The sequence below is a fragment of the Mycobacterium neumannii genome (assembly GCF_048452905.1).
GTDB classification, from domain to species: domain Bacteria; phylum Actinomycetota; class Actinomycetes; order Mycobacteriales; family Mycobacteriaceae; genus Mycobacterium; species Mycobacterium neumannii_B.
In genome coordinates this window covers 344,497-399,797 of record NZ_JBCGVF010000006.1, presented here as the reverse complement: position 1 = coordinate 399,797, position 55,301 = coordinate 344,497, and the positions used below count along the sequence as shown (strand labels likewise).

The following is a 55,301-nucleotide window of genomic DNA, read 5'->3' as shown; positions in this document are numbered from 1 at the left end:
CGTAGGAACGTACGCCAAAGTGCTCCGCCAGCTGAACTAGATACTTCATCTTTCCGAGGCCTTGCGCTTCGATCACAGTGACGCCGAGTGCGTAGTGGCCCCCGGGGAAACCGCAAGCGCGAGTGAGCAACTTTTCTACTACTGCGAAGTCTCCTTCCCCTTCGACGAGGATAACCGCGTTTGCGAACACCAATTCGCTATTGCTGCCCGAACAATAGCGACTTAGTCGACCTGCGTCTGTCGGTTCTAACCGCGGCCGCTTCCACTCATGGTTAGTGCCGCCGTGCTGGAGGGGTATTCGTGCAACTTGACCGATATTGAACGAATCGACGAGCACAGAGCTGTGCGTTGTTACGAATGTTTGTGCGGACGCGGAGATATCTCCGATAATCTTCGCCATGGCACGCTGCGTTTGCGGATGAAGGAAAGCCTCCGGCTCCTCGATTGCAAATGTGACGTTTGCGCCAGCTTGAGACTCGCGACTCGCTACATAACGAAGTATGCCGAGAACGAGAGCCGACTGGAAGCCCGTGCCCCTCTCAGCGACGGAAACACTGACGTCCCCAGTGCTGTGTATTACGGCTGACTCGAGAAGCCCTCGAAGTGCGAATCGCGAATCCGGCAATCGGAACTCTACCGAGTTCTCGCGGAACGGTAAGTCTGCGGCGATTGATTGGGCCGACTCGTTCATAACCGTTCGCACCAGATCAGCCACTGGCTTGATCTTGCCTGCGAATTCCTTTTGCAGATTGGTGCTGCGAGCGGACCCGCTTCGGATCAAGATGGCTTCCAGTGTGTCCAGAAGTCGTTCCAACGACTGACTCTCACCTTGATCGCCGTCCGCCCCGACACGAACTGATGGGATCTTCACGAAGTGAAATCGCTCGAGCACTTCGTGGTAGAACTGCCTGGAGTCTTCTGCGGTAGCATCGCGCGATGCGCGATAGCTCAATCCACCTCCGCGACTACATCGAATGCTTACCCATATCCGACCGTCGTTTCGCAAGATTGGCGCGAAAACTTCTTCTTCAGAGGGATTCAATTCGTCGAACCAAACTTGTATGGACGACAGCGTTCTCGGCCCCAGTTCGGAGTAGTACTTATGGAGAGGAAGCATATCGACTAGCGCAGCACCGTCAGGGCCGCTAAAGAACACTTCGAGGAGCCTGATGAGCGAAGACTTCCCGGAGTTGTTCGGCCCAGCGATCAACTGGAGCCTTTTGTCTACATCCATCTTGAGCTGCTCGAAGCAGAGAAACTTGTCTATCTCGATGCGGCATATTCGCATGTCCGTCGCCCGTGATCGTCGTCGTAGTCGTCTGCCGAATATACAAGAGGAACACGGCGATTCCGCCTGGCTCGGAGACCCCGGCTGGGGAAAGGTTGCGCAGGGAATGGAGCCTTAACTCGGTTGCCGGGACGGATAAAGGTCCGTAGCCAATGGACGTACTCGCGCTAAAGGCCTTCCCCTGTACCGCTTAGCTGTTCATCACTGGCGCCAACTCTGCGTCGGGCTCGCTCCTCCAGAACTCGTGCCGAGTAGCAGCCGTGTCACGCGTTTCGCACTACCGAACTCTAGATAGGTAACAACGCTGTCATGGAAGTTGGGGCGCAATCTTCCTGTCGACGGTCCCTCCACGACCGCTGCGTCGACTGCGCGCCGCTCCCGCTGGCCACGAGAGCGAATTTGAGGTGAGATAGCGGCATCCTCAACGTCCGAAGGACCGATCTCGCCAAGCTGGCCCGGCTCGCCCTCAATAGGGGCGCTCGACGACCCAGCCAAGCAACTGATCTAGCGAACTTGGCCTCACAGGACGGGTGCTTATCCCACATTGCGGCCCCCGCCTGAGTCAGGCCTTCGTCAACGCCTCGTCGTCGGCATCGTCGCTCGGCGGGACGTGCGTGCCGCCCGGCAACGGCGGCACCCTGGTGGCGCGGACGTAGACGGTGTCCCCCTCCTTGAGGGCGAGCGCCTCGGCGTCACCCCGGGTGATCTGCGCGGTGAACGGCGTCTGGTCGGTAGCGCTGTGCAACTCGACTCGAACTTCGAAGCCCAGCATGACGATTCGGTCGATGGTCGCGCGCAACACACCGGTGGACTTCACCGAGTCATCGCTGGAGGCGATCGCCATGTCCGGGTTGCGGCCGACGCGGATGTCGTGCGGCCGGACCAGCGCACCGTTCAGCGAGGAAACCGCACCGAGGAACGACATCACGAACGCGTTGGCCGGTGAGTCGTAAACCTCTTCGGGAGAACCGACCTGCTCGATGCGGCCCTTGTTGAGCACCGCGATCCGGTCGGCGACGTCGAGCGCCTCGGACTGATCGTGCGTTACCAGCACCGTGGTGACGTGCACCTCTTCATGCAGCCGACGCAGCCAGGCCCGAAGGTCCTCGCGCACTTTGGCGTCCAGCGCCCCGAACGGTTCGTCCAGCAACAGCACTTGCGGGTCGACGGCCAGCGCGCGGGCCAGCGCCATGCGCTGGCGCTGGCCGCCGGAAAGTTGGTTCGGGTAGCGGGTCTGGAAACCGGCCAGCCCCACCACTTCGAGGAGATTGTCGACCTTCTGCTTGATCTCGGACTTGGGCCGCTTACGGATCTTCAGCCCGAACGCGACGTTGTCGCGCACTGTCAGGTGCTTGAACGCCGCATAGTGCTGGAACACGAACCCGATACCGCGCCGCTGCGGCGGCACGTCGGTGACGTCGCGGCCGTTGATCGTCACGGTGCCGGAATCGGGCTGATCCAAGCCGGCGATGGCCCGCAGCAGCGTCGACTTACCCGACCCGCTGGGTCCGAGCAGCGCGGTCAGCGAGCCCGAGGGCACCTCGAAGTCGACGTTGTCCAACGCGGCGAAGTCACCGTAGTGCTTGTTCGCGCCGCGCACGACGATCGCGTTCGTCATCTGTTCTTCTCCCTCCGCCTACTTGCCCGCCCGGCCCCGTCGCGCGTCGAGGACCACCTGCGCGACCAACACCACCACCGCTACGGTCATCAGCAGCGTCGACACCGCGTATGCGCCGTACTCAGCGCCGCGGGCGTACCGGTCCGACACCAACAGTGTGAGCGTCTGCGAGGAGCCCGGAAGGTTGGACGACACCATCAGCACGGCCCCGTATTCGCCGAGGGTGCGCGCGATCGTCAGCACGACGCCGTAGGTCAGCCCCCATCGGATGGATGGCAGCGTGACCCGCCAGAACGTCTGCCACCACTGCGAGCCCAGCGTGGCGGCGGCCTCCTCCTGGTCGGTGCCCAGTTCGTGCAGCACCGGTTCGACCTCACGGATCACGAACGGCACCGTCACGAAGACGCTGGCCAGCACGATGCCGGGGAAACCGAATATGATCTTGAACCCGAGGCTGTTCTCGACGAACCCGAACAGACCCGCCGATCCCCACAACAGGATCAGCGCGACGCCGACCACCACCGGCGACACGGCGAACGGCAGGTCGATGACGGCCTGCATCACGCTTTTGCCACGGAACTTGTTGCGCGCCAACACCAGTGCCGTCGGTACACCGAACAGCACGTTGAGCGGCACCACGATCGCGACCACCAGCAGCGACAGGTTCAGCGCCGAAATCGCCGCCGGTGTGCTGATCGAGCCGATGAAGGCGCCGATGCCCGGCGAGAAGGTGCGCCACAGGATCAGAGCCACCGGGACGACGACCAGTACGAAAATGTAGGCCAGCGCGACGTAGCGCAGCAGGTGTTTGACCGCAGGCGAAAGAATCACTGCTCCATCGCGTCCCGTCGGGCGGCGCGCGATCCGATCGCACGCAGAATCAGCAGCACGACAAACGAGATAGCCAGCAGCACAATCGAAATAGCGGCGGCGCCGGTGCGGTCGTCGTTCTCGATCAGGGTGCGGATCCACTGCGAGGAGACCTCGGTCTCACCGGGCACGGCACCGCCGATCAGCACCACCGAACCGAATTCGCCGATCGCGCGGGAAAACGCCAGACCGGCGCCCGACAGCAGCGACGGCAGAAGTGCGGGCAGCATCACCCGGGTGAAGATGACCCAGTTGTTGGCGCCCAACGATGCCGCGGCTTCCTCGATCTCACGGTCCAGTTCCAGCAACACCGGCTGCACCGAGCGCACCACAAACGGCAGGGTGACAAACAGCAACGCCACCCCGATGCCCCACTTGGTGTGCTGCAGATGCAGCCCGACCGGGCTGGCGGGGCCGTAGAGCGCCAGCATCACCAGGCTGGCGACGATCGTCGGCAACGCGAACGGCAGGTCGATCACCGAGTCGACCAGCCGCTTGCCGACGAACTCGTCGCGGGTCAGCACCCACGCCACCAGCAGTCCGAACACCAGGTTGACCGCCGTCACCCCGAACGACACGGTCAGCGTCACCTTGAACGACGCGACGGCCGCGTTCGAGGTGACCGCGAACCAGAACGCCTGCCATCCGCCGCCGGCCGACTGCCACAGGATTGCGGCCAGGGGCAGCAGCACGATGATGCTCAGCCAAATCGTCGCCGCACCAACCCGTAGCGAGGTGGTTCCATGACGACGCTCCAGCAGCCGGGACGCCCGGCCCGGCTCACCACCGGTGAACTCGGGCCGGGACACCACGGAAGAGGTCATCCGGTCGCCTGGGTGTAGATCTTGGTGATGGAGCCGTTGTCCTTGTCGAACAACTCGGGATCCAACTTCGCCCATCCTCCGAGGTCGCCAACGGTCCACAGTTTGGCGGGTGCGGGGAACTTGTCCCGGAACTCCTCGAGCACCGCGGGATCGACGGGCCGGAAACCGGCTTCGGCCCACAGTTTCTGCGCCTCGGGGGTGTAGATGAAGTTCTTCAGCGCGTTCGCCTTGTCCAAATGCCTGCTCGACGTCACCACGGCGACCGGATTCTCGATCTTGAAGGTTTCCGGCGGGTTCACGTACTCCAAGCCGAAGTGCAGCGCCTCGTTCTCGTAGGCCAGCAGCACGTCGCCGCTGCCCTGCCGGAACACGTCGGTGGCCTCACGACCCGAACTCGGGCGCAGCTTGACGTGCTGGGTCACCAACTCGGTGACGTAGTCGAGACCGGCCTGCCGATCCCGACCGCCCTTGCTGGCCCATGCGTACGGCGCCAACAGGTTCCACTTGGCCGACCCGGAGCTCAGCGGGCTCGGCGTGATGACCTCGACGCCGGGCTTGAGCAGATCGGGCCAGTCCCTGATGTTCTTGGGATTGCCGGGCCGCACCGCGAAGGTCACCACGGATCCGAACGGGATGCCCTTGGTGGCGTCGGCGTTCCAGTCCTCGGTGACCTTGTCGGCCTTGACGAGTCGGGTGATGTCCGGCTCGACGGAGAAGTTCACGATGTCGGCGGGCTTACCGTCGACGACGGCGCGCGACTGGTCGCCCGAGGCGCCGTACGACGTCGTGACGCCGACACCTTTACCTTCCGGTGTTGCGGCGAACGCGGGAATGACCTTGCTCCAGCCGGGCTCGGGCACGGCGTAGGCGACCAGCGTCAGCGTCGTGTCGGCGCTGTCCCCACCGCTGTCACCGACCACATCGCTCGAGCCGCCTGCGCATGCGGCGAGCACTGTGGCGGTGGTGGCCAGCGCCGCCGCGGCGCGCCAGGTTCTGCGGATGTTGACCATCGGGGACCTTTCGTTGGGGGACTTCGGTGGAACCCGACCCGACGGGAAGGCGATGGATCAGCGCGAGGCGTCATCTGACAGCCGTTACCGGCACCGGACCGCGGACGGGCGGAAAAGTCAGCAACAACAACAGACATCGGCAACAGCGCTGAAACTCACGGCAATGAGGGCCAGAACATGGCCGCTCTTGTTGCCGGACGCTGTTTGCATGGCGCGAAGCCTAACAGAGTTCGCGCAACCTGCTTGGTGAGGGATCCGGCGGCGTCAACGAGTGAACAGCCACATGACGATCACCAGGATGACCAGGATGACGAGCACCAACGTCACCCGCGACCGCGGCATCCCGCCGCTCATCGGTCAGCATCCCGTTCGTCGTGGCGAACGTGGCGCCACAACCTGATCCCGTTACCGAGGGCGCCGTCGAGCACGACCGCGGTCCCATACGCCAACGCGAGGACCACCGGCATCACCACCGCGGTCTGGGCGACGAACGGCAGGCCGGTGAGCCAGAGCTCCACACCGTCCCACCAACTCAGAAAGCCGCCCACGCGGCCAGCCTAGGCGATGCGAAGATGGGCGCGTGGCCGCCGACTCCGACCCCGCCTTCAGTGCCGGTAACACCACCTGCATCGTGGCCGGCGGCGGTCCGGCGGGCATGATGCTCGCGTTGGTGCTCGCCCGCGCCGGGGTCGACGTCACGGTGATGGAGAAGCACGCCGACTTCCTCCGCGATTTCCGCGGTGACACCGTGCACGCCAGCACGCTGCGGCTGCTCGACGAGTTGGGGCTGTCCGATGAGTTCGCGGCGATTCCGCACCGCGAGATCGACACGCTGTCGATGACGGTGCAGGACACGCCGGTCACGATGGACCTGCGGCGAATTCCTGGTCCGCACAAACACATTGCGTTGGTTCCGCAGTGGGATTTCCTGGAGCTGCTGGCCACTGCCGCGAAGCGGGAGCCGTCGTTCACCTTGCTGCGCAGCACCGAGGTGCTCAGCCCGATCCGTCACGGCGACAGGGTGGTCGGTGTGCGCTACCGCGGCGCCGACGGTGAGGAGCGTGAGATGCGCGCGACGTTGACCGTCGCCTGCGACGGGCGGTCATCGACGCTGCGCACCAAGATGGGGCTCGAGCCGAAGGACTTCGGTGTACCGATGGACGTCTGGTGGTTCCGGCTGCCGCGCGATCCCGAGGACCCGCACGGGCTCGCCGGTGTCCTCGGCGCCGGGCACGCGCAGATCGTCATCGACCGCGGCGACTACTACCAGTGCGCCTACGTCATCCCCAAGGGTTGCGACGAGGAGCTGCGGGCGCAGGGAATCGGGTCGCTGCACCGCGGTGTGGTGGCGCTGGTGCCGTGGCTGGCCGACCGCATCGGGGCAGTGACGTCGTTCGACGACGTGAAGCTGCTCGACGTGCAGTTGAACCGGCTCAGGCGCTGGTACGGCGACGGCCTGCTGCTCATCGGCGATGCCGCCCACGCGATGTCTCCGGTCGGCGGGGTGGGCATCAACCTCGCGGTGGCCGACGCCGTCGCCGCGGGCCGGATCCTGGCGGGTCCGTTGCGCTCGGGCACGCTGTCGACCAGGCATCTGGCCCGCGTGCAGGCGCGGCGCTGGCTGCCCGCCGCGCTGATCCAGGCGGTGCAAAGGCTGATCCACCGCCGTGTCATCGCGGTCGCCGTCGCGTCGACCGGCCAGGCCGATGCGCCCCGGTTCGTGCGGGTGGCCGCCGGGCTGCCGCTGCTGCGCCGATTGGCGGCCTACGGTGTGGCCATCGGTCCCCTACCGGAACGCATTCCGGCCTTCGCCCGCCGCTGACGCGCCGTTAACGGCCAACGAGTAGACGGCGAGCGCGTCGGCAGTTGATGATGGCGGCATGGTTCTGCAACAAACCGGGCCGTCGGACGGGTCAACGGAGACCGAGAACGGGGCGAAGCCGGCCCAGGCCGTCACGGACAACACCCCGCTGACCGTGACCGCACCGACGCCGTACGCGCCCACCGGAGCGTTGCGAAACCCGTTTCCGCCCATCGCCGACTACGGCTTCCTGTCCGACTGCGAGAACACGTGCCTGATCTCGTCGGCCGGATCGGTCGAGTGGATGTGCGTGCCGCGGCCCGACTCGCCCAGCGTGTTCGGCGCCATCCTCGATCGCGGCGCCGGCCATTTCCGCTTGGGGCCCTACGGGGTGACGGTGCCCTCGGCCCGGCGCTACCTGCCCGGCAGCCTGATCCTGGAGACGACGTGGCAGACCCACACCGGGTGGCTGATCGTGCGCGAGGCGCTGGTGATGGGTCCCTGGCATGACCTCGAGACCCGTTCGCGCACCCATCGCCGCACGCCGATGGACTGGGATGCCGAACACATCCTGCTGCGCACCGTGCGATGTGTGAGCGGCACCGTCGAACTGGTGATGAACTGCGAGCCGGCGTTCGACTATCACCGGATCCCCGCGACATGGGAGTACTCCGCGCAGGCGTACGGCGAGGCGATCGCGCGCGCCAGCCGCGACGCCGACGCGCACCCCACGCTTCGGCTCACCACGAACCTGCGGCTCGGCCTGGAGGGCCACGAGGCTCGGGCCCGGACCCGGATGAAGGAAGGCGACGAGGCGTTCGTCGCGCTGTCGTGGTCCAAGCATCCGGCGCCACAGACCTACGACGAGGCCGCCGACAAGATGTGGCAGACCAGCGAGGCCTGGCGCCAGTGGATCAACATCGGCGACTTCCCCGACCACCCCTGGCGGGCCTACCTCCAGCGCAGCGCGCTGACGCTGAAGGGGCTGACCTACTCCCCGACCGGTGCACTGTTGGCCGCGCCCACCACGTCACTACCGGAAACGCCTCAGGGCGAACGCAACTGGGACTACCGCTATGCGTGGGTGCGCGATTCGACGTTCGCGCTGTGGGGTCTTTACACACTGGGCCTGGACCGCGAAGCCGACGACTTCTTCGCCTTCATCGCCGACGTGTCCGGCGCCAACAACGGTGAGCGACACCCACTTCAGGTGATGTACGCCGTCGGCGGCGAGCGCACCCTGGTCGAGGAGGAACTGCGCCACCTGTCCGGATACGACGGGGCGCGGCCGGTGCGCATCGGCAACGGCGCCTACAACCAGATGCAGCACGACATCTGGGGCACCATGCTCGATTCGGTGTATCTGCACGCCAAGTCGCGCGAGCAGATCTCCGACACGTTGTGGCCGGTGCTCAAACAGCAGGTCGAAGAGGCGATCAAGCACTGGAAGGAGCCCGACCGCGGGATCTGGGAGGTGCGCGGCGACCCGCAACACTTCACCAGCAGCAAGATCATGTGCTGGGTCGCGCTTGACCGCGGCTCGAAACTCGCGGAGTTCCAAGGCGAGAAGTCCTACGCCCAGCAGTGGCGCGCGACCGCCGAGGAGATCAAGGCCGACGTGCTCAAACACGGCGTCGACTCCCGCGGTGTGCTGACTCAGAGGTACGGCGACGACGCGCTCGACGCCTCGCTGCTGCTGGCCGTGCTGACCCGATTTTTGCCGCCCGACGATCCGCGGGTGCGCGCGACCGTGCTGGCGATCGCCGACGAGCTCACCGAAGAAGGCCTGGTGCTGCGCTACCGGGTCGACGAGACCGACGACGGGCTGTCCGGCGAGGAGGGCACCTTCACGATCTGCTCGTTCTGGCTGGTGTCGGCGCTGGTAGAGATCGGCGAGATCAGCCGCGCCAAACACCTGTGTGAGCGGCTGCTGTCGTTCGCCAGCCCGCTGCACCTGTACGCCGAGGAGATCGAGCCGCGCACCGGCCGCCATCTCGGCAACTTCCCGCAGGCGTTCACCCATCTGGCGTTGATCAACGCGGTGGTGCACGTGATCCGGGCAGAGGAGGAAGCCGACAGCTCCGGAGTCTTCGTCCCGGCCAACGCCCCGATGTAGGTCGCTTTTTCGCCCCAACGGAGTCGTCGAGGTTACGGTTTCTGATGAGAATCGGCTGATTCTCGTCATAAACCGTTGTCTCGGCGCGCTCTTCGCTACTTCGCGGCGTTGGCGAGCATGTCCTGTGCGATGGTGGCCGCCTCGTCGCCGATCGAGTAACTGCACGCCCACGCCTCGACGGTCAGGTTCGATGCGGCCGACAGCGCATGTTGGCAAGCCCAGCCGTCGGCATCCTGCTGCGTCGTGACCTGAGTGATCATCTTGCCGTCGGTGCGGACCTCATCGAGTTCCCACAGGTACACGTCTCCCGAATTACCCACGAGCACCGTGGAATTGGCGCAACCCTGCCACGCCGACCTGGACGAGTCCAAGAACCGCCGCGCCTCTTCGGCCGAGGTGTACAGCACCGCGGTCTGTTCGACCCAGTGGTTGTTGTCGTCATCGGGTTCGCGCGCGACCTGGTCACGCACATCGGTCCATCCGCTACCCGCGTACACCGGACCCTCGGCGCCGTACATGGCGCCGAGACACTCGGGATCCGACACGTCGTCGGAATGATCGGTCATCTCCTCGAGTTCGCTCGTGACCTTCATGGTCGTCGAGCCCATGATGCCGTTCAGCTCGCCGATGGTGAGCAACACGTCGTCGAGCTTGGCCACGGTCAGCTCCGGCACGTCGGCCTGCCCGGCCTGGGCGCGCACCGCCATGCCCGCAACGGTGCTCACACAGCCCGCCAGCACAGCCGACGTCACCAGGACGACACCCGCGGCGCACAGCCGCGACACCGTGCCGAATCGGGTCACCGCATTATTGTGACCGACTTCGGGCGAATCCGCGGCGTGGCCGACAATCTCGACCGCGTGCTCAGGACTGGCCGATCTTGTCCATCATCAGGTCCGCGACCGCGGTCGCGTGCCGGGCGCCGGTCGGGCTGGGGCCGGCGACGTCGGTGATCTCCACCTCCACGATGCAATCGCCTGCCACACCGAGGGCCCGCTGAAGCGTCGATCCGGCGTCCTGCATCACCACCGCCGAGACAATCTCGTCGTCGACGCCGACCTCGGTGATCCGGCTGGATCCCTGTGCGCCGCGGTCGGGTTGGTTCAAGACCAGCGTCTGGCCGTTGCATCGATGCCACTTGTCGGCCGACGAGGCGAAGAACTCCCGCGCGGCATCGGCGTCGATGAACTCGACCACCCCGAAGAAGCCGGCGACGGTGGGGCCGTTGGCGTCACCTCCGGCCCACGACTGGCTGACCACCGACCGCACCGGGCTGGCTTGATACACGACCTTCTCCAGCCGGTATCCGGTACTCACACAGTCGGGCGGGCTCGCCTCGGCCTCCCGCACACCCTGCAGCAGCATGTCGGCGCCACCTTCGACGACCTGACCCATGAAGCCGCCGGCCCCGAACATCGTGGTCAGCTCCTCGGCGGTGGGCAGCGCCTGGTCCAGCATCCGGTTCGGCGACGGTTTGGCGACCTCGGCGATCTGCGGGGTCGGGGCATCACCGGCGGGCGAAGAACAGCCGGCGAGGATCGCGCATGCGCCAACGGCCGCCGCCGTCATCGCCGCCGAGCGCACGCCGTCCTACTTCTTGGCCTTGTCGGCGGCCGACGAGTCGGTGGACAGGGCGGCGACGAACGCCTCCTGTGGCACCTCGACCCGGCCGATGGTCTTCATCCGCTTCTTGCCTTCCTTCTGCTTCTCGAGCAGCTTGCGCTTGCGGGTGATGTCCCCGCCATAGCACTTCGATAGCACGTCTTTGCGGATCGCGCGGATGTTTTCGCGAGCTATGATCTTCGAACCGATCGCCGCCTGCACCGGAACCTCGAACTGCTGGCGCGGAATCAGCTCCTTGAGCTTCGTAGTCATCTTGTTGCCGTAGGCGTACGCCGACTCCTTGTGCACGATCGCGCTGAACGCGTCCACGGGCTCGCCTTGCAGCAGGATGTCGACCTTGACCAGGTCGGCCTCCTGCTCACCGGCCTCCTCGTAGTCCAGGCTGGCGTAGCCGCGGGTGCGCGACTTCAGCGCGTCGAAGAAGTCGAAGATGATCTCGCCCAGCGGCATCGTGTAGCGCAGCTCCACCCGCTCCGGGGAGAGGTAGTCCATGCCGCCGAGTTCGCCGCGCCGCGACTGGCACAGCTCCATGATGGTTCCGATGAACTCGCTCGGCGCAATGATCGTGGTCTTGACGATCGGCTCGTAAACCGTGCGGATCTTGCCGTCCGGCCAGTCCGACGGATTGGTCACCGTGACCTCCGAACCGTCTTCCTGCACAACGCGATACACGACGTTGGGCGACGTCGAGATCAGGTCGAGGTTGAACTCGCGCTCAAGGCGCTCGCGGGTGATCTCCATGTGCAGCAGGCCCAGAAAGCCGCTGCGGAAACCGAATCCGAGCGCCACCGAGGTTTCGGGTTCATACGTCAACGCCGCATCGTTGAGTTGCAGCTTGTCCAGCGCGTCGCGCAGGACCGGATAGTCCGAGCCGTCAACGGGATACAGCCCCGAATACACCATCGGTCGCGGCTCCCGGTATCCGGTGAGCGGCTCGGCCGCACCGTGGCGCGCAGTCGTCACGGTGTCGCCGACCTTGGACTGGCGCACGTCTTTCACGCCGGTGATCAGGTATCCGACCTCGCCGACGCCGAGCCCCGCGGATGCTTTCGGCTCGGGCGAGACGATGCCCACTTCGAGCAGCTCGTGGTGCGCGCCGGTGGACATCATCTTGATGCGTTCGCGCGGGACGATCTTGCCGTCGACGACCCGGACGTAGGTCACCACGCCGCGGTAGGTGTCATAGACCGAGTCGAAGATCATCGCCCGAGCGGGTGCGTCGGCGTCGCCGATCGGCGGCGGCACCTCGCGCACGACGTGGTCGAGGAGGTCTTCCACGCCCGCGCCGGTCTTCCCGGAGACCCGCAGCACGTCTTCGGGTTCGCAGCCGATGATGTGGGCGAGTTCGGCGGCGTACCGGTCGGGGTCGGCCGCAGGCAGGTCGATCTTGTTGAGCACCGGGATGATGTGCAGGTCGCGATCCAGGGCCAGGTACAGGTTCGCCAGCGTCTGCGCCTCGATCCCCTGGGCGGCGTCGACGAGCAGCACCGCACCTTCGCACGCCTCGAGCGCACGCGACACCTCGTAGGTGAAGTCGACGTGCCCGGGGGTGTCGATCAGGTGAAGGACGTACTCCTGGTCCCCCAATTTCCACGGCAGCCGGACGTTCTGCGCCTTGATCGTGATGCCGCGCTCGCGCTCGATGTCCATCCGGTCGAGGTACTGCGCGCGCATATCGCGATCGGCAACCACACCGGTGAGTTGCAGCATCCGGTCGGCCAGCGTCGACTTGCCGTGATCGATATGGGCGATGATGCAGAAGTTCCGGATCTGCGCCGGCGCCGTGAAGGTCTGATCGGCGAAAGTGCTGATGGGAATCTCCTGGTTAACGCGGACTTCGGGTGCCACCAGCGTATCCAGGCGGCGCCGGAAGCACACAATCGCGCTGGGCGGCGCTCGCTTATGCTCGGAAATATGCCTGCGCCCTGGAAACCACTGCAGACATTCCAAAGGTTTGCCGAGAATCTGGTGTTCAACGAGGCGCCGAAGGTCATCCGTCAGATCGGTCAGTCCGAGACCGTCCAGCGCGGCATCCAGCAGGGCATCCGGATCGGTCTGGACGCGATCGCCGGCGCATCCAGGGACGAGGCGCCCGCGATCACCGCCGGTCGACCGGTCAGCCGGCACTTCGTGCCCACCGCCCACCGCGCGCGCAAGGTGGTGTACGCCCCCGACCTCGACGGGCGCGCCGACCCGGGCGAAATCGTGTGGACGTGGGTGGTCTACGAGGACGACCCGACACAGGGCAAGGACCGGCCGGTGCTGGTGGTGGGCCGCGACCGGTCCACGCTGCTCGGCCTGATGCTGTCCAGCCAGGACCACCATCGCGACGACCGAGACTGGATCGCGATCGGGACGGGCACCTGGGATTACGAGGGCCGGGCCAGCTGGGTCCGGTTGGACCGCGTGCTCGACGTCCCCGAGGACGGGATCCGGCGCGAGGGCGCGATTCTCGCCCGCGAGAAGTTCGAGGTCGTGGCCGCGCGGCTACGCGCCGAATACTCCTGGAGCTGACCCCCCGTCACACCCGTTGCGCGAGCGAGCGTGTCTGCCCGTCGACACGCCGCACAAATGCGACAGTTTGCGGTCGCTCGCTCCCAGCGGCCGCAACATTTCGCCCGAAAACGGCCACCCTCAACCGGCGACCACGACCCACACGAGTCCGGCGCCGACCCCCAGGGCGAGGCTCCCAGCCGCAGCGACGACGGCGGTGGCGGCCGACCATGGTCGTGTCGCGAACGCGTCGTGGCGTCCATCGGCGGTCTGCTGATAGGCCGGGATAATCCAGCGCAGGTAGTAGAACAGGCTGATCACGGTGTTGACGAAGACGACGACCGCCAACCATGCCGCGCCACCGTCCCAGGCGGCGCTGGCGGTCGTCAGTTTGCCGACGAACACGGCGGTCGGCGGTGTTCCGAGCAGTCCGAGCAGCGCCACCACGAGCGCGCCGGCAAGCCACGGCCGCGCGCGTGCCAGTCCGCGGTACGAGCCGATGTCCCGAAGTTCTGGCAGTGTCGTGGAGATCGCGAACGCGGCGACGTTGGTGAGGGTGTAGGCGGCGAGGTAGAACAGCAGCGAGGGCACGGCGAGGTCGCTGCGTCCCACGACGGCCACCGGCACCAGCAAGTAGCCCACCTGGCTAACCGTGGACCAGCCCAGCATCCGCCGAGGGTCGCTCTGCCAGTACGCGGCCAGGTTGCCCAGAGTCATGCCCGCGACGGCCAGCAGCCCGATCAGCAGCGACCAGGAGATGGCGCCGGGGAGCACGTCAGCCACCCGGTACAGCGCGACAAACGCGCCCAGCTTCGGCACCGTGGTCACGAACATTGCCACCGTGCCCAAGGCGCCCTGCGCGGCGTCGGGAATCCAGAAATGCGCCGGCACTCCGCCGGCCTTGAACAACAGAGCGCCAAGGACCCCGATCAGGCCGGCTGCGACGGCACCCACCGGTGCGCCGCCGAGTTCGCCGGCCAGCTGCGGGTACCAGGTGCCGCCCGCGGCCGCGTAGAGAATGCTGACTCCGAGCAGCAGAAGGATGCCGAACAAGGCCCCAAGCAGGTAGGTCTTCATCGCGGCCTCGGCCCCTTCGGCGGTGCGGGCCAGCCCGATGAGCGCATACAGGGGGATGCTCGCCAGCAGGTAGCCGGTGACGAGCACGATCAAGTCGGCCGCGCAGGCGAGCACCAGCACCCCGGTGGTGGCGAACAGCAACAGCGCGTAGATCTCGCTTTCCCTTGCCGCACCGGCTATTTCGTCACCCGCGACCGCCAGCACCGCCAGCAGGCCGACGGCGGCGGCGATGCGGACCACCCCGGTCGCAGTGTCCACCGCGAAGGTGCCGTCGAACGCCACCCGATCGGGTCCCGCGAGCTGAAACGCCGCGACGACCCCGGCGCCGCAGAGCGCTGCGGCGGCCACGACGCGGCCCCACCACTGCCGGTGGCGCGGCATGAACGAACCGCCGATCAGCACCGTCAATCCCGCGCCGAGCACCAGGATCTCCGGCAGCATCAACGGCAGATGCGTGCCGGGGTTGGGATTCACGGCCTACCTCCCGACAAGGCCGATCAGCACCGCGGCGGCCGGTTCGATCGTGTCAAGTATCACCCGGGGAATCAGGCCGATCAGTACCGACAGCCCCAGAAGCATTGCCGCCGACCATGTCTCCGGTCCCTGGAGGTCGAGAAAACCGTTGGAGCGCAGTCGGGTTTCGCCGGTGAAGATGTGCTGGAAGGCGCGCAGAAAAAGCGCCGCAGTGATGACGATGCCCGGTAACGCGACTGCGGTCACCGGTGCGGCGGCGATGCTCCCGGTGAAGATCTGGAATTCGGCGATGAAGCCGGAGAACCCAGGCAATCCGAGCGAAGCGAATGCGCCGACCGCGAACAGCGCTGCGAGTTTCGGAGCGGAACGGGCGAGCCCGCCGTACTCCTTGATGGCGTAGCTGCCGGTGCGCGCGTGGAACACACCCGCGAGGAGGAACAGCGCACCGGTGATCAGGCCGTGACTGACCATCTGCGTGACCGCCCCGCTCACCGCCACCTCACGCGCGTGAGCGGTGTCCCCGGCGACCAGGCCGACCGCGCCGACCGCCAAAACGATGTAGCCCATGTGGTTGACCGACGTGTAGGCGATCATCCGCTTGAGATCATCCTGGGCGAGCGCGACCAGCGCGCCGTAGAGCACCGACACCACCCCGACGGCGATGATCACCCAGGCCCAGTCGCGCCACGCCTGCGGCAACATGGGCATCGCGATCCGCACGAAGCCGTATGTCCCCATCTTCAGCAGCACGGCGGCGAGCACGGCGGAACCGATTGCAGGGGCGTCGGTGTGCGCCGGCGGCAACCAGGTGTGGAACGGGAACGTGGGTGTCTTGACCGCCAACCCCACGACGATCGCGGCCAGCACCAAACCGCCAGCGAGCGGGCGACCCGCCAGCGGAGTCGCGGCGGACAGCTTGAGCATGTCGAACGTGTGCGGTTCGGCGGCGATGTAGAGACCGATGAAGCCGACCAGCAATGCCAGCGACCCGAGGAACGTGTAGAGGAAGAACTTGAGCGCCGACCGGCCTCGGTCGCCGTGTCCCCATCCCGCGATGACGAAGTACATCGCGACTATCGACAGATCGAAGAACAAGAAGAACAGGATCAGGTCGGCTGACACGAAAAGACCCAGGCTCACCGTCTGCAGGAAGAGGAAGAGCGCAGCCTGCGCTCGTGGCCGGTCCGCGTCGCGCAGGCTGTAGACGGCGCACGCCAGGAAGACGACCGAGGTCATCGCGACGAGTGGCAGCGATAACCCGTCGACGCCGACGTGGTAGCTGCTGTCCACACCCGGGATCCAGGCGACCCGCTCTTCGAAGGCCAGCTCGTGGGGAGCCGGCGTGGCGTACCGCGACCACAGCACGGCCACGAGCACCACCTCGACGGCGGTGACCGCCACCCACACCCGTGCGGTGACCGCATCGGACAGCCCCGGCACCGCGAGCAGCGCCACTGCGGCGGCCAACGGAAGGAAGACGATGACGCTGAGCATGCTCACCTCACGACAATCAGGAGCAGGACGGCAAGCGCGACGATGACGACGGCGCTCGTGTAGTACTGGTGCAGCTGGCCGGTCTGCGGCTTGCGCGCCAGTTCCCCCAGCCGCCGCAGCAGGGCGGCGGCGCTCTCCACCACACCGTCCACATCCCGCCGATCCACGCGCGCGGCCGCGGCAGCAGACGTCAGGGTCCCGGCGGCGCTCTCGTTCACGACCCGGTCGAGGATCTGGTCGTCGAACCGCGCCGCACCACGCGACAGGGAAAGTGTCCGCACCGCGGCCGCGTCCACGGCGCGATCGAGGATGCGGTCGTCGAACCGGGCGAGGGCGCCCGCGAGCCACATGGTGGGTGCGACGACCCACGCGTGCGCCATCCACTCCAAGCCGAGCCACGACGCCATGCACCGCGGCTCGGGCACACCCCACCGCAGCACCGCGGTCAGCACGAGGACGGCGAGCGCCGCCGAGATCGTGAGCTCGAGGACCGTGGCGTGTGCGGTGGGACCGGGATCCAGGGCCCGGCTCAGTCGCGGACCGATCGGCGGCAGTGCGAGCGCGCCGCCCACCGCGGTGCCCACCGCCAGGACGATGAGCGGGCCCCGTTCAAACATGCTGGGCGACAATCGTTTCTGCATGCCCTGGCGGCCTTGTGCGGGGCGGCGCCAGATCACCAGCAGGATCTTGCCCGCGTATGCGGCTGACAGCGCGGTCGCCGCCAGGCCGGCGAGGTACAGCGGTATCGAATATTCGCGGGCGACGGCCAACACGGCGTCCTTGGTCGCCCACAGCGACAGCGGTGCCACGCCCGCCAATGCGAGGGCCGAGACGCCGGCCGTCACGCCGATGAGCGGCCAGCGCCGCGCAACGCCGCGCAGGTCGTCGAGGCGCTTGCTGCCCAGTAGCGACAACCACGCTCCAGCGGCCAGGAATAGGCCCGCCTTGGTAAACGCGTGCGAGATCAACTGCGCGGCTCCCCCACCCACCGCGGCGAGTCCGGCGGCCATCACGACGAAGCCCAGCTGCGCGGACGTCGACGCGGCGAGCAGCTGTTTGAGGTCGCGTTGAGCGACCGCGACCGCGCCCAGCAGGACGGCGGTCGCCGCCCCCAGCCAGGCGGCGGCCGTGGCCGCCCACCCCGCGGCCGCTAGCAGAGGGCCCATGCGCAGCAGCAGATAGGCGCCCATCGCCACCATCGCCGCGGAGTGCAGCAGCGCGCTCACCGGGCTCGGCCCCTGCATCGCGCGCGAGAGCCAGAACGAGAACGGCAGCTGCGCCGCCTTCCCGAGCGCGGCGACCAGCACACCCGCGGCGACGACGTGTCTTAAGCCGCTCGACGCATCCGCCATGTCCGCCAGTGCGAGGCCCGCGCCGCCGGCCAGCGCGGCACCGGCGGCGAGATAGAGACCGAGGTCGGCCGTGCGCGTGGTCAGAAACGCGGTCAGACCGGCCGACACCCGGTACGTCTGCTGCCATCGGTAGCCGATGAGCGCGTAGGAGACGGCGCCCATCACCTCCCACGCCAGCAGCAGCGTCGGCAGGGTGACCGCGGTGGCGGTCAGCATCACCGCGGCGGCGAACACGAGCATCAGGCCGTGGAAACGACCACCCCCCACGGCGCCGTCTCCGACGGCAAAAACGAGCACGAGCAGGGTGATGACGGCCACGGCCGGCACCACCACCGCCGAGAGCGCATCCACGCCCAATGTGAAGTCCGCGCCCGCCATGAACGGCACACTCACCCTAGGCCTGCCCACCGCGACCACCGCGGATAATGCCACCACCACCAAAGACGTCCCGACCGACGCGACCGCGGCCAGGCGATCGGCGTCGGGACGTCGAAGGTGGTTGAGTAACAACGCGACCCCGGCGATGGCGGGCAATGCGACCAGCGCCCACAGCGACCACTGCGCAACCGAGGTCATCGTCGTGTCACCCGGCCAGGTCCGTCGCCATGTCGGTCATGTCGGCCTGCCGGTCACGATGCAGCAGCGTGGCCACCGCGAAGCCCATCGCCATTTCCACCGTCATCGCGGCGATGATCACCATCAGCAGCACCTGCCCCGTTGGGGCCGGCGCGAGGAACCACCAGAAACCGGCGGCGGCGAGGATTACCGCGTTGATCATGAGCTCTAGGCCCATCATCACCATGACCACGACCTGTTGTGACAATGCGCCGTACAGACCGACGCTGAACACCGCGGCCGCCACCAGCAACACCGTCTGCAGGGTCATCGGCCGACCCCTCCCGGTTGCGGATCGCGCGCGGGCCGTTGTCGCAAGTCATCGCCGAACCGGTCGTAGCGGGTGCGGTGGGCCGCCAGCACGACCCCGCCGACGATGGTCGCGACCATCACCGGGCTGATCACGACCATCGCGAGCATCTTCGGGCCCATCAGCGCATCGCCGAGCGCGGCGGTGACGTCGGCGGGGGGCGAACCGCGCCTTTGCGGCCAGTCCACCAGCAGGATGCCCACCGCCAAGAGGAGAAAAGTGCCGATCCCGATCGCCAACGACATGCGTTTGCCGTGCACCATGCTCATCGGCATCAGGGCCGGATTCATCCCCATGAACATGACCATGTAGACCGCCATCACGGCCATCTCCATGACCATCATCAAGATGATGATGACGCCCACGTAGTTCTGCTGGAGCAGCAACACCGCCACGCCGACGGCGATGAAGGACGTCGCCAGGGCGTAAGTCGCCCGAGCCATTGAGTCGACGACGAACACTGCCACGCCGGCGAGCACGGTGATCCCGCCGACGGCCCAGAAGACGATGTCCGTGAGCATTTCCCGCTACCTCCAAACGGCGACTATCGCCACGATCAGGTCCTGCACCAGCACTGCCGGCAGCAACACCAGCCAGCCGATCTCCATGAACTTGTCCGGCCGCAACAGCGGCAGCCGGCGGCGCAGCCACACCAGGACCGTGAGCAGGACAACAGTTTTCACGATCGTCCACAACCAGTCCGGTAGCAGCGGACCCGCGCCGCCGCCGAGGAACAGCGGCACCGCGAACGCCGATCCGGCCGCCAGGAGTGCGTACCGGCCGACGGCCATCAGCAAGCGATCGACACCGGAGAGCTCGGCGGTCGCCCCGCCGGCGATGTCGGCTCCGAACGCCGCCGACATCGGCCCCCACACCGAGAAGCCAGCCACCCCAAGGCAATAGACGGCGAATGCGACCGGCATCCACACCACGTACCACAGCCCGTGCTGTGCCTCGGCGACCGTGCCGACCCGCAGGCTCTCGGCGGCGATCACCGGTGCGACCAACGCGAACATCAATGACAACTCGTACCCGAGCCCCTGCGCCAGGAACCGGTAACCTCCCACGAGCGAATGGGTCGAGTTCGCGCCCCATCCCGCAAGCCACACCAGCGCCCACACGCAGACGTCCATCGCGTTGAACCAGACGATCCCCATGTCGAAGTCGAACAGGGTCCACCGACCCAGCGGCACCACCGTCACCATCAGCAGGGCGACCGAAATCAGTCCGCCACCGCCGACCCGCCACAGCAGCCGGTCCGCCGCGGGCGTGACGCGCCTTCGCTGCCGGAACAGCCGCGCCGACCCGGACAACGGGGTGAGGGCACGCACCGCGCCACCGTGATCGCGGGCGGAGAAGACTCCGTCGAGTGCGGCGGCGTAGTAGGCGAGCCCGATGAGCAAGGCGGCCGCGCCAATCGCCCATGTTCCGGACACCGTGGTGGTCGTCATGGTGTGCGGGCCTTCGCGTAAAGCGATGTTTCCATGCCCAGCGCGGCGACGGCCAAGCGCGCGGTGGCGATGTCGAGCCCGCCGACGAGGTGGGGCAACGCGTCGAGACCTGCTTGCGTGTCGACGCGAAGTGGGTTCGCAGTCGACGCGTGCGATGCCAGATCGCCTGCGACGTCGAGCCTTTGCAAGAGCCCGGTATACGCGTCGCCTTCGAGGGCAGCGGGCAGTGCTCGCGCGTCAAGCTCTTCGCGGGTCAGCGTCCCGACGCCACGCAATGACCAACGCAGCAACATCGATCGGCGCACGCTGTGCTGCAGCCCGTGCAGCAATCGCACCGCGTTGGCGTGGTCGTCACTCAGGAGAAGATCGCGAGATCGCCGTGCGATCCCGGCGCCGCGCGGCCAACCCGCCAGGGCCAGCAGGTTGTGGATGTGGTCGCACTCCCGCGCCGCCAGCACCGAGCCGCCGAGACTTGCAGGCTCTGACGGGTTTCCGTGCCGTTCCGCGTCGACCAGCCCAGCCCGCGCGTCTGTGATGACGTCACCGTTGATGCTGCACCGAATTACGAGCGCGGGCGGCCAGTACGGCAGCACCGGGCCCAGTCGCAGATGCAGCGAGTCCATCTTCAGGCCGTCGCGGTCCTCGCTGCCCCGGGCCAGCGGGATACCCTCCGGCGCCATGTCCATGGGGCCGTGGTCCATGTCGCCCTGGTCCATGTCGGCGTGGTCGTCCTCGCCGTGGTTCTCGTCGTTGACGATGTCAGGACGTTGCGGTCTGCTTCGCGCGTCGGCACGCTGGCGGTCGTCGTCGAGCAATCCGACTGCGGCACGGTCCAATCCGCTGCTCACGCTCGGGGGGCCGATGACCTCGACCCGAACTCTGGGCCCGGGGAGCTGATCCCAGATCCGATCGACGAGACCGGCCAGTTCGGGTCCCGGGCTGCCACAGACCGCGAGGACGTCGGCGTCAGCCGCCGACAACGCGTCTCGCCACCCTCGGTCGACCATCTGCCGCTGCAAGGCGCACCTCGTCGTCCAGTGCCCGGGCACCTCGACGGTCAGCACATGGACCCTGCTCACGGCCAGCCGGGCGACCGCCTGCCTCACACCCATCGCAGTGCCCCCTCGCGCCAGGCCCATGCGACCGCGACCAACAGCGCCCCGAGGAAGACGAACATCTCGACGACCGCCTCGACCCCTTTCTCGGCGACGACGACCGCCCATGGATACATGAACAGCATCTCGACGTCGAACGCCAGGAAGACCAGCGTCGCTGGATACCACCGCACGTGGTACCGCGACAATGCGTGTTCCTCGGGCTGCCATCCGGATTGGTAAGGCAGTGACGACAGAGCGCTAGGCGCCACCGCGGTGATCCGGTGCAGCACATACACAACCGCGATGCCGACCACGGTCACCAGCAGCATCGCCGCCACGCCGGTGTACATGGTTCAGCTCCTTCGCATCTCGAGGCCGCCGCGGTCCCCTCCCGGCAGACCTTCGCCGAGGTTCCCTGACAGGAACTCCATAAACGTCAGGTCGCCGATCACTTCTCAATCGTTCGCAACGGCGAGTCTGAGCTGCGGACTAACGCGGATGGCGCCACATCGGCCACATGGGCGGGCCGCCGTCGGGCAACGCGATCTCGCCGGTGACGTCGAACCCGAAGCGCTGGTAGTAGGCGATGTTGTCGGGATTACTGGACTCGAGGTACGCGGGCGCATGCTCGGCGTCGCAGCGATCGAGGCGCGAGCGCATCAACGCCTGCCCGTATCCGGTTCCGCGCACCGTCGGATCGCTGCCGATCACTCCCAGATACCAGTGCGGCTCCTCGGGGTGGTGCTGCTTCATCAACTCGGCCATCGCCTGGCCGCGCCGCACGTTGGCTCCCATCGCCCGGATGAACGCCGGCATCATCCGCAGCTCTTGGAGCCCGGTCTGCCGCCACTCGCCCGGCGGGTCCCACAGCGCGGCGGCCCCGATGCGCTGGCCGCCCGCCACCTCGACTCCTTCGTTGCGCAGGAAGTGGTGGCGAATCATGGTGGCGAACACCCGTGATAGAGCTCGCTCCCGCGCGGCGTCGTTCGGCAGCATCCACTTCATCACCGGGTCGTCGTAGAACGCGCGCGCCAGCACCCCCGACATCTGGCGCACGTGCTGCCGCGTCGCCGGAGCGACCTCGACGTCAGCCACGGGTGATGTAGGCCTGCAGCTGCTCCTGCTGCGTTTCGAGCTCTTCCATCCGGGTCTTGACGACGTCGCCGATGCTGACGATGCCGACCAGCCTGCCGTTCTCCATCACCGGCACGTGCCGGACCCGATTCGTGGTCATCAAGGCGCTCAGGCTGTCGACCGAATCGTCGGGAGCGCAGGTCGCCACCAGCGTGGTCATGATCTCCGACACCGGCTTGGTGAGTAGTTCGCCGCCTCGTCGGTGCAGCGCGCGCACGACGTCGCGCTCGGAGACGATCCCCATCAGACCGTCGGGCGACACCACGATCATGGCGCCGATGTTGTGCACCGCCAGTTCGGTGAGCAATCCCGAGACCGACGTCTCCGGAGTTATCGTGGCCACCGCGGCGCCCTTGCTCCGCAACACGTCCGCGATCCGCATCCTTGCCTCCGCTCGTGATCTTCCTCACAGGCTAGGTTGGACTGAGTCGGCGCGGAAGGCTTTGCGAGGTTGCAACCTGGTCACACTCGGGTGCGCAAAGTCGCGAAACGGCATTCCAACAGCGCAAAGTCGAGTACACGGCTGCAGGAAGACCGTTTCGGCCCCTATTGGCGCCAATTCGACGAGGCCCTCGGGTATATGTGGGGCCATGATCGAGGTCACACTGCTTGGCACTGGAAGTCCCATCCCCGACGCCCGCCGGGCGGGACCGTCGACGCTCGTGCGCGCGGGCGGGCAGACGTTTCTGATCGACTGCGGTCGCGGTGTGCAGCAACGTCTGACGGCCGCGGGAGCGCCGGCGAACGGATTGTCGGCGCTGCTGTTGACGCATCTGCACAGCGACCACATCGCGGATTTGGGCGACGTGATCATCAGCCGTTGGGTGTCGACGTTCACACCCGAACAGACGCCGCTGCAGATCATCGGACCGCCGGGCACCGCCGAGGTGGTCGAGCACACCCTCAAGGCGTTCGGCTTCGACATCGGGTACCGCATCGCGCACCACGCCGACCTGACGGCCCCGCCCCCGGTGGAGGTGCACGAGTACACCGACGGTGAGGTGTGGAACCGCGACGGCGTGACCATCCGTGTCGCGCCCACCGACCACCGCCCGGTCGCCCCGACGATCGGCTTTCGCGTCGAGCACGCCGACGCCTCGGTGGTGCTGGCCGGTGACACCGTCCCGTGCGAGAGCCTCGACGAATTGGCGGCAGGGGCAGGAGCGTTGGTGCACACCGTGATCCGCAAGGATCTGGTCGACAGAATGCCTATGCAGCGCATCCGCGACATCTGCGACTACCACTCATCGGTCGAGGAAGCGGCGGGGACCGCGGCGCGCGCGGAAGTGGGGATCTTGATCCTCACCCACTACGTGCCCGCGATCGAACCCGGACAGGAAGAGGACTGGCGCGCACTCGCCGCGTCGGTCTTCGACCGGCAGATCGAACTCGGTGACGATCTGCTTCGCGTCGAGGTGCATCCCGGCATCTCGGCGAAGCCGGCCGGGTGACCGGTCAGGCCAGCCGGGTGATCTCGACGACGACGTCGAGGTCGGTCGAGCCCTCTCCGGAGTAGATCCCCTTCAGCGGGGTGACATCGGAGTAGTCCCGGCCGACACCCACGCTGATGTACTGCTCATTGATCGGGGCGTCGTTGGTGGGGTCGTAATTCCACCAGCCACCAGTCCAGGCCTGCACCCAGGCGTGGCTCTGCCCGTCGATGGTGTCGCCGATCACCGCTTTGCGGTTGGGATGCAGATACCCCGACACGTAGCGGGCGGGAATGCCCATGGAGCGCAACAGGATCAGCGTCAGGTGGGCGAAGTCCTGACAGACTCCCTTGCCCTCGCGCAACGCGTCCAGCCCCGACGAGTGCACTCCGGTGGTGCCCGCCACGTACGCCAGCTCGCTGCTCACCCACGACGCGGCGTCGGTGACGGCCTCGTGCGGCGCGCGGTCCTTGATGATGCGCTGACCGACCCGGCGAATGCGCTTGCTCGCGGGCGTGTAGTGGGTGGGCGCAAGGACCTCATCGAACCTGTCGATCACGGCCTCGGATTGCAAGTCCTCCCACGTCACTTCGCGTTCGGACACCTGGTCCACGTCGGTCTCCACGACCGATGACGACGTCACCTCCAACTCGGTGTGCGGTGCGTGCAGGTCGAACGCCGTGACCGCGGTCCCCCAGTAGTCGACGTAGCGGTAGTTTCGGGTGGCCGGGACGGTCTCCACGCGGTTGAGGATCACGTTCTGCCGTGAGTCCGATCGCGGCGTCAGGCGTGCCTCGTTGAACGACGCCGTCACCGGCGACTTGTATGCGTATCCGGTCGAATGCACGACCCGCATCCGCCACATCAGAGCTCTCCCTCTTCGATGACGAGCGTGCCGTTGTGGCCCGCGTCGTGCCACGCCACCCACGGTGCGGAGTGAAAGTACTGCAGCGCCAACGCTTCACCGACATCGAAGCAGGTCTTCTGCAGGCCGGCCAGCCGCTGTTCCAGCGACTCGAGCAGCACACCGGGGCGCAGGAACTCCAGCTCGCTGCGGGCCCTGCCGAGGAGCCGCTGCGCCTCGGCGGTGGCGCCGAGGCGGCTGTGGGGTCGATTCATCAACTCGTCGAGGCTGTGTTCGGCAAGCCGCAGCGAATAGAAGATCGACCGGGGGAAAAGCCGGTCCAGCAGCATGAATTCGACCACGCGACCGGCGTCGAGCACGCCGCGGTAGGTGCGCAGATAGGTGTCGTGGGCGCCTGCCGACCGCAGCAACGTCACCCACGCCGGTGACGACGCGCTGTCCCCTACCCGCGAAAGCAGCAGTCGCACAGTCATGTCCACCCGTTCGATGGCCCGGCCGAGCACCATGAAGCGGTAGCCGTCGTCGCGCGACAGCGTCGAGTCGGCCAACCCGGCGAACATCGCGGCGCGGCCCTCGACGAACGAGAGAAACTCGTGCGGCCCGAGACGCTTGGCGGCTCGTTCCCGCTCGGCCAGCGCGTTGTATGTGGTGTTGAGGCACTCCCAGATCTCGGTGGACGTGACTTCCCGTGCACCGCGGGCGTTTTCGCGGGCCGCCGAAATAGCGTCGACGATCGACCCCTGCGTGCCTCGGCTGAAGGCGACGATGTCGGTCAGCGACCACACATCCAGCGGTGCGTCGGGAGCCTCCATCCCCAGCACCCTCAGAAGCGTCCGCGAGGCCTGGTCGGGGTCGACGCTGGAGTCCTCGAGCAGTTGATGCACGGTCACGTCGAGGATGCGGGCGGTGTCGTCGGCGCGTTCGACGTACCGTCCGATCCAGTACAAGGATTCGGCGTTGCGGGCCAACATCAGCGCACCACCCCTTACTGCTGCTGTTGCTGTTGGTCTTGGGTCTGCCCATCGCTGCTTTCGGCCTTGGGCCCACGCGCGGACTTGGGCAGCTTGCGCACCACTTCCGCAGCGCCGAGCTCGCGGTCGGCGACCGAGGTGCGCGAGGCCAGCACCCAGGTGTCCTTCGACCCGCCGCCCTGGCTGGAGTTGACCACCAGCGAGCCCTCGGGCAGCGCGACGCGGGTGAGTCCGCCGGGCAGCACCCATACGTCGTCGCCGTCGTTGACCGCGAACGGACGCAGGTCGACGTGCCGCGGCACCAACTGGTCGCCGATCTGGGTGGGCACGGTCGACAGCTGCATGACGGGCTGGGCGATCCAGCCGCGCGGATCGCTGCGGATCTTCTTGGCGACGGTGGCGAGCTCCTTCTCCGAGGCGTCCGGGCCGAACACGATGCCGTAGCCGCCGGAGCCCTCGACAGGTTTGATGACGAGTTCGTCGATGCGGTCGAGCACTTCCTCGCATTCGTCGTCGAGCCAGCAGCGGAACGTGTCGACGTTGCCCAGCAGCGGTTTCTCGCCGAGGTAGTACTCGATGATCGTCGGCACGTAGGTGTAAACGAGTTTGTCGTCGCCGATGCCGTTGCCGACGGCGCTCGAGATCACGACGTTGCCGGCCCTGGCCGCGTTGAGCAGCCCGGCGACGCCGAGCACCGAGTCCGGTCGGAACTGCATCGGGTCGAGAAATGCGTCGTCGATGCGGCGGTAGATGACGTCGACCTGCCGCTCCCCCTCGGTGGTGCGCATGTAGACGGAGTTGTCGCGGCAGAACAGGTCGCGGCCCTCCACCAGCTCGACGCCCATCTGCCGGGCCAGCAGCGAATGCTCGAAGTACGCGGAGTTGTAGACACCGGGCGTGAGGACGACGACGGTTGGGTCGGCGACGTTGTTGGCCGCGGCGTTGCGCAGAGCCCGAAGCAGATGCGAGGAGTAGTCGCCGACCGCACGCACCCGGTGTGTGGCGAACAGGTTCGGGAACACGCGCGCCATGGTGCGGCGGTTCTCCATTACGTACGACACCCCGGACGGTGAGCGCAGGTTGTCCTCCAGCACGCGGAAGTCGCCCTTGGCGTCGCGGATGAGGTCGATGCCCGCGACGTGGATGCGCACCCCGTTGGGCGGGACGATGCCCGCGGCCTCGCGGTGGAAGTGCTCGCAGGAGGTGATCAGCCGGCGCGGGATGACGCCGTCGCGCAGGATCTCCTGCTCGCCGTAGATGTCGTCGAGGTAGAGCTCGAGCGCCTTGACGCGCTGGATGATGCCGCGTTCCAGGCGCGTCCACTCCGCCGCGGAGATGACTCGCGGGACCAGGTCGAGCGGAAAGGGACGTTCTTGGCCGGAGAGCGAGAACGTGATGCCCTGGTCGATGAACGCGCGGCCGAGCGCTTCGGCGCGAGCTTCGAGCTCGGAGGCATCCGACGGGGCCAGCTCGGTGTAAATGCCTTTGTAGGGGCCCCGCACGTTGCCCTGGGCGTCGAACATCTCGTCGAAGGCCTCGGCGTAGCTACCGAGATCGCTATATCCGGCGAAGACGCCCTGATATCGCTTGTCCTGCCTACGTGGGCTCCGCGATTGTCGTGCGGACTCGGTCGGCAGGGTACGCAGGCTCATCCCTGCCATGCTGCAGCACTTCGGACGTTTCGGCAGGCCAGAGGACTCACTTTGGGCATTTACCCACTCCGCTGGTAACCTGAACCCTCGCTGCCCGCGTGCCGGGCGCCTATCAGACTTTGGGAAAACTCCTACAGGATTTACGAAGGACTACACGCGTGGCCAACATCAAGTCGCAGGAGAAGCGCAACCGGACCAACGAGCGCCGCAGGTTGCGCAACAAGTCGGTCAAGTCGTCGCTTCACACGGCGGTGCGCGGCTTCCGGGCGGCCGTCGAGGCCGGCGACAAGGACAAGGCTCAGGAGCTGCTGGCGTCGACCAGCCGTCAGCTGGACAAGGCCGCCAGCAAGGGCGTCATCCATAAGAACCAGGCCGCCAACCGCAAGTCGGCGCTGGCTTCCGCGTTCAACAAGCTCTGATCGACCGCTCGTTCAGTACGCTCAGTCTTCTATGAGCTCGGCGACGCGCCGCACCGTCGCCTCCAACGCGTAGTCCGCATCCGCTGCGGCCCCTTTGACATCCGCATTGAGCGCGGCCACCAACCGCATCGCCTCGGCGACGGTGGTGTTCGACCATCGCCGCGACTGCTTCTGCGCCTTCTGCACCCGCCACGGCGGCATGCCCAGCTCTGACGCCAGCCGGTAGGGGTCGCCCGACAGCGGCCGCACCCGCGCGATGGTGTGCACCGCTTCGGCAAGGGCGTCGGCCAGCACGACGTGCGGTTCGCCGCGCATCATCGCCCACCGCAGCGCCTCGGCCGCCCCGGCCACATCGCCGACGACCGCCTTGTCGGCGACGTCGAACCCCTTCACCTCGGCCTTGCCCGAGTGGTAGCGGCGCACCGCCTCCGCGTCGACCGCCCCGCCGGTGTCGGTGACCAACTGCGAACAGGCCGCCGCCAACTCGCGGATGTCGGAGCCGATCGCGTCTAGCACCGCATTGACGGTGTCCTCGCCGACCTTCACCTTCAACGCGCGGAACTCGCGGCGGACGAAATCGGCGCGGTCGGCGGCCTTGGTGATACGCGCGCACGGATGCACCTGCGCGCCGAGTTTCTTGAGCTGGTCGGCCAGCGCCTTGGCGCGTCCACCACCCGAGTGCACGACGACGAGCATGGTGCCCGGTGGCAGGTCCCCCGCGGACTCGGCGATGAGCGCAGCCGCGTCCTTGCCCGCCTCGGCCGCCGACTCCAGCACCACCACCCGCTCCTCGGCGAACAGCGACGGGCTCAGCAATTCGGCCAGCTCGCTGGTGCTGACCTCACCGGCGCGCAGGCGATCGACCGAAATGTCGTGGACGCCCGCCTGTTCGCGCACATCCCGAAGAACCGCCGCCACCGCGCGTTCGACGAGCAACTCCTCGTCCCCGAGCACCAGATGCAACTGCGACGCTTCGCTCACCCCACGATCGTGTCACGGCCGGCCGACAGTCCCGACACCGTCCACGCCAGCAGGCATAGCGCGGCGGCGCCCGCCGCGAGCCGCACGAAGCGGAAGCGCCACGCGAGCACCACCGCCGCTCCTACGCCAGCGGTCAGCATCACACCCGGTAGTCCGGACGGCACCGCCACGGTCGACCCCGGCACGCCCGCCGCCCAGCGGGCCACATGCAGCAGCCACCACACCTCCGGGCCGGTGAACCGGATCAGCAGGTCGGCGCCCGCGGGCCAGATCCCACCCAGCGCGGCCGCTGCGGTGCCGAGCACGGTGATCGGCGGAATCACCGGGGCCACCGCGACGTTGGCCGCCAGCGATACGACGCTGATCGTCCCGGCCATCCCGGCCACCAGCGGTGCGGTGACCAGTTGCGCGGCGGCGGCCACGCTGAGCGCGTCAGCGGCCGGCTTGGGCCAGTCCCGGCCGACGAGGCGCCGCGACCACACCGGCGCGACTACGACGAGTGCCGCCGTCGCCGACACCGACAGCGCGAACCCAACGTCGACGGCCAGCTCCGGCGATCCGATCATCAACGCCAGCACGCTGGCCGCCAACGCGGGAATGGCCTGCCTGCGCCGGTGCGACAACACCGCCAACAACGTGATCACCCCCATCACGGCGGCGCGCAGCACACTCGCTGTCGGCTGGACCACCACCACGAACGCCAGCAGCGCGACCGCGGCGAGGCCGACGGCCACCTGTGGCCCGACCAGACCGGCCGCCAACAGCACCGCCCCGCACACGATCGTCACGTTCGCCCCGGACACCGCGGTCAGATGTGTCAAGCCCGCCGCACGGAAGTCGGCCGTCGTCTGACGCGGCACACCCGACGTGTCGCCGAGCACGAGCGCCGGCAGCATCGCCGCCTGATCGGCAGGCAGCGACCGCCGCGCGGCCTCGGCGAATCCGGCGCGGACCTCGGCGGCCGCACGTTGGACGGCGGACGCCTCGCCGAAGGTGGGATCGCCGATCGCCGACAGCACCGCCACGCTGAGATCGCGTCGCGTGGGCCGCCCGATGCGGGCCCGAAACGCCACCGGTGTACCTGCGGTCAGCTCCCCAAGGCGACTGGTCGACGCGAAAACCACGACACGGCCCGATATTTCGCGTCCATCCAGATTCATCAGGGACCCACGGAACATCGTTCGGTTGCCGCCTAGCGCACGCGGACTTTCCGTCGGCTTGACGACGACGGCGGCGGCCGTGCCGTAGCGCTCGGTGACCGGATGCTCGCGCACCTCGTCGACCCGCAAACCGATCGCGATCGCGAAGCCCGCCGCCACCAACCCGACGGCCAGCACGCTCGCGCCGACACCTTTGCCGTCGGTCGCCGCCCGCCGTCCACTACCCCACCACCCCAGCGCCGCGGTGGCCGCCACCGTCGCGATGGCGGCGACCGCTGATCCCCCGACCGGCCACAGGATTCCGGCGCCGGTCACTGCCCAGCCGGTCAGCGCCGCCGGGACCAGGCGAAGATCCAGTGGGGCCGCGTCGGCGTCCGCCACTGGAGTCACACATGCACGAGGTCGCGCAGCTTCTCCAGCCGCGCCGGTCCGATGCCGTCGACGTCCCCAAGCTGGTCGACACTGGTGAACCGGCCGTTGGCGTCGCGCCATGCCACGATCGCCGTGGCGGTCACCGGCCCGATACCGGGCAGCGTGTCGAGCTGCTCGACGGTCGCGGTGTTCAGGTCCACCGTGCCGCCGGTCGGTGCTTCGCCGCCTCCCGTCGACGGCGTGTTCGTCGACGCGGGCGCCGCGACGCCCGTGCTGACCGAGCTTCCCATGGCGGCCGGCTCACCCGCCGCAGGCGCGATACCCACGACGATCTGCTCACCGTCGGCGATCCGTCTGGCCATGTTGAGCCCCACCAGGTCGGCGCCGTCCAGCGGCCCACCGGCCGCAGTGAGCGCGTCGGCGATCCGAGCGCCTTGAGCGAGCGTGACCAGTCCCGGCTTGTGCACCAGGCCCACGACGCTGACGACGACGGGGGCGCCCGGTTCCTGCGGCTCGCCACCTGGTGTCGGGCTGGCCGACGAAACCATCTGCACCGGCGGCAGTTTGGCCGCTGCCACCGCTGGGCGGTCGTCGCGCAGCAGCACGAACACCGTCACCAGCACGGCAATCAGACCGACACCACCGAGCGCCACCACCCCGGCGCGGCCGGGATCTGCACGGACCGCGGCGATCCAACCGGCCGCGCCGCTGCCTGCGGATTCCGGCAACCAGCGCGTCAACGACGTATCCGGTCGGCGATCTTCATCGTCCGGCTCGGGCTCCGCTTCCCCATCCAGCCTGCGCTGCACGCGCTCGGCAGGCAATTCAGTTCGCATGCATGTGAAGTTAGGTGCAGAAACCGACCGCCGGGCTCGCCAGCGGTGGCCGGCGACTCGCCCTGTGGATGAAATGAGCGTTGGGGATGGGGCCGATGTCTACAGTGTTGCTGTGGATCGTCGAGTGCCGATGGTCGCGGCCATCGCGTTCGCGGTGCTGTACGCCGTTGCGCTGCTGATGGTTCCGGCGCTGCCCGGCATCGATCGTTCGGGCCTCGACATCGTCACCCACCTCAACGAACACTCCGGCGCGATGCGGACCCAGGCGCTGTTGCTGGCGTTCGGTGCGCTGGCTCTGGTGGTGGTGCTCGGCCACGCCCGCGACCGACTCGCGGGACCGTACGCGTTCGTCTTCACCATCGGGTCGGCCGTCGTCCTCGTCCAGATCAGCATCGCTACCTGGTTCACCGCCGGGTTGTCGCTGCATCCCGCCGATCTCGGCTCCGGAACCGCCCGGGCGCTCGCCGACGTGGTCACGATGTGGGGACCCCTGCTGACCGTGGCCGACATCATGGTCGCCGCACCGATCCTGTTGGCGGCCAACGAGGGACGCTTCCCCCGCTGGCTCGGCGTCGTCGCCGCGGTCTTCGCCGTCGAGCAGCTGATCGAGACCATCACGATCATTGGGCCGCCGGGAAGCTTCATCTCCCCGGGTGGCCCGATGAACATGTACCTCGGCGGGCCGTTGTTCATCCTGTTCTTCCTCGCGCTCGGGGTGGCGCTGTCGTTTCCCGACGAATCCGAGACTCCGGCGTTGCCTGCCGGCGCCGGCGACTCCGGCCCGGCCGACCCGTCCGCCTCGGAAGACGCCGCCGAGCGCGACCCGGAATAGCCCGGCCCGCCGCACGAACGCACTAGCATTCCCCGGGTGGCGACGTTGCAGCGGTTCACCGACCGTCGGGTACTGATCACCGGGGCCGGATCGGGCATCGGTCAGGCGACGGTTTTGCGGATTCTCGACGAGGGCGGCATCGTGGTCGCCGCCGATGTCAGCAAGCCGGGGCTGGCCGACACGGAGGCCAAGGCCGGTGAGACGTCCGCTGGACTCACCACCGTGGTGATGGACGTCGGCAGCGAGGATTCGGTGCTGGCCGGGGTCGCACGCGCCGTCGATACGATGGGCGGTCTCGATGCGCTAGTCAACGCCGCGGGCATCCTCCGGTCGTCGCACTTCACCGACACCACGCTTGCCGACTTCGAACAGGTCCTGCGCATCAATCTCATCGGGACGTTTCTGGTCACCCGCGAAGCCCTGCCCGCGCTGCGCATCGGCACTGCCCCGGCCGTGGTCAACTTCAGCTCGACATCGGCGAACTTCGCGCATCCCTACATGTCGGCCTACGCGGCGTCCAAAGGCGGCATCCAAGCCATGACCCACACCCTGGCGCTCGAGTTCAGCAAGCAGGGCATTCGGTTCAATTGCGTCCAACCCGGGTCGATCTCATCGGGGATGACCGACGGCACAGGGCGATCCGGTCAGAGCGTCGGACCGGGCCTGCCGGAGGACGCCGACTACACCCTGTTCGGCAAGATCATGCCGACACTGCCCGTCGACGGTGACGGGATGTTCGCCAAACCTGACGCCGTCGCGGCCGTCGTCGCCATGCTCGCAGCGCCGGAGGCCTACTTCGTCACCGGCACCGAGGTCCGCGTCGACGGCGGCACCCACATGTAAATTGCTGACACCGAGGAGTTTTCGTGACGACACCTGACCGGCCGCTGCGGGTCATCCAGTGGACCACCGGCAACATCGGCCGCCGGTCGCTGCACGCGATCATCGGGCGCGACGATATGGAGCTCGTCGGCGTCTACGCCCACGGCGCCGACAAGGTCGGGGTAGACGCGGCGGAACTAGCCGGCTGGCCCGCACCCACCGGAGTGACGGCCACCAACGACATCGACGCGCTTCTGGCCCAACGGCCCGACGCCTGCTGCTACAACCCGTTGTGGCCCGACATCGACGAGCTCACCCGGCTCCTCGAGGCGGGCGTCAACGTCTGCTCGAGCGCGGCGTGGATCACCGGCGGAAAGCAGTCGTCCGAGGACCTCGACAGGATCCGAAAAGCCTGCGAGAAGGGCAATTCGACGATTTTCGGCAGCGGTGCGCATCCCGGTATGAGCAACATGGTGGGAATGGTGCTCTCCGGCGCCTGCGAACGGGTCGACGAGATCCGTATCACCGAGTCGGTGGATTGTTCGACCTATGAGTCGGCGGGAACGCAGACGGCGATGGGGTTCTCGCAGGATCCGGACACCCCGGGCCTGGCCGAGAGTGTGCGGCGCGAAAGCGAGGTGTTCGCCGAGTCGGCGGCCATGATGGCCGACGCGATCGGCGCCAAGCTCGACCGGATGACCTTCGACGTCACGTTTACCGCGGCCACCGGCGATTCCGATCTCGGATTCATGCGGATTCCCCAGGGCACGGTCGCCGGGGTCCACGGCTACCACCGCGGTTGGGTGGGTGAGAAGAATGTCGTCAGCGTCGGATTCAACTGGATCATGGGCGAACACGTCACCCCGCCGAAGCCGCTCGAACACGGCCATGTGATCCAGGTGTTCGGACTGCCCAACATGCGAACGGTGCTTCATTGCCTGCCGCCGAGGGACTGGACCGAACCCGGCTTCATGGGCCTGGGCATGATCTACACCGCGCTGCCGGTGACCAACGCCGTACCCGCAGTGGTGGCGGCGCCGGCGGGCATCGTCACGCTGAAGGACCTTCCGCCGATCACCGGGCGCGCGGCGGTATAGCCGAGCGCTCATTGTGGTACGGAAGTCAGGGCTGAAACCGCACAAGCATGAGCGCTCATCGGCAGAGTCAAACCCTCAGAGCCGCTGCGCCAGCGTCGCTTTTCCGGGTCCATCGAGATCGCTGAGCGCAGCGCCTCGCCCAGCCATCGTCATCAGCAGCGCCTCGCCGCTACCCCGCACCGCCGGGCCGCTGCCATGGGCCCAGTCGAGATCCGTCGCGACGAGCCGTAGCCCGCGCGCCCGCCACGCTCCCCTCAAGAAGGGGGCGTACTTGGTGAATTCCAACGCAACGACCAGTCTTTCGGGCTTGATCAAGCGCGGCATGTCGAGCGGTCGGCGGATGTCCTGTTGGTGGATCATCCCGTCGGTGAGCGCGATCCGCCCGTCGAATCCGGCCGTGCTGCCGCGCGGGCGGGCGTACTTGCGCATCAACGCGGTGAGTTCGGACGGCGACTTGTCCGCGTTCAACGCGACCCCAATCGCGTTCGGATTCCCGTGGCGCAGTACGCCCAATGCCATGCGGGCCACTGCGCGGGGCCGGCTCAAATTTTCGTAACTGATGACGTGGGCGACCACATCGCGAACCCGCCACTCCGTGCACAAACTCGGCTGATCCCATTGCTCTGGGGTCAACTCGTCGAGCAGCGCGGCGAAATCCTCGCGCTCCTCGCGTGCCATCTGCATTGGCGCTGTCACTGCGCCTCCCGCTCCAGCAGCTCACCGAACCGACGCAGGTACAACGGCCAACCCGCATCCCCGCCGACACCGGAAGCGACCGAATCCCAACCGTCACCGTGCCGTTCGATGTGGCGATGCTCGAGGCTGATTCGCGTGCGGCCGTCCGCCTCGGCGGTGAACAGCACCTCCACCTCGCTGCACCGCGCCGGATCCGATTCGATCTGCCACGTCGTGCCGATGTCCCACGAGAAGACGAGGCGATGCGGAGGCTCGACGACGAGCACCCGCGCCCACGCACACACGCTGCCGTCGACACCGCGGTCGTAGATGCGACCGCCGACGCGGGATTCCAACACCGTCTCCGCGATCGGCACGCCGAGCAGGTTGTGCTCGCGGGGCTTGAAGTCACCGAATCTCTCGGTGAACACCTGAAATGCCCGCTCTAGAGGAGCTTTGACCGTGATGTCGTGGCGGATCACCGCGGACCGGGCTGAGGTCATTGTGGGTCTCCTTCGCTTTCGACTATCTCTTTGAAACCGGACAGCGCCTGCATCCAGAAGCGGTCGAGTTCGGCCCGCATCGCGGCCAAGCCTCCCGGGTCCAGGTGATAGACGCGGCGGGTGCCGTCGGCGCGGTCGCACACCAAGCCGGCGCGCTTGAGCACCTTGAGGTGTTGGGACACCGCCGGCCTGCTGACCGGAAGTTCGCGGGCCAGCTCGCCCACCGCCATCGGCCGGTGCGCGAGACGTTCGACGATCGACCGTCGGGTGCGGTCGGCCATCGCCACCCAGGCGTCGCCCTCTTGGTAAGCCAGCACGAACGGTAAGTTAACACTTACTAATCTCCGACACAAGGTCTCGCCGAGCGCACGGTTGTGTACGCGAAACGCGAGTGACAGCCGGAAAAAGCGTGCGCTCGGCGGACGTTATTCGGCAAGTTGGACGACGACGCCGATTGCACCGGCGCCGAGATGAATCGCCAGCACCGGCCCCATATCGGTGACGGTGAGCGATTCGAGCTGAGGGAGCCGATCGGTCAGGGCGGCACCGACCTGGTCGGCGCCGTCGTGGTTGTCGACATGGTGCACGGCGATCGACGCCTGACGCTCACCGACGAGGTCGGCGATGCGGTCCACCATCGCGGCGTGCGCCTTGGTGATCGTCCGGATCCGCTGGTCGAGTACGAGCCGGCCGTCGACATCGAGGCGCAGCAGCGGTTTGAGCGACAGCGCGGTCCCCAACCACGACGCCGCGGTCCCGATCCGCCCGCTTCGCCGCAGGTTGTCCAGCCGGTGCACCACGATGAACGCATGGGTGCGCTGGGCTGCCGAACGGGTAACGGCCTCAACCGAATCCAAGTCCGAACCGGAAGCCGCGGCCTTGGCCGCCGCCACGGCCGTGAAGCCCACGCCCATTGCCGCCGAACGTGAGTTCACGACCCGCACCGACGATCCGAACTCACGGGCCGCCTGAACCGCCGAACTGTAACTGCTCGACAGCGCCGACGACAGGTGCACCGCGACCACGCCGTCGCCGCCACTGTCCCGCAGCGCTTGCCGGTAGGTGTCCACGAGGTCGGCGGGCGCCGCACCGGCGGTGCTGGCGCGCGGCACGTCGTGGATGTCGTAGGGCACCTCGTCGATTCCGTCCCGCAGATCGATCACATCGACCAGCACATGCAACGGCACCTGCCGGATGTCCCACTGTTTCAACTCGTCGGGCGCCAACCGCGACGACGAGTCGGTCACCACGATCACCGACATGGCACGCCGGCTTCGACGAGCGCCTTGAGCATCGAGTCCGCCACGGCCTGATGGGCTTCGAAGTTCCAGTGGATCCCGTCGGGATTGCCCTGCCCGCTCATGACGTACTCACCGACCGCCGCCTTGAGGTCGACGAGCGGGACCTCATGCTGCTCAGCCCATTCGGTGAGCGCCTTGACCGTGCCCTCGCGGCCGTGGTGCGCCCTGCCGTACGTGTCGGCGATGTGCACCGATGGCAGGCACGCGACGACGGGAATCCCGGGGCGGTTGAAGTCGATCGCGCCGCGCGTCATCTCGAGGTACTCGGCGGACAGGTGCGGGGGCAGCGCAGCTCGCGCCACCGGCGACAGACGCGGCTGCACCCAGCAGTACCCGTCACGCACCCAGCGCCGCAGCAATGGCGGTCGCACGTAGCGGATGAGTTCGCGCAGCGCGGTCGGCAGCGGCGACGGCAGCGAATCCATCCCGCCCGTGGCGAACACGACCGCACCGGCCCGCGGCAACGCCGCCCAGGCCCGCGGATCCTGCGTGGCAGCCCACCACACGTCGCGACATGTCCAACCGATCCGCCCGATCAACTCGACATCCCAACCCAGTTGTGCGGCAACGATGTTGGGCCAGATACGTGGATCGTCGGAGGGAAGCCCGCCCGTCGGCCCGTAGTAGGAAAGCGAATCGCAGAAGACCAGCAGGGCCTGACGGTCAGAGGACATCGCCGGCAACCTGCGCTGAGGCGTTCCACACGTCGAGCCGCCACCGGATACCGGCGTGCGCGGCGTCGACCGGACTGTGGCCGGACAGCTGCACCCAGCTGGCGTTGCCCATCCCGCCGAGGATGGGCCAATTCTCCACCGGCAGGTCGAGCAGCGAGGCGGTCAGCGCCGCGATCAACCCACCGTGCGCCACCAGCACCACCGGCCGGTCCGGCCCGTCGCCGGACTGGTCCAGCCCCCACTGGGTGTGTTCGTCGACGAGGTCGTCGACCAGCGGCCTGCTGCGCGCGGCGACGTCGACGCGGCTCTCACCGCCCGGCGGCGCCCACCGTGAGTCGTCGCGCCATGCCAGCCTGGCCCCCGGCGCGACGGCGTCGACCTCCAGGTGCGTCATACCCTGCCACTGGCCCAGGTGGGTTTCCCGCAGGCGGGTGTCGGCGATTACCGGCATGCCGGCGTGTTCGCCGAGCGCAACGGCGGTGTCGAGGGCGCGGCGCAGATCCGACGACACGATCGCCAGGGGTCGGCGTTTGGCCAACGCCTCCGCGGCGGCGACGGCTTGATGACGTCCCAGATCGCTCAGCTCGGTGTCCAGCTGGCCCTGCATCCGGCTGCCCGCGTTGTACTCGGTCTGCCCGTGCCGGAGCATGACCAGGCGCCGGATCCTCCTCACCGTCCGCCGTCCTCGTCCGCGGCTGTTTGTGCTGACGGCTCACCGACATCGACGGGAATGGTCGGGCAGTCTTTCCACAAGCGGTCCAGCGCATAGAAGTTGCGCTCGTCCTGATGCTGAATGTGCACCACGATGTCGACGTAGTCCAACAACGTCCAGCGGCCTTCGCGGGCGCCTTCGCGGCGGGCAGGTTTGTAGCCCGCCAGACGCATCTTCTCCTCGACCTCGTCGACGATCGCATTGACCTGACGCTCGTTGGAGGCTGAGGCGATCACGAAGCAGTCGGTGATGACGAGTTGACCCGACACGTCGATCACGACCACGTCGTCGGCCACTTTGGACGCGGCCGCCTTCGCGGCCACCATCGCCATGCGGACGGCTTCGTCGGAGGCGCTCATTGGTGCTTTCCTTGGGTTGTCAGCTGTTGCGCATAGAGTTTGCGTTTCGCCACGTACTGCACGACGCCGTCCGGCACCAGGTACCAGATCGGCCGGTTCTCCTGGGCGCGCTTTCGGCAGTCGGTCGAGGAGATGGCCAGCGCGGGCACCTCGACCAGCCGCAGCGCATCGTCGGGCAACTCCTTGACCGCCGCGGCGATGTGCTTGCCGTCCAGCTCGTAGCCGGGTCGGCTGACCCCGACGAAGTTCGCGATCGCGAACATGTCCTCCCAGTTCTGCCACGTCAGGATCGACGCGAGCGCGTCGGCCCCGGTGATGAAGTACAGATCGGCGTCGGGGTTGAGCGCATGCAGATCGCGCAGCGTGTCCTTGGTGTAGGTGGGCCCGCCCCGGTCGATGTCGACGCGGCTCACGCTGAAACGCGGATTGGAGGCCGTGGCGATCACCGTCATCAGGTAGCGGTCCTCGGCGGCGGTGACGTCGCGGTCCTTCTGCCAGGGCTGTCCGGTCGGGACGAACACGACCTCGTCGAGCCCGAACCGATAAGCCACCTCGCTGGCGGCCACCAGGTGGCCGTTGTGGATGGGATCGAACGTCCCACCCATCACGCCGAGCCTGCGTCGCGGAGCCACGAATAGCCAGCTTACGGGGCTGCCGCGAAATGGCATTCCAGCAGGGCTCTACTCGCACTTTCTCTGCTGGGACGCAATTTCGCGGAACAAGTCAGACCGGTAGCAACTGGTCGATCACCGTGGCGAGCTGCTTGGCCGAGCGGCATTCATGCATGGTGATGACGTCGGAGTAGCGCGGCACCGCCGAGTCCCCGCTGCCCCACAAGTGTCGTGGCTCGGGGTTCAGCCAGTGCGCGTGCCTGCTCGAGTTGACCATGTGTGCGAGCAGCTCGATCTCGGGGTTGCGGTAGTTGTTGCGGCCGTCGCCGAGAATCAGCAGCGCGCTGCGCGGCGACAGCGCGTTGGGCCATCGGTCCATGAACGACACGAACGCATGCCCGTAGTCGGAATGCCCGTCGCGGGTGTACACCCCGGCCTCGCGGGTGATGCGCTGCACTGCGACAGCGAGGTCGGCGTCGGGGCCGAACAGTTCGGTGACCTCGTCGGTGGTGTCGATGAAAGCAAAGACGCGAACCCGACTGAACTGCTGGCGCAGCGCGTGCACCAGCAGCAGCGTGAAATGGCTGAAGCCGGCGACCGAACCGGACACGTCGCACAACACGACCAGCTCGGGCCGCGCCGGATGGGGTTTCTTCAGCACGACGTCGATCGGCACCCCGCCGGTCGACATCGATTTGCGCAGCGTCTTGCGCAGGTCGATCTCACCGGCGCGCGACCGTCGTCGCCGCGCGGCCAGCCGGGTCGCCAGCGTGCGGGCCAGCGGTTGGACCACCCTGCGCATCTGGCGCAGCTGGTCGCCGGAGGCTCGCAGGAACTCGACGTTCTCGGCGAGCTGCGGCACCCCGTACATCTGCACGTGGTCGCGGCCGAGCTGCTCGGCGGTGCGCCGCTTGGTCTCACCCTCCACCATCTTGCGCAGCTGGTTGATACGTTGCGCGGCAAGCGCTTTGGCGATCTGCTCCTGCGTCGGTGTCGGCTCGTCGCCGTAGGGCGCCAGCAGACCGGCCAGCAGCCGGCCCTCGAGGTCGTCCAGATTCATCGCCTTGAGCGCCTGATACGACGAGTACGACGGGCCCCGACTGGAGTTGTACCGGCCGTAGGCCTCGACGATCTGGGCGATCATCGCGGCCATCCGCTCGTCGAGGTTGGCCAGGTCCTGGTTCTCGGCCAGCATGTCCAGCAGCGCCGCGCGCATCGCCTCGACGTCTTCGGGCGGCAGACCCTGCTCGTCGGCGTCGGTGTCGTCGTCGTCCTCGACCAGGATCGTCCTGGCGCCCAGTGCGGCGGGGAACCACAGGTCGAACATTGCGTCGTAGGTGTCGCGGTGGTCGGGGCGGCGCAGCACCGCGCAGGCGATGCCTTCACGCAACGCGTCGCGGTCGCCAAGTCCAAGCACCGAGAGCACCCGTCCGGCGTCTACGGTCTCCGACGGTCCAACCGAAATACCTTGTGCCCGTAGCGCTTCGACGAACCCGACGAGATGACCGGGCACGCCGTGCGGTGCCAGCGGCTGCGGCGGTCGGGTCCGGCGGACGGCCATGTCAGTTGAGCCTCAGCTCGCCGGACGCCTTGATCTGGTCTGACTGATGTTTGAGCACCACCCCGAGGGTGGCCGCGATCGTCGCATCGTCGATGGTGTCCAGGCCCAGTGCCAAAATCGTGCGGCCCCAGTCGATCGTCTCGGCCACCGACGGAAGCTTCTTGAGCTGCATCCCCCGCAGCACACCGATGATCTTGACCAGTTCGTCGGCGAGCCGCTCGGGCAACTCGGGCACCCGCGACAGCAGGATCCGCCGCTCCAGGTCGGGATCGGGGAAGTCGATGTGCAGGAACAGGCAGCGACGTTTGAGCGCCTCCGACAACTCCCGCGTGGCGTTGGAGGTGAGCACGACGAACGGCGGCCGCTCGGCGGTGATGGTGCCCAACTCAGGCACGGTGACCGCGAAGTCCGAGAGCACCTCCAGCAGCAGGCCTTCGATCTCGATGTCGGCCTTGTCGGTCTCGTCGATCAGCAGCACCGTCGGCTCGGTGCGCCGGATCGCGGTGAGCAGCGGACGCGAGAGCAGGAACTCCTCGGAGAACACGTCGTCGCGGGTGCTGTCCCAGTCACCGTTGGACGCCTGGTTGCCCGTCTGAATACGGAGGATCTGCTTGGCGTGGTTCCACTCGTAGAGGGCTCGGGCCTCGTCGACGCCTTCGTAGCACTGCAACCGCACCAGACCTGAACCCGTCGATTGCGCGACGGCGCGGGCCAGCTCGGTCTTGCCGACCCCGGCGGGCCCTTCCACCAACAACGGCTTGCCCAACCGATCGGCCAGGAAAACCGCTGTGGCGGTTGCGGTGTCGGGAAGATAGCCGGTTTCGGCGAGTCGCCTACCGACATCTTCGATGTCAGCGAAGAGCGGCGCTGGGCGCGCGGGGACGCTCACGGATAAGTCTCCTGTTCAGGCGGGACGAGTGTGACCGTCGCCCCACACAATCCATTTGGTCGAGGTCAGTTCGGGCAGACCCATGGGTCCGCGGGCGTGCAGCTTCTGGGTGGAGATGCCGATCTCGGCGCCGAACCCGAACTGCTCGCCGTCGGTGAACGCCGTCGACGCGTTCACCATCACCGCGGCGGCATCGACCCGTTCGGTGAAGCGTTGCGCGGCAGCCAGATCGGTGGCGACGATGGCTTCGGTGTGTCCGGTGCCGTATTCGTTGATGTGGGCGATCGCGGCGTCGACACCGTCGACCACCGCCATCGCGATGTCCATCGACAGGAACTCGGCGCGTAATTCGTCCTCCGACGGGTCGTCGTGCACCGTCACACCGGCGTGTCGCAGCGCCTCGGTCAGCCGTGGCAACGCACGGTCGACGATGGCGGCGTCGATCAGAACCGACTCGGCCGCGTTGCAGACGCTGGGTCGACGGGTCTTGGCGTTGAGCAAGATTCGTTCGGCGACGTCGAGGTCGGCCGATTCATGCACGTACACATGGCAATTGCCGACACCAGTCTCGATCGTCGGCACGGTCGCGTCACGGACGACGGCGTCGATGAGACCCGCACCGCCGCGGGGGATGACGACGTCGACGAGCCCGCGGGCCTGGATCAGGTGCGTCACACTGGCGCGGTCGGCGCTGGGCAGCAACTGCACGGCGTCCACCTCGAGCAGTTCGGTGGCCAGTGCGGCCCGCAGCGCGCTGACCAGTGCGGCGTTGGAGCTGGCCGCCGAGGAGCTACCGCGAAGCAGCACCGCGTTGCCGGATTTGAGTGTCAACCCGAACGCGTCGACCGTCACGTTGGGCCGTCCTTCGTAGACGATTCCCACGACGCCGAGCGGTACGCGCACCTGGCGCAGGTGCAAGCCGTTGGGCAGCGTGCGGCCCTGCAACACCTCGCCGAGCGGATCGGGCAACCGAGACACTTGACGCAACCCGTCCGCGATGCCGTCGATCCGTTTCGGGTTCAACGCGAGCCGATCGAGCATCGCCTCGGGCGTGCCTGCGGCACGGGCGACGTCGAGATCGCGCTCGTTGGCCTCGAGAATCTGGCCCGCCGACATCAGCACGTGGTCGGCGGCGGTGTTCAACGCACGGTTCTTGGTTTCCGAACTCAGGGTGGCCAGCGCGCGCGCCGCCAGGCGAGCCCGGCGGGCGGCGTCGTGCACCTGCTGGCGCAGATCGGCGCCCACGGCGCCGACGGGTGCCTCCACACTCATTTATCCAGGGTATCGAACGAGGTTCGGACGTTCGACACGTGTCAGGCGGGGCCCCTGCATTAGCGTTGGGAGCCATGGCGCCGCGGGACTGCAGCCGGGTATGCGTGGTCGGCAGTGTCAACGCTGATCTGACTTTCACCGTGCGCACCCTGCCCCGCCCGGGCCAGACCGTGCTGGCGTCGGGTCTGTCGATGGCCCCGGGCGGCAAGGGCGGCAACCAGGCCGTCGCGGCGGCCAGGGCAGGCGCGACGGTGCGACTGGTCGCCGCGCTCGGAGACGACGGGTCGGCGGAGATGTTGCGCCACCACCTGGCCGCCAACGGCGTTGCACTCGACGGCGTCGTCACCGTTGCGGGACCAAGCGGGTCGGCCGTCATCACCGTGGACTCGTCGGCGGAAAACACGATCGTGGTCGCCCCGGGCGCCAACGGCGCGCTCAGCGTGGACTCCGCCGAGGTCCGCGCCGTCATCTCCGACAGCGACGTGGTGTTGCTGCAGCTGGAGATCCCGATCGCGACCGCGATCGCCGCCGCGCAGGTCGCTTCCTCCGCAGGCGCGGCCGTCATCGTCAACGCCTCGCCGGCCGGGGCCCCACCGCACGATCTGCTCGCCTTGTCCGAGCTGGCCGATGTGGTCGTGGTCAACGAAACCGAGGCGGGCGCGTGGCACTGGCCGGTCCCCCACCTCGTGATCACCCGCGGGGCGCGGGGAGCGAGCTACCTCGGTGACGGCGAACGCTTCAGCGTGCCTTCCCCCGCGGTGCGCGCGGTCGACACCACCGGCGCGGGTGACGTGTTCGCCGGTGTGCTCGCCGCGCACTGGCTCGACGGCCACGAAGTCGCCCTGCGCCGAGCCTGCGCCGCGGCGGCCCTGTCGACGCTCGTACCGGGAGCGGGTGACTGCGCACCCTATGCCGAAGCCATCGACGACGCTGTGTCCAACAGAGCAACAGAAAGGCAGCTATGACGACCACCCAGCCGAGCACCACCGACGCCCCACGGCCGCCCGACGGCGACTGGCTCGGCACCCCGTTCCTGAAGTTCACCCGCGAGGGCGCGTTCGGGGTGTGCCGGCTCGACCGGCCGGAGGCCCGCAACGCGATGACGCCCGCGATGTACTTCGGCATCAAGTACGCGATCAAGCATGTCGAGAGCGACCCTGATCTCGCCGGACTGCTGATCACGGGTACCGGCGACGTCTTCGCGCCCGGCGGGGACATGGGTGGGGGCGGTGCCGACAACTGGATGACGTTTGGGCCCGCACTGGGGATGGACGCGTTGCCGTTCGACACGCTGCGCCAGTCCGCCAAACCCGTCGTCGCCGCGGTGAACGGGTTGTGCCAGGGCGGTGGGCTGCAGATCGCGCTGTGCGCCGACATCGCCGTGGTCAGCGAGCGGGCCACGTTCCGGGTGCCCGAGTTGTACCGCGGGATCGCCGACACGTACTACAGCCACATGTTGGCCCGGCTCATCGGGCCGGTGCGCACCCGCGACCTGATGTTCACCGGGCGCACGTTGACCGCCGCCGAGGCACACGATTGGGGCATGGTGGCGCGCGTGGTGCCCCATGACGAGTTGGCGGAGGCCGCTCGCGAGGTCCTTGCCCAGTGCTGCCGCACTGCGCCCGCGGCTCGAACCGTCGTCAAGTCCAGCCTGGACAACTACGTCGGCCTCTACGACCGCATCGGTATGCAGGCCAGCCTGGGCGCGCCCGAGTCCATCGAGGGCTTCATGGCCTTCAAGGAGCGCCGCTCGCCGAACTGGGTGCACCCGGACCTGCGCATCGACGGCCGCCTCTAGGGGCGATTTGGGTGTAGTTGGTGGCGTTGACCGCAACCAACTACACCCAAATCGCAACGTGGTGATAGTACAGCGGTTGATGTACCGTCTGCGTCATGCAGACGGTCACTCGCAGCGATGCGCTGTCGCGATTCGGTTGCGCTCTGTCGGATCCGACCCGCGCCGAGATCCTGTTGATCCTGCGCGACGGGCCCGGATATCCGTCGGAGCTGGCCGACAAGATCGGCGTCTCCCGCCAGATCCTGTCCAACCACCTGACGTGTCTGCGGGGCTGCGGTCTGGTGACCGCGCAGCCCGAGGGTCGGCGCAACCGCTACGAACTCGCCGATGAGCGCATCGCACATGCGCTCGACGACCTGGTCGGTCTGGTGCTCGAGGTCGACCCGGCCTGCTGCCCCGCCGCCGCCGACGACGCCTGCTGCTGATGGCTACCCCGAGCGAAACCCGACGCACGGTCCTGGCGCGCCGGATTCGCTGGTTGGTGGCGGCCACGATCACCTACAACGTCATCGAGGCGATCATCGCGCTGGCCGAGGGCGCGCGGGTGTCGTCGTCGGCGCTGGTGGGTTTCGGCCTGGATTCGGTCGTCGAGGTGTCCTCCGCAGCAGCCGTCGCATGGCAGTTCTCCGCACGCGATCCCGAAACGCGGGAGAAGGCCGCGCTGCGATTCATCGCGTTCTCGTTCTTCGCACTCGCCGCGTACGTCACCGCCGACGCGGTGCTGACGCTGACCGGCCGAGGTGAGGCCGCACCCTCCGTCGTCGGCATCGTGCTGGCCGCGCTGAGCCTGGTGATCATGCCGGTGCTGTCGTTGGCGCAACGGCGTGCCGGTCGCGAATTCGGGTCGACGTCTGCGGTCGCCGATTCCAAGCAGACACTGCTGTGCGCCTACCTGTCGGCGATCGTGCTGGCGGGCCTGGTTCTCAACGGCCTGTTCGGCTGGTCGTGGGCCGACCCCGTCGCCGCGCTCGGGATCGCGGTGATCGCGGTCCGCGAAGGGGTCGAGGCGTGGCGCGGGGACCCCTGCTGCGGGTGAGCGTCGAGAGAGGAGTGGGCATGCCGATCGTCGCCATCGCCTTATACGTGGTGTTCGCCATACTCGGATTCGGTTGGCGCAGTTGGCAACAGAAACGCCGCACCGGGTCGACCGGTTTTCGTGGTATCAGCGGGCGGCCGCTGTCGCTCGAGTGGTTCGCAGGCGTGGGGTTCGTCGTTTCGATGGGTGTCGCGGTGTTCGCGCCGATCCTGCAACTGGCCGGCGTCGTCGCTCCGCTGGCGCCGCTGGATCGAGCGTGGGTGAACATCGCCGGCATCGCGATCGCGGTGGCAGGCATCGCCGCAACGCTTTATGCACAGGTCGACATGGGTGACTCGTGGCGCATCGGGGTCGACGCCAGTGAGAAGACGACGTTGGTGCGTCGCGGCGTGTTCGCATGGGTGCGCAATCCGATCTTCACCGCGATGATGGTCTTCGGCTTCGGAATCGCCCTGATCACACCGAATCCCGTCGCGGTGATCGGGTTCGTACTGCTGATCGCGACGATCGAGACACAGGTCCGTGTCGTCGAAGAACCGTACCTACTCACCGTGCACGGCGACGACTACCGCGACTACCTCGCAACCGTCGGTCGATTCCTTCCCGGCGTGGGACACCGGTAGTGGCCCAAGTCACTCCTCAGGGATTTCGCGCTCGATCTCGTCGAGCCAGGTGCGTGCGGACATGTCCGATGGTGCCCGCCAGTCGCCCCGCGGCGAGAGCGATCCGCCGTGCGACACCTTGGGTCCATTCGGCACGGCCGACCGCTTGAACTGGGCGAACGAGTAGTAGCGCTGGGCGAACACCTGCAGCCAGTGCCGGATCTCCTTGAGCGAGTACGACGGCCGCTTCGACTCGGGGTATCCGGTCGGCCACTCGCCGCGCTGCGGATCGCTCCATGCGTGCCAGGCCAGAAACGCGACCTTTGAGGGCCGGAACCCGAAACGCAGCACCTGGAACAGCGAAAAGTCCTGCAGCACATATGGTCCGACCTTGGACTCGCTGCTCTGGATCTCCTCGTCCTCCCCTGCGGGGACCAGCTCGGGCGAGATCTCGGTGTCGAGAACCGACTGCAACACCTCGTTGACCCTGTCGTCGAACTCCTTGGACGAAATCACCCAGCGAATCAGGTGCTGGATCAACGTCTTCGGAACACCGCCGTTGACGTTGTAGTGCGACATCTGGTCGCCCACGCCGTACGTCGACCACCCCAGCGCGAGCTCCGACAGGTCGCCGGTGCCCAACACGATGCCTCCGCGCTGGTTGGCCAGGCGGAACAGGTAATCGGTGCGCAGTCCGGCCTGCACGTTCTCGAACGTGACGTCGTAGACCTTCTCCCCCCGGCCGAACGGGTGGTCGATGTTGGTGAGCATCAACTCCGCTGTGGAGCTGATGTCGAGTTCGGTGAACGTCACCCCCAGCGCCTCGGCCAACCGCTCGGCGTTGCCCTTGGTCCGCTCACCGGTCGCGAACCCGGGCATGGTGAACGTCAGAATGTCGCTGCGCGGGCGCTGTTCACGATCCATCGCCCGGGCGGCGACGATCAAAGCATGCGTCGAGTCCAGACCTCCGGACACACCAAGCACTATCTTGGGGAAGTCCAGCGCGCGCAGGCGCTGTTCGAGCCCGGCCACCTGGATGCTGTAGGCCTCATAGCAATCCTGCTCCAGCCGTTCGGGATCCGACGGCACGAACGGGAAACGCTCGATGTGGCGGAGCAACCCGACGTCGCCGGTCGGCGGATCGAGTTGGAACTCCACCCGCCGGTAGGTGTCCGTCGATGCCGCGTGGTGCCTGCGGTTGTCGTCGAAGGTGCCCATCCGGATGCGTTCGGATCGCAGCAATTCCAGATCGACGTCGGCGACGGATCGGCGTTCACCCTTCGGAAAACGCTCGGACTGCGCAAGGCATTCGCCGTTCTCCCAGATCATCGTCTGACCGTCCCAGGCCAGGTCGGTCGTCGACTCGCCCTCGCCCGCCGCGGCGTACACATAGGCGGCCAGGCAGCGCGCCGACGCCGAGCGGGCCAGCAGGCAGCGGTCTTCGGAGCGTCCGATCGTTATCGGGCTTCCGGACAGGTTCGCCAGCACCGTCGCGCCGGCCAGTGCCGCCGACGCGCTCGGCGGGATCGGCACGAACATGTCCTCGCAGATCTCGACGTGCAACACGAACCCGGGCACGTCGGTCGCGGTGAACAACAGATCCGGCCCGAACGGCACGTCGGCCCACTCACCTCCGCGGCCCATTCGGATCGCGCCGCGCACGTCGTCGCCAGGTGCCATCTGCCTGCGCTCGTAGAACTCCCGATACGTCGGCAGGTAGGACTTGGGCGCGACGCCGAGCACGCGGCCGCGGTGGATCACTATGGCCGTGTTGTAGATCCTGTGCCGATAGCGCAGCGGAGCCCCGATCACCAGGACGGGCATCAGGTCGGCGGAGGCGACGACGATGTCGAGCACCGCGTCCTCGACCGCATCCAGCAGCGCGTCCTGCATCACGATGTCCTCGATGGAATATCCCGACAGCGTCAGCTCCGGAAAGACCGCGAGCGCGACGTTGTCGTCGTGGCAGGCGCGCGCCATCCGCAGCACCGACTCGGCATTGGCCCGCGGATCGGCGAGCGTCGTGTGGTGCGTGCATGCGGCTACGCGGACGAAGCCGTGCCGGTACGCCGAGTAGAAATCCATGCCTCATTGTTGCCCGAAAACGGAACGGGGTATGCAGGTCCCCATGAGTGACACCGCAGTGCTGGTCATCGACATGATGAACACCTACCGCCATCCCGACGCCGAGAAGCTGGTCCCACACGTCGCCGAGATCATCGATCCCCTGGCAGGGCTCGTGGCCGAGGCCCGTGACCGTGACGATGTCGACCTCATCTACGTCAACGACAACTACGGCGATTTCACCGCCGAGTTCAGCGACATCGTGCAGTCGGCGCTGCAGGGCGAGCGCCCCGACCTGGTCGAGCCGATCGTCCCGCAGAAGGGCTGCCGCCTGATGACGAAGGTGCGTCACAGCGCCTTCTACGCCACGGCGCTGGCATACCTGCTGGGGCAGTTGAAACCCGAGCGGGTCATCCTCACCGGTCAGGTCACCGAGCAATGCATCCTCTACACCGCGCTGGACGCCTATGTCCGGCACTTCCCCGTCGTCGTGCCGCCGGACGCCGTAGCCCACATCGACCCGGAACTCAGCGACGCGGCGCTGACCATGATGAAAAGCAATATGAGCGCCGAGATCACGCCCGCGGCAAAGTGTTTGCAGTGATCACTCGGCCGCGAGGTCCTGCTCGAAGCCGCGCGCCGATGTCTCGGTCCTGGCGCCGGTCAGTTCGCGGGCGGTGTTGATCAGCCCGACCATGCTGAACGCCTGCGGCGTGTTACCCACATGCCTGCCGACCGTGGTGTCGAATTCCTCGCTGAGCAAACCGACATCGTTGCGCAGCCCAATCAGGCGCTCGAACAGTGCGGTCGCCTCCTCGGTGCGACCGATGCCGTGCAAGGCGTCGGCGAGCCAGAACGAGCACGCGAGGAATGCGCCCTCGTGACCGGGCAACCCGTCGACGCCGTGCTCGGTGCGGTACCGCAGCAGGAAGCCGTCGGTCGTCAAGCGCGCCTGCACCGCGTCGACGGTGCCCCGTACGCGTGGATCGTCCCACGATAGGAAGCCGACCCGCGGGATCAGCAGCAGCGCGGCATCGACCGCATCGGACCCGTAGAACTGGGTGAAGGTGTTGCGGTCGGTGTCGTAGCCGTTGGCGCACACCTCGGCGTGGATCTCGTCGCGCAGGGCACGCCACCGATCCACCGGCCCGGGCAGCGCGTGGTGGTCGACCGTCTTCACCGCGCGGTCGACACCCGCCCATGCCATCACCTTCGAGTGCACGAAATGTCGTCTCGGCCCGCGAACTTCCCACAGGCTGTTGTCGGGGTCGCGCCAATGACCCTCGAGATAGTCGAGCAAGGCGCGCTGCACATCCCACGCCGTGTCGTCGGTCGTCATGCCGGCGTCACGGGCCAGATGCAGCCCGTCGAGTACCTCGCCCCACACGTCGAGTTGGAACTGGTCGGCCGCGGCGTTGCCGATTCGCACGGGTGCGGACCCCTCGTAACCCGACAACCACGGCAGCTCCTGCTCGTAGAGCCTGCGGCTGCCGTCGAGCCCGTACATGATCTGCAGTTTCGACGGATCGCCTGCGACAGCTCGCACGAGCCATTCCCGCCAAGCAGTGGCCTCGGCGACGAACCCGGTGCCCAGGAGCGCTTGCAGCGTGAAGGCCGCGTCGCGGAGCCAGCAGAAGCGGTAATCCCAGTTGCGTGAGCCACCGAGTTGTTCCGGCAGCGACGTCGTGGCCGCCGCCACGATCCCGCCGGTGGGCGCATAGGTCAGAGCCTTGAGTATCACCAGCGCCCGGCGCACCTCGCTGTCCCACCTGCCTCGGTAGCGACACCGCGAAATCCAATCGGTCCAGAACCTTTCGGCCTCCGCGATGGCGGTGTCCGGGTCGACGGGGGCGGGCCGGGGCAGGTGCGACGGCGCGTAGGTGAGTACGAACGGGATCCGCTCACCGGCGGCGACGTCGAATTCGGCGACCGTGGAGAGATCCTCGCCGCGTATCGGCGCCGTCGTGCGCAACCAGATCGCGTCGGGTCCGGCGACGGCAGCGAGGTCGGCACCTTCGCGGCGCACCCACGGCACGATGTGGCCGTAATCGAAGCGCAGCCGAAGCACCATGCGCATCGGCACACGACCGGACACTCCCTCGACGACGCGCACCACATCGGGTTCGGTGCCACGCGGGGGCATGCAGTCCACCACGCGGACGGTCCCTCCCGGGGTGTCCCATTCGCTTTCCAGGATCAGCGTGTCTCCGCGGTATCTGCGCCGGGCGACCGGTCCACCGGATGCCGGTGCGATCCGCCAACTGCCGGCTTCCTCGTCGTGCAGCAGTGCGGCGAGACATGCCGGCGAGTCAAACCGCGGTAGGCACAGCCAGTCGATGGCTCCGTCGCGGCCCACGAGCGCGGCCGTCTGAAGGTCTCCGAGCAAGGCGTAGTCCTCGATCGCCGCCATTTTCACGCCGACCCGTCGAGCGTGATGACGACCTTGACGTCGTCGTCTCGGGTGTCGAAAGCGTCTTCGGCACGGTGCAGGGGTACCCGGCGGCTGATCATTCGCTCCAGCCACCCGGTGTCCGCGGTCCCCAACGCTTCGGCCGCCTGACGGTAATGCCGCAGGTTTGCGTTCACCGAGCCGACGACGACGTCGTTCTCCAGGACCAGTTCACGGTTGAGACCGCCAACATCAACGTCGATTGTGCGTCCGGACGGTGACACCCCCGTCAAGCAGACGATGCCGTAATGCGCTGTGCTGCACATGACCTCGAGCGCCACGCGACTGGCGCCGGTGGCCTCGATGACGATGTCGGGCTGAAGCCGGTCGGCGACATCACCGGCAGGCTCGTAATGATAAGTGGCGCCGAGAGACTCGACCAGCGCGGGTTTGGGCCCCTCGGTGACGAGGTCGAGCACATGAACGTCAAGGCCCTGCTGCACTCCCAGCAGCGCAGCCAGCAGGCCGATAGGGCCGGCGCCCGTGACCAACACGCGTTGCGGTTCAAACCACGACCGCCGCCCGATCGAGTGCACCTGTTCCCATGCTTTGGCGACGACTGTGGTGGGCTCCATCAAGACGCCGACGTTAGCGAGTTCGCGGCTCAGCGTCACCGCGTAATCTGTTTCTACACACCATTTTTCGCTGCCGTAGCCGTGGATGCCCTTGATGCCGCGTTCGGTATACCGACCGTTGCGGCACATATCGAATTCGCCGTGGGCGCAGGCAGGGCACGGAACCGGGTCGGGGCGCCGCACCACGCCGACCACCAGATCCCCGGTGTCAAAGCCGCTGCCGTCGGGCGCTTGCAGCACCCGACCCAGTGACTCGTGACCGAGGATCAGGCGGTCACGGCTTGGCGGTGCCTCACCGTACAGCCCGTCGGCGATCTCCTTGTCGGTCCCGCACACGCCGACCGCGATGCCCTCGACGAGCAGTTCGCCGGCTGCTGGCTCCGGATCGGCCACCGTCTCGACGCGCAGCGACCCCGCGTGTCCAGGTTCGGTGGTCAGCGCGCGCATCGAGTATCAACCGAGGGAGGGCAGAAGTTCGTCGCACAGGCGTTCACACTGGCGGCAGACGTCGGCGCAGATGCGGCAGTGGTCGTGATGTTCGGCATGGCGGCCGCACTCGTCGGCGCATGCGCGGCAAGCGGCCACACACGCCCGCAGCACCTCAGCGGTGACGTTTGCGTCGTAGCCGGTATGCCGGGACAGCACCCGGGCGGTCGCCGCGCAGACATCCGCGCAGTCCGAGTTGGTTCGGATGCACTTGGTCAGTTGCGCGACCGACTCTTCGCTCAGGCAGGCGTCCGCACACCCGGTACACGCCTGCGCGCATTCGAGACAGGCCTCGATGCACGCCACGAGTTTTCCGCGATCGACTCCGCCGACGTCCTGCGGGTAGGTCTCGAGCATTCTGCCCGCGACACTCATAGCGTCCTCCTCGATTGTCGGTGCTTGACGGTCGCGTACCCGCGGTCGTCTCGCGGAAACGGGTGATACGGCGTCGACGTCGACCATCGCCGATCCGTCACCGCGCTGCTCGGTCGAGATGACGCTGAATGAACCGTCGGTTTCCAGTACCACGGCCGCGACGCCCGCAAGATCGCCGGACCCTGAGGAGCGCACCGCCTGGCGCACCTCGTCAGCGCTCACCCGTTGACGGCGCAGCGCGTCGTCCCGGAACAGCCCGTGAGTCAACAGCAGCGTCGGGGTGGACTTCAGCGCCATCCGGGCGGCTCGCGCGCGGGAGGAGATCAACGCCGCAACGAATTGCAAGGCCACCAGAAGCGCCAGCGCTGCGACACCTTCGACATACGACACATCGGAGCTGAGCAGAATGGTGGCCAGGGTGGACCCCACCGCGACAGTGACGACAAGGTCGAAGGCGTTGAGCTTGGCCAGCGTGCGTTTGCCCGAAATACGCAGCAGCACAACCAACGTCGCATAGGCGGCCGCACCGATCACCAGGACCCTCGCCACGTCCGCCCATCCGCCGGACCACACGTTACTCAGTCCTCCCGATCAGAGCCATCGGCCACTCCCGTTCCGCCACGGCGGCCAACGCGAACGCTCCTCGCCTACCCTCGTGGCACCGGCACAAAACGGGTAATCGGTTGGACGTTTGGCGCCGCGGGCTGCGGGTAGGCCCGCTTCGGTGATGAAATTCAAACGATCCAAGCCCGCCCCCGTGGCGACGGCCCTGCTCGTGATGTTCTTGCTGGCTGGCTGCGGTAGCTACACCACTGGCGAATCGACCAACCGTGGGTCCGGTTCGGAAACGCCCGAGACCACCGTCGAGAACGCATTCGTCGTACCGCGCTACTTGCCCGGATCGTGCGCGATCCAGGTCGGCGAGAGCGCAGAATTGCGGTTCACGATCACCAACAATCGGCCGGCGGAGGCCGAACGGCTGGAGGCGATCACGACACCAGCCGCCGAGGCCGTCCGGATCGATCCGAGTCCGCCGATCGAGATCGCTGCGGGCACCGCGCTGGCCACCGGTCAACCGGTCGAACCGGGCCAGCCGTTCACCGTCACCTTGGACGGCATCAACCAAACCGTCCGGCCCGCCTACAACGTCGACGTGACCTTCCGCTTCCAGAAGTCCGGCGAGCTGACCATGCCCGTCCCCGTCGAAGCCTGCCCGAGACAGGAATGAGCAACCGCCAGCGGGATCGCATCGCCGGACCGTGGGGTGTGCCGCCCGCCCCGCTCTAAGAGGTTGCTTCCACGCCCCTGCTGCGTGCCAGCCCCCCCATACCGTCTAAGGGCGCTTCCGCTGAATCGCCGCGAACTGACTACCCTCGACCAGGTGGACGCACCCGAACTCGTCGCCCTGCTGCGCGACCGGCGGATCGTGGTGCTCACCGGCGCGGGGATGTCCACCGACTCGGGAATCCCCGACTACCGCGGCCCGGACTCGCCGCCGAGCAACCCCATGACGATCCGTCAGTTCACCTCCGACCCCGTCTTCCGGCAGCGGTACTGGGCGCGCAACCACCTCGGCTGGCGTCATATGGACGCCACGCTGCCCAACGCCGGCCATCGGGCCCTCGCCGCGCTCGAAGCCGCAGGTGCGGTGTCGGCCCTGATCACCCAGAACGTCGACCTGCTGCACAGCAAGGCGGGCAGCCAGAACGTCGTCAACCTCCACGGCACCTACGCGCAGGTGATCTGCCTCGACTGTGCGCACACGATGAGCCGCGCCGCCCTGGCCGATCTGCTGGAGACGGCTAATCCGGTATTCGCTCAGCGGGTCGCCGAGTCGGTGGGCGGCATCGCGGTCGCCCCGGACGCCGATGCCGTCGTCGGCGACACCACGTCGTTTCGCGTCGTCGACTGCCCGCACTGCGGCGGGATGCTCAAACCCGACATCGTCTACTTCGGCGAGAGTGTCCCGAAAGATCGTGTGGCTCAGTCCTATTCGATGGTCGATGCGGCCGATGTCCTACTGGTCGCGGGGTCGTCGCTGACGGTGTACTCGGGCTACCGGTTCGTTCGCCACGCGGCGGCGGCGGGTATGCCGATCGCGATCATCAACCGCGGACCCACCCGCGGCGATGCGCTGGCGACGGTCAAGATCGACAACGGGTGCTCGCCCATGCTGGCGTTGTTGGCCGACGAGCTGCCGGCCTTCGCGACGTCGACGGGGATGACGGCGTGACCCAGACATCCGAGGACGCCTCGTGGCTCCGTGAGCTGATCGACCGGCATCGCCCTGGTCCTGGGCCGGTCACCGGCCGGTGGGCACTGGGCATCGGCGACGTGATCGCCGAGCACTCGCTCACACCCGACAAGCTCCGGTGGCTGGTGCGCAAGCTCAACCACTTCGGCGGTGTGGCCATCAGCGAGGAGTCGGTCGAGTTCGACGGGGACACCGTCGAATGGGCGGACGTTGAAGAGGTCCGCACCCGCAGCCTGATCGAGTACCTGTTCACCGGCGGAGTGGACAAGCAGATCGACAAGCTGCCGCTGCCGTGGTTTCCGTTCCGGCACAAGGTGCTCGGCGTGGTCTCGCGCGCGGCGCTGACGCTTCTGCTGGCCGCGGCCAAGCAGCAACTCGAAGGCGGCGCACTGGAGATCCGCATCCCGGCGGAGGTGCGCTACGACGGCCTGTTGCGCACCCGCGAGCTGACACCCGGAATGCTGGCGGCGGTGATCCTCGCCGATCCGGTGGTCCGCGAATGCTTCGAGGCGACCGCGAAGGCCAACGGCGTGACGGTGCAACCGGCCGACGACGACGTGATGGAAAGCGCCGACGAACGCGCCGACCAGATCAAGGCGATGTTCGAGGGAATCTCGGCGCGCATTCGATCGCTGGGCGATCACTAGCGCAGCGGCTTAGACGGCCACCAGGTCGTCGGCGTGTACGGCGGGTCGGCGCAGCTCCGGAGACAGATCCGACGTCGACCGGCCCAACATCGTCGCCAACTCACCGCGGTCGTAGGCGACGACACCGCGCCCGACCATCGTCCCGTCCTGCGCCCGCAACTCGACGACGTCGCCGCCGTAGAAGCGCCCCGACACCGCGGTGATACCGGCGGGCAGCAGCGAGCGCCGCTGTGTGACCACCGCGCGCACCGCACCGTCGTCGAGCGTCAGCGCGCCCGCGGCCTCGGCGGCGTAGCGCACCCAGAACCGGCGCGCCGACATCCGTTCGGGCCGCGGCGCGAACACCGTGCCGACGGACGCGTCGGCCAACGCGG

General features: G+C 67.4%; 59 protein-coding genes and 1 pseudogene (2 of these 60 only partly in view). 17 read left to right on the top strand and 43 right to left on the bottom strand.

Annotated features, from left to right (window positions below; genetic code table 11):
* The 7 genes from AAHH99_RS19675 to AAHH99_RS19645 all read right to left on the bottom strand — a co-directional run.
* Window positions 1-1,288: the 5' portion of an ATP-dependent nuclease gene (locus tag AAHH99_RS19675; RefSeq protein ID WP_418770169.1), read on the bottom strand. The gene continues 533 nt to the left of window position 1, outside the view; 1,288 of the gene's 1,821 nt are visible here — the first part of the coding sequence; the start codon lies at window positions 1,286-1,288; the stop codon falls past the left edge of the window.
* A gap of 562 nt (window positions 1,289-1,850) precedes the next feature.
* Window positions 1,851-2,906 (bottom strand): sulfate/molybdate ABC transporter ATP-binding protein, encoded by a 1,056-nt coding sequence (locus AAHH99_RS19670; protein ID WP_418770168.1) that lies wholly within the window; start codon window positions 2,904-2,906, stop codon window positions 1,851-1,853.
* An 18-nt stretch (window positions 2,907-2,924) separates the two neighbouring features.
* Entirely contained in the window at window positions 2,925-3,737 is an 813-nt protein-coding gene (cysW, locus tag AAHH99_RS19665; protein WP_418770167.1) for a sulfate ABC transporter permease subunit CysW, read from the bottom strand.
* On the bottom strand, window positions 3,734-4,600 hold the full coding sequence (gene cysT / locus AAHH99_RS19660; RefSeq protein ID WP_418770166.1) for a sulfate ABC transporter permease subunit CysT: 867 nt from the start codon (window positions 4,598-4,600) through the stop codon (window positions 3,734-3,736). The genes cysW and cysT overlap by 4 nt, the downstream gene beginning before the upstream one ends.
* Window positions 4,597-5,610: a sulfate ABC transporter substrate-binding protein gene (locus AAHH99_RS19655; protein ID WP_418770165.1), complete on the bottom strand. Its 1,014-nt coding sequence runs from the start codon at window positions 5,608-5,610 to the stop codon at window positions 4,597-4,599. Before AAHH99_RS19655 ends, cysT begins: the two co-directional genes overlap by 4 nt.
* A 117-nt stretch (window positions 5,611-5,727) precedes the next feature.
* Window positions 5,728-5,820, bottom strand: coding sequence for an Ms4533A family Cys-rich leader peptide (locus AAHH99_RS19650; protein ID WP_353612094.1), 93 nt, complete (start codon window positions 5,818-5,820; stop codon window positions 5,728-5,730).
* Between the two features lie 140 nt (window positions 5,821-5,960).
* Window positions 5,961-6,158 carry a hypothetical protein gene (locus tag AAHH99_RS19645; protein ID WP_064396769.1) on the bottom strand — a complete coding sequence of 66 codons (198 nt, stop codon included), beginning with the start codon at window positions 6,156-6,158 and terminating at the stop codon, window positions 5,961-5,963.
* Between the two features lie 32 nt (window positions 6,159-6,190).
* On the opposite strand from AAHH99_RS19645, the gene AAHH99_RS19640 reads away from it, so the two are divergent.
* Together AAHH99_RS19640 and AAHH99_RS19635 are read left to right on the top strand one after the other, a co-directional pair.
* The gene (locus tag AAHH99_RS19640) at window positions 6,191-7,432 is read left to right on the top strand and encodes an FAD-dependent oxidoreductase (protein ID WP_418770164.1); all 1,242 of its coding nucleotides are present in this window, start codon (window positions 6,191-6,193) and stop codon (window positions 7,430-7,432) included.
* A gap of 58 nt (window positions 7,433-7,490) precedes the next feature.
* Window positions 7,491-9,527 carry a glycoside hydrolase family 15 protein gene (locus tag AAHH99_RS19635; protein ID WP_418770163.1) on the top strand — a complete coding sequence of 679 codons (2,037 nt, stop codon included), beginning with the start codon at window positions 7,491-7,493 and terminating at the stop codon, window positions 9,525-9,527.
* Between the two features lie 95 nt (window positions 9,528-9,622).
* On the opposite strand, the gene AAHH99_RS19630 is transcribed toward AAHH99_RS19635, so the two are convergent.
* From AAHH99_RS19630 to lepA, 3 genes are all read right to left on the bottom strand, one after another.
* Complete coding sequence (locus tag AAHH99_RS19630) at window positions 9,623-10,330, bottom strand: sensor domain-containing protein (RefSeq protein WP_418770162.1); 708 nt, start codon at window positions 10,328-10,330, stop codon at window positions 9,623-9,625.
* A 61-nt stretch (window positions 10,331-10,391) separates the two neighbouring features.
* The gene (locus AAHH99_RS19625) at window positions 10,392-11,111 is read right to left on the bottom strand and encodes a sensor domain-containing protein (RefSeq protein WP_418770161.1); all 720 of its coding nucleotides are present in this window, start codon (window positions 11,109-11,111) and stop codon (window positions 10,392-10,394) included.
* 6 nt (window positions 11,112-11,117) lie between these two features.
* Window positions 11,118-13,031: a translation elongation factor 4 gene (gene lepA / locus AAHH99_RS19620; protein ID WP_418770290.1), complete on the bottom strand. Its 1,914-nt coding sequence runs from the start codon at window positions 13,029-13,031 to the stop codon at window positions 11,118-11,120.
* 21 nt (window positions 13,032-13,052) lie between these two features.
* On the opposite strand from lepA, the gene AAHH99_RS19615 reads away from it, so the two are divergent.
* Window positions 13,053-13,664, top strand: a complete 612-nt coding sequence (locus AAHH99_RS19615; protein WP_418770160.1) for a type II toxin-antitoxin system PemK/MazF family toxin — start codon at window positions 13,053-13,055, stop codon at window positions 13,662-13,664.
* Window positions 13,665-13,784: 120 nt separating this feature from the next.
* Here the strand turns inward: AAHH99_RS19615 and AAHH99_RS19610 are convergent, their stop codons facing one another.
* The 10 genes from AAHH99_RS19610 to AAHH99_RS19565 all read right to left on the bottom strand — a co-directional run bounded on the left by AAHH99_RS19610 (window position 13,785) and on the right by AAHH99_RS19565 (window position 23,029).
* Entirely contained in the window at window positions 13,785-15,194 is a 1,410-nt protein-coding gene (locus AAHH99_RS19610) for an NADH-quinone oxidoreductase subunit N (protein WP_418770159.1), read from the bottom strand.
* A gap of 3 nt (window positions 15,195-15,197) precedes the next feature.
* Window positions 15,198-16,688: a complex I subunit 4 family protein gene (locus tag AAHH99_RS19605; RefSeq protein ID WP_418770289.1), complete on the bottom strand. Its 1,491-nt coding sequence runs from the start codon at window positions 16,686-16,688 to the stop codon at window positions 15,198-15,200.
* Window positions 16,689-16,690: 2 nt separating this feature from the next.
* Window positions 16,691-18,616, bottom strand: coding sequence for a proton-conducting transporter membrane subunit (locus tag AAHH99_RS19600; RefSeq protein ID WP_418770158.1), 1,926 nt, complete (start codon window positions 18,614-18,616; stop codon window positions 16,691-16,693).
* A gap of 7 nt (window positions 18,617-18,623) precedes the next feature.
* On the bottom strand, window positions 18,624-18,926 hold the full coding sequence (locus AAHH99_RS19595; protein WP_418770157.1) for an NADH-quinone oxidoreductase subunit NuoK: 303 nt from the start codon (window positions 18,924-18,926) through the stop codon (window positions 18,624-18,626).
* A complete protein-coding gene (locus AAHH99_RS19590) occupies window positions 18,923-19,486 on the bottom strand; it encodes an NADH-quinone oxidoreductase subunit J (RefSeq protein ID WP_418770156.1) in 564 nt (187 codons plus the stop codon). Before AAHH99_RS19590 ends, AAHH99_RS19595 begins: the two co-directional genes overlap by 4 nt.
* Before the next feature lie 6 nt (window positions 19,487-19,492).
* The gene (locus AAHH99_RS19585; RefSeq protein ID WP_418770155.1) at window positions 19,493-20,416 is read right to left on the bottom strand and encodes an NADH-quinone oxidoreductase subunit H; all 924 of its coding nucleotides are present in this window, start codon (window positions 20,414-20,416) and stop codon (window positions 19,493-19,495) included.
* Window positions 20,413-21,528 (bottom strand): hypothetical protein, encoded by a 1,116-nt coding sequence (locus tag AAHH99_RS19580; RefSeq protein WP_418770154.1) that lies wholly within the window; start codon window positions 21,526-21,528, stop codon window positions 20,413-20,415. Before AAHH99_RS19580 ends, AAHH99_RS19585 begins: the two co-directional genes overlap by 4 nt.
* Complete coding sequence (locus AAHH99_RS19575) at window positions 21,519-21,863, bottom strand: NADH-quinone oxidoreductase subunit A (RefSeq protein ID WP_418770153.1); 345 nt, start codon at window positions 21,861-21,863, stop codon at window positions 21,519-21,521. Before AAHH99_RS19575 ends, AAHH99_RS19580 begins: the two co-directional genes overlap by 10 nt.
* A 139-nt stretch (window positions 21,864-22,002) precedes the next feature.
* Entirely contained in the window at window positions 22,003-22,560 is a 558-nt protein-coding gene (locus tag AAHH99_RS19570) for a GNAT family N-acetyltransferase (protein WP_418770288.1), read from the bottom strand.
* 40 nt (window positions 22,561-22,600) lie between these two features.
* Window positions 22,601-23,029 (bottom strand): CBS domain-containing protein, encoded by a 429-nt coding sequence (locus tag AAHH99_RS19565; RefSeq protein WP_066841666.1) that lies wholly within the window; start codon window positions 23,027-23,029, stop codon window positions 22,601-22,603.
* A 208-nt stretch (window positions 23,030-23,237) separates the two neighbouring features.
* On the opposite strand from AAHH99_RS19565, the gene AAHH99_RS19560 reads away from it, so the two are divergent.
* On the top strand, window positions 23,238-24,098 hold the full coding sequence (locus tag AAHH99_RS19560; protein ID WP_418770152.1) for a ribonuclease Z: 861 nt from the start codon (window positions 23,238-23,240) through the stop codon (window positions 24,096-24,098).
* Between the two features lie 4 nt (window positions 24,099-24,102).
* On the opposite strand, the gene AAHH99_RS19555 is transcribed toward AAHH99_RS19560, so the two are convergent.
* From AAHH99_RS19555 to AAHH99_RS19545, 3 genes are read right to left on the bottom strand one after another with little or no spacing between them, the layout of a single operon-like run.
* Window positions 24,103-24,942 (bottom strand): transglutaminase family protein, encoded by an 840-nt coding sequence (locus AAHH99_RS19555; RefSeq protein ID WP_418770151.1) that lies wholly within the window; start codon window positions 24,940-24,942, stop codon window positions 24,103-24,105.
* Window positions 24,942-25,913 carry an alpha-E domain-containing protein gene (locus AAHH99_RS19550; RefSeq protein WP_064405768.1) on the bottom strand — a complete coding sequence of 324 codons (972 nt, stop codon included), beginning with the start codon at window positions 25,911-25,913 and terminating at the stop codon, window positions 24,942-24,944. Before AAHH99_RS19550 ends, AAHH99_RS19555 begins: the two co-directional genes overlap by 1 nt.
* A 14-nt stretch (window positions 25,914-25,927) precedes the next feature.
* On the bottom strand, window positions 25,928-27,565 hold the full coding sequence (locus AAHH99_RS19545; RefSeq protein WP_418770150.1) for a circularly permuted type 2 ATP-grasp protein: 1,638 nt from the start codon (window positions 27,563-27,565) through the stop codon (window positions 25,928-25,930).
* 158 nt (window positions 27,566-27,723) lie between these two features.
* Here AAHH99_RS19545 and rpsT point away from each other — a divergent pair, with 158 nt between their 5' ends.
* Window positions 27,724-27,984, top strand: coding sequence for a 30S ribosomal protein S20 (gene rpsT / locus AAHH99_RS19540; protein WP_064350435.1), 261 nt, complete (start codon window positions 27,724-27,726; stop codon window positions 27,982-27,984).
* A 21-nt stretch (window positions 27,985-28,005) separates the two neighbouring features.
* Here rpsT and holA read toward each other — a convergent pair whose 3' ends face one another.
* From holA to AAHH99_RS19525, 3 genes are read right to left on the bottom strand one after another with little or no spacing between them, the layout of a single operon-like run.
* Entirely contained in the window at window positions 28,006-28,947 is a 942-nt protein-coding gene (gene holA / locus AAHH99_RS19535; RefSeq protein WP_418770287.1) for a DNA polymerase III subunit delta, read from the bottom strand.
* A 14-nt stretch (window positions 28,948-28,961) separates the two neighbouring features.
* Window positions 28,962-30,506 carry a ComEC/Rec2 family competence protein gene (locus AAHH99_RS19530; RefSeq protein ID WP_418770286.1) on the bottom strand — a complete coding sequence of 515 codons (1,545 nt, stop codon included), beginning with the start codon at window positions 30,504-30,506 and terminating at the stop codon, window positions 28,962-28,964.
* Window positions 30,507-30,511: 5 nt separating this feature from the next.
* Complete coding sequence (locus AAHH99_RS19525) at window positions 30,512-31,333, bottom strand: ComEA family DNA-binding protein (protein WP_418770149.1); 822 nt, start codon at window positions 31,331-31,333, stop codon at window positions 30,512-30,514.
* A 112-nt stretch (window positions 31,334-31,445) separates the two neighbouring features.
* Here AAHH99_RS19525 and AAHH99_RS19520 point away from each other — a divergent pair, with 112 nt between their 5' ends.
* The 3 genes from AAHH99_RS19520 to AAHH99_RS19510 are packed head-to-tail and all read left to right on the top strand — an operon-like array spanning window position 31,446 to window position 34,084.
* Entirely contained in the window at window positions 31,446-32,165 is a 720-nt protein-coding gene (locus AAHH99_RS19520) for a hypothetical protein (protein WP_418770148.1), read from the top strand.
* A 36-nt stretch (window positions 32,166-32,201) separates the two neighbouring features.
* Window positions 32,202-33,008 (top strand): SDR family NAD(P)-dependent oxidoreductase, encoded by an 807-nt coding sequence (locus tag AAHH99_RS19515; protein WP_418770147.1) that lies wholly within the window; start codon window positions 32,202-32,204, stop codon window positions 33,006-33,008.
* A 23-nt stretch (window positions 33,009-33,031) separates the two neighbouring features.
* Complete coding sequence (locus AAHH99_RS19510) at window positions 33,032-34,084, top strand: dihydrodipicolinate reductase (RefSeq protein ID WP_418770146.1); 1,053 nt, start codon at window positions 33,032-33,034, stop codon at window positions 34,082-34,084.
* A 75-nt stretch (window positions 34,085-34,159) separates the two neighbouring features.
* Here the strand turns inward: AAHH99_RS19510 and AAHH99_RS19505 are convergent, their stop codons facing one another.
* The 11 genes from AAHH99_RS19505 to AAHH99_RS19455 all read right to left on the bottom strand — a co-directional run bounded on the left by AAHH99_RS19505 (window position 34,160) and on the right by AAHH99_RS19455 (window position 42,641).
* On the bottom strand, window positions 34,160-34,768 hold the full coding sequence (locus AAHH99_RS19505) for a maleylpyruvate isomerase family mycothiol-dependent enzyme (RefSeq protein WP_418770285.1): 609 nt from the start codon (window positions 34,766-34,768) through the stop codon (window positions 34,160-34,162).
* Between the two features lie 8 nt (window positions 34,769-34,776).
* Complete coding sequence (locus AAHH99_RS19500; protein WP_418770145.1) at window positions 34,777-35,262, bottom strand: SRPBCC family protein; 486 nt, start codon at window positions 35,260-35,262, stop codon at window positions 34,777-34,779.
* Window positions 35,259-35,543, bottom strand: a complete 285-nt coding sequence (locus tag AAHH99_RS19495; protein WP_418770284.1) for an ArsR/SmtB family transcription factor — start codon at window positions 35,541-35,543, stop codon at window positions 35,259-35,261. Before AAHH99_RS19495 ends, AAHH99_RS19500 begins: the two co-directional genes overlap by 4 nt.
* A gap of 144 nt (window positions 35,544-35,687) precedes the next feature.
* On the bottom strand, window positions 35,688-36,524 hold the full coding sequence (locus AAHH99_RS19490) for a DegV family protein (protein WP_418770144.1): 837 nt from the start codon (window positions 36,522-36,524) through the stop codon (window positions 35,688-35,690).
* Complete coding sequence (octT, locus tag AAHH99_RS19485) at window positions 36,515-37,237, bottom strand: diglucosylglycerate octanoyltransferase (protein ID WP_418770143.1); 723 nt, start codon at window positions 37,235-37,237, stop codon at window positions 36,515-36,517. Before octT ends, AAHH99_RS19490 begins: the two co-directional genes overlap by 10 nt.
* Window positions 37,227-37,886, bottom strand: coding sequence for a glucosyl-3-phosphoglycerate phosphatase (gene gpgP, locus AAHH99_RS19480; protein WP_418770283.1), 660 nt, complete (start codon window positions 37,884-37,886; stop codon window positions 37,227-37,229). Before gpgP ends, octT begins: the two co-directional genes overlap by 11 nt.
* 20 nt (window positions 37,887-37,906) lie before the next feature.
* A complete protein-coding gene (gene rsfS / locus AAHH99_RS19475; protein WP_418770142.1) occupies window positions 37,907-38,308 on the bottom strand; it encodes a ribosome silencing factor in 402 nt (133 codons plus the stop codon).
* A complete protein-coding gene (gene nadD, locus AAHH99_RS19470) occupies window positions 38,305-38,976 on the bottom strand; it encodes a nicotinate-nucleotide adenylyltransferase (RefSeq protein WP_418770141.1) in 672 nt (223 codons plus the stop codon). The genes rsfS and nadD overlap by 4 nt, the downstream gene beginning before the upstream one ends.
* A 55-nt stretch (window positions 38,977-39,031) precedes the next feature.
* Entirely contained in the window at window positions 39,032-40,480 is a 1,449-nt protein-coding gene (locus AAHH99_RS19465; RefSeq protein ID WP_418770140.1) for a vWA domain-containing protein, read from the bottom strand.
* Window position 40,481: 1 nt separating this feature from the next.
* Window positions 40,482-41,369 (bottom strand): AAA family ATPase, encoded by an 888-nt coding sequence (locus AAHH99_RS19460; RefSeq protein WP_418770139.1) that lies wholly within the window; start codon window positions 41,367-41,369, stop codon window positions 40,482-40,484.
* Between the two features lie 15 nt (window positions 41,370-41,384).
* On the bottom strand, window positions 41,385-42,641 hold the full coding sequence (locus tag AAHH99_RS19455) for a glutamate-5-semialdehyde dehydrogenase (RefSeq protein ID WP_418770138.1): 1,257 nt from the start codon (window positions 42,639-42,641) through the stop codon (window positions 41,385-41,387).
* 74 nt (window positions 42,642-42,715) lie between these two features.
* Here AAHH99_RS19455 and AAHH99_RS19450 point away from each other — a divergent pair, with 74 nt between their 5' ends.
* The 5 genes from AAHH99_RS19450 to AAHH99_RS19430 all read left to right on the top strand — a co-directional run bounded on the left by AAHH99_RS19450 (window position 42,716) and on the right by AAHH99_RS19430 (window position 46,098).
* A complete protein-coding gene (locus AAHH99_RS19450; RefSeq protein ID WP_418770137.1) occupies window positions 42,716-43,606 on the top strand; it encodes a ribokinase in 891 nt (296 codons plus the stop codon).
* Window positions 43,603-44,439 carry an enoyl-CoA hydratase/isomerase family protein gene (locus tag AAHH99_RS19445; RefSeq protein WP_418770136.1) on the top strand — a complete coding sequence of 279 codons (837 nt, stop codon included), beginning with the start codon at window positions 43,603-43,605 and terminating at the stop codon, window positions 44,437-44,439. Before AAHH99_RS19450 ends, AAHH99_RS19445 begins: the two co-directional genes overlap by 4 nt.
* Before the next feature lie 95 nt (window positions 44,440-44,534).
* The gene (locus tag AAHH99_RS19440; RefSeq protein WP_418770135.1) at window positions 44,535-44,864 is read left to right on the top strand and encodes an ArsR/SmtB family transcription factor; all 330 of its coding nucleotides are present in this window, start codon (window positions 44,535-44,537) and stop codon (window positions 44,862-44,864) included.
* Window positions 44,864-45,475 carry a cation transporter gene (locus AAHH99_RS19435; protein WP_418770134.1) on the top strand — a complete coding sequence of 204 codons (612 nt, stop codon included), beginning with the start codon at window positions 44,864-44,866 and terminating at the stop codon, window positions 45,473-45,475. The genes AAHH99_RS19440 and AAHH99_RS19435 overlap by 1 nt, the downstream gene beginning before the upstream one ends.
* Window positions 45,476-45,495: 20 nt before the next feature.
* On the top strand, window positions 45,496-46,098 hold the full coding sequence (locus AAHH99_RS19430; RefSeq protein WP_418770133.1) for a methyltransferase family protein: 603 nt from the start codon (window positions 45,496-45,498) through the stop codon (window positions 46,096-46,098).
* Between the two features lie 9 nt (window positions 46,099-46,107).
* Here the strand turns inward: AAHH99_RS19430 and AAHH99_RS19425 are convergent, their stop codons facing one another.
* The gene (locus AAHH99_RS19425; protein ID WP_418770132.1) at window positions 46,108-48,162 is read right to left on the bottom strand and encodes an NAD(+) synthase; all 2,055 of its coding nucleotides are present in this window, start codon (window positions 48,160-48,162) and stop codon (window positions 46,108-46,110) included.
* A gap of 43 nt (window positions 48,163-48,205) precedes the next feature.
* On the opposite strand from AAHH99_RS19425, the gene AAHH99_RS19420 reads away from it, so the two are divergent.
* The gene (locus AAHH99_RS19420; protein ID WP_418770131.1) at window positions 48,206-48,745 is read left to right on the top strand and encodes a cysteine hydrolase family protein; all 540 of its coding nucleotides are present in this window, start codon (window positions 48,206-48,208) and stop codon (window positions 48,743-48,745) included.
* Here the strand turns inward: AAHH99_RS19420 and AAHH99_RS19415 are convergent, their stop codons facing one another.
* From AAHH99_RS19415 to AAHH99_RS19400, 4 genes and pseudogenes are all read right to left on the bottom strand, one after another.
* Window positions 48,746-50,551, bottom strand: a complete 1,806-nt coding sequence (locus tag AAHH99_RS19415) for a glycoside hydrolase family 15 protein (RefSeq protein WP_418770282.1) — start codon at window positions 50,549-50,551, stop codon at window positions 48,746-48,748.
* Between the two features lie 2 nt (window positions 50,552-50,553).
* Window positions 50,554-51,612, bottom strand: coding sequence for a glucose 1-dehydrogenase (locus tag AAHH99_RS19410; protein ID WP_418770130.1), 1,059 nt, complete (start codon window positions 51,610-51,612; stop codon window positions 50,554-50,556).
* Between the two features lie 6 nt (window positions 51,613-51,618).
* Complete coding sequence (locus tag AAHH99_RS19405; protein WP_418770281.1) at window positions 51,619-52,026, bottom strand: four-helix bundle copper-binding protein; 408 nt, start codon at window positions 52,024-52,026, stop codon at window positions 51,619-51,621.
* 60 nt (window positions 52,027-52,086) lie between these two features.
* Window positions 52,087-52,599: pseudogene (locus AAHH99_RS19400) on the bottom strand (DUF421 domain-containing protein); the annotation flags it as partial.
* 154 nt (window positions 52,600-52,753) lie between these two features.
* On the opposite strand from AAHH99_RS19400, the gene AAHH99_RS19395 reads away from it, so the two are divergent.
* The 3 genes from AAHH99_RS19395 to AAHH99_RS19385 all read left to right on the top strand — a co-directional run bounded on the left by AAHH99_RS19395 (window position 52,754) and on the right by AAHH99_RS19385 (window position 54,927).
* Complete coding sequence (locus AAHH99_RS19395; RefSeq protein ID WP_418770129.1) at window positions 52,754-53,254, top strand: hypothetical protein; 501 nt, start codon at window positions 52,754-52,756, stop codon at window positions 53,252-53,254.
* Between the two features lie 153 nt (window positions 53,255-53,407).
* Window positions 53,408-54,259: an NAD-dependent protein deacetylase gene (locus AAHH99_RS19390; protein ID WP_418770127.1), complete on the top strand. Its 852-nt coding sequence runs from the start codon at window positions 53,408-53,410 to the stop codon at window positions 54,257-54,259.
* Window positions 54,256-54,927, top strand: coding sequence for a hypothetical protein (locus AAHH99_RS19385; protein ID WP_418770126.1), 672 nt, complete (start codon window positions 54,256-54,258; stop codon window positions 54,925-54,927). The genes AAHH99_RS19390 and AAHH99_RS19385 overlap by 4 nt, the downstream gene beginning before the upstream one ends.
* A 9-nt stretch (window positions 54,928-54,936) precedes the next feature.
* Here the strand turns inward: AAHH99_RS19385 and proB are convergent, their stop codons facing one another.
* A protein-coding gene (gene proB, locus AAHH99_RS19380) for a glutamate 5-kinase (RefSeq protein ID WP_418770125.1) crosses the window boundary here: on the bottom strand, window positions 54,937-55,301 show its 3' portion. 760 nt of this gene lie beyond the right edge of the window; 365 of the gene's 1,125 nt are visible here — the last part of the coding sequence; the start codon falls outside the window, past its right edge — the gene reads right to left on this strand; its stop codon occupies window positions 54,937-54,939.

What these genes read in the sequence shown, in the direction of transcription:
- AAHH99_RS19670 (WP_418770168.1), bottom strand. Translation starts at nt 2,906, where the DNA reads ATGACGAACGCGATCGTCGTGCGCGGCGCGAACAAGCACTACGGTGAC.
- cysT (WP_418770166.1), bottom strand. Translation starts at nt 4,600, where the DNA reads ATGACCTCTTCCGTGGTGTCCCGGCCCGAGTTCACCGGTGGTGAGCCG.
- AAHH99_RS19655 (WP_418770165.1), bottom strand. Translation starts at nt 5,610, where the DNA reads ATGGTCAACATCCGCAGAACCTGGCGCGCCGCGGCGGCGCTGGCCACC.
- AAHH99_RS19650 (WP_353612094.1), bottom strand. Translation starts at nt 5,820, where the DNA reads ATGCAAACAGCGTCCGGCAACAAGAGCGGCCATGTTCTGGCCCTCATT.
- AAHH99_RS19635 (WP_418770163.1), top strand. Translation starts at nt 7,491, where the DNA reads ATGGTTCTGCAACAAACCGGGCCGTCGGACGGGTCAACGGAGACCGAG.
- AAHH99_RS19615 (WP_418770160.1), top strand. Translation starts at nt 13,053, where the DNA reads ATGCTCGGAAATATGCCTGCGCCCTGGAAACCACTGCAGACATTCCAA.
- AAHH99_RS19605 (WP_418770289.1), bottom strand. Translation starts at nt 16,688, where the DNA reads ATGCTCAGCGTCATCGTCTTCCTTCCGTTGGCCGCCGCAGTGGCGCTG.
- AAHH99_RS19600 (WP_418770158.1), bottom strand. Translation starts at nt 18,616, where the DNA reads ATGACCTCGGTTGCGCAGTGGTCGCTGTGGGCGCTGGTCGCATTGCCC.
- AAHH99_RS19595 (WP_418770157.1), bottom strand. Translation starts at nt 18,926, where the DNA reads ATGACCCTGCAGACGGTGTTGCTGGTGGCGGCCGCGGTGTTCAGCGTC.
- AAHH99_RS19590 (WP_418770156.1), bottom strand. Translation starts at nt 19,486, where the DNA reads ATGCTCACGGACATCGTCTTCTGGGCCGTCGGCGGGATCACCGTGCTC.
- AAHH99_RS19585 (WP_418770155.1), bottom strand. Translation starts at nt 20,416, where the DNA reads ATGACGACCACCACGGTGTCCGGAACATGGGCGATTGGCGCGGCCGCC.
- AAHH99_RS19580 (WP_418770154.1), bottom strand. Translation starts at nt 21,528, where the DNA reads ATGGGTGTGAGGCAGGCGGTCGCCCGGCTGGCCGTGAGCAGGGTCCAT.
- AAHH99_RS19575 (WP_418770153.1), bottom strand. Translation starts at nt 21,863, where the DNA reads ATGTACACCGGCGTGGCGGCGATGCTGCTGGTGACCGTGGTCGGCATC.
- AAHH99_RS19570 (WP_418770288.1), bottom strand. Translation starts at nt 22,560, where the DNA reads ATGTCGGGGGTGCTGGCGCGCGCGTTCTACGACGACCCGGTGATGAAG.
- AAHH99_RS19565 (WP_066841666.1), bottom strand. Translation starts at nt 23,029, where the DNA reads ATGCGGATCGCGGACGTGTTGCGGAGCAAGGGCGCCGCGGTGGCCACG.
- AAHH99_RS19560 (WP_418770152.1), top strand. Translation starts at nt 23,238, where the DNA reads ATGATCGAGGTCACACTGCTTGGCACTGGAAGTCCCATCCCCGACGCC.
- AAHH99_RS19555 (WP_418770151.1), bottom strand. Translation starts at nt 24,942, where the DNA reads ATGTGGCGGATGCGGGTCGTGCATTCGACCGGATACGCATACAAGTCG.
- AAHH99_RS19550 (WP_064405768.1), bottom strand. Translation starts at nt 25,913, where the DNA reads ATGTTGGCCCGCAACGCCGAATCCTTGTACTGGATCGGACGGTACGTC.
- AAHH99_RS19545 (WP_418770150.1), bottom strand. Translation starts at nt 27,565, where the DNA reads ATGAGCCTGCGTACCCTGCCGACCGAGTCCGCACGACAATCGCGGAGC.
- AAHH99_RS19525 (WP_418770149.1), bottom strand. Translation starts at nt 31,333, where the DNA reads ATGCGAACTGAATTGCCTGCCGAGCGCGTGCAGCGCAGGCTGGATGGG.
- AAHH99_RS19505 (WP_418770285.1), bottom strand. Translation starts at nt 34,768, where the DNA reads ATGCAGATGGCACGCGAGGAGCGCGAGGATTTCGCCGCGCTGCTCGAC.
- AAHH99_RS19500 (WP_418770145.1), bottom strand. Translation starts at nt 35,262, where the DNA reads ATGACCTCAGCCCGGTCCGCGGTGATCCGCCACGACATCACGGTCAAA.
- AAHH99_RS19495 (WP_418770284.1), bottom strand. Translation starts at nt 35,543, where the DNA reads ATGGCCGACCGCACCCGACGGTCGATCGTCGAACGTCTCGCGCACCGG.
- AAHH99_RS19490 (WP_418770144.1), bottom strand. Translation starts at nt 36,524, where the DNA reads ATGTCGGTGATCGTGGTGACCGACTCGTCGTCGCGGTTGGCGCCCGAC.
- octT (WP_418770143.1), bottom strand. Translation starts at nt 37,237, where the DNA reads ATGTCCTCTGACCGTCAGGCCCTGCTGGTCTTCTGCGATTCGCTTTCC.
- gpgP (WP_418770283.1), bottom strand. Translation starts at nt 37,886, where the DNA reads ATGCTCCGGCACGGGCAGACCGAGTACAACGCGGGCAGCCGGATGCAG.
- rsfS (WP_418770142.1), bottom strand. Translation starts at nt 38,308, where the DNA reads ATGAGCGCCTCCGACGAAGCCGTCCGCATGGCGATGGTGGCCGCGAAG.
- nadD (WP_418770141.1), bottom strand. Translation starts at nt 38,976, where the DNA reads ATGCCATTTCGCGGCAGCCCCGTAAGCTGGCTATTCGTGGCTCCGCGA.
- AAHH99_RS19465 (WP_418770140.1), bottom strand. Translation starts at nt 40,480, where the DNA reads ATGGCCGTCCGCCGGACCCGACCGCCGCAGCCGCTGGCACCGCACGGC.
- AAHH99_RS19455 (WP_418770138.1), bottom strand. Translation starts at nt 42,641, where the DNA reads ATGAGTGTGGAGGCACCCGTCGGCGCCGTGGGCGCCGATCTGCGCCAG.
- AAHH99_RS19450 (WP_418770137.1), top strand. Translation starts at nt 42,716, where the DNA reads ATGGCGCCGCGGGACTGCAGCCGGGTATGCGTGGTCGGCAGTGTCAAC.
- AAHH99_RS19445 (WP_418770136.1), top strand. Translation starts at nt 43,603, where the DNA reads ATGACGACCACCCAGCCGAGCACCACCGACGCCCCACGGCCGCCCGAC.
- AAHH99_RS19440 (WP_418770135.1), top strand. Translation starts at nt 44,535, where the DNA reads ATGCAGACGGTCACTCGCAGCGATGCGCTGTCGCGATTCGGTTGCGCT.
- AAHH99_RS19435 (WP_418770134.1), top strand. Translation starts at nt 44,864, where the DNA reads ATGGCTACCCCGAGCGAAACCCGACGCACGGTCCTGGCGCGCCGGATT.
- AAHH99_RS19430 (WP_418770133.1), top strand. Translation starts at nt 45,496, where the DNA reads ATGCCGATCGTCGCCATCGCCTTATACGTGGTGTTCGCCATACTCGGA.
- AAHH99_RS19425 (WP_418770132.1), bottom strand. Translation starts at nt 48,162, where the DNA reads ATGGATTTCTACTCGGCGTACCGGCACGGCTTCGTCCGCGTAGCCGCA.
- AAHH99_RS19420 (WP_418770131.1), top strand. Translation starts at nt 48,206, where the DNA reads ATGAGTGACACCGCAGTGCTGGTCATCGACATGATGAACACCTACCGC.
- AAHH99_RS19415 (WP_418770282.1), bottom strand. Translation starts at nt 50,551, where the DNA reads ATGGCGGCGATCGAGGACTACGCCTTGCTCGGAGACCTTCAGACGGCC.
- AAHH99_RS19410 (WP_418770130.1), bottom strand. Translation starts at nt 51,612, where the DNA reads ATGCGCGCGCTGACCACCGAACCTGGACACGCGGGGTCGCTGCGCGTC.
- AAHH99_RS19405 (WP_418770281.1), bottom strand. Translation starts at nt 52,026, where the DNA reads ATGAGTGTCGCGGGCAGAATGCTCGAGACCTACCCGCAGGACGTCGGC.
- AAHH99_RS19395 (WP_418770129.1), top strand. Translation starts at nt 52,754, where the DNA reads ATGAAATTCAAACGATCCAAGCCCGCCCCCGTGGCGACGGCCCTGCTC.